48 protein-coding genes and 1 tRNA gene are annotated in these 44,481 nt (G+C 34.8%); 14 read left to right on the forward strand and 35 right to left on the reverse strand.

Annotated features, from left to right (window positions below; translation table 11 throughout):
• Nucleotides 1-34 precede the first annotated feature (34 nt).
• A complete protein-coding gene (gene comGA / locus ACEWK1_RS17445) occupies nucleotides 35-1,102 on the reverse strand; it encodes a competence type IV pilus ATPase ComGA (RefSeq protein ID WP_212136683.1) in 1,068 nt (355 codons plus the stop codon).
• 503 nt (nucleotides 1,103-1,605) lie between these two features.
• On the opposite strand from comGA, the gene ACEWK1_RS17450 reads away from it, so the two are divergent.
• Nucleotides 1,606-1,677, forward strand: a tRNA-Gln gene (locus ACEWK1_RS17450).
• 44 nt (nucleotides 1,678-1,721) lie between these two features.
• Here ACEWK1_RS17450 and ACEWK1_RS17455 read toward each other — a convergent pair.
• Nucleotides 1,722-2,102 (reverse strand): Spx/MgsR family RNA polymerase-binding regulatory protein, encoded by a 381-nt coding sequence (locus ACEWK1_RS17455; RefSeq protein WP_269671069.1) that lies wholly within the window; start codon nucleotides 2,100-2,102, stop codon nucleotides 1,722-1,724.
• A gap of 341 nt (nucleotides 2,103-2,443) precedes the next feature.
• Between ACEWK1_RS17455 and ACEWK1_RS17460 the strand changes: the two genes are divergently transcribed.
• Nucleotides 2,444-2,692, forward strand: coding sequence for a DUF2626 domain-containing protein (locus ACEWK1_RS17460; RefSeq protein ID WP_098799530.1), 249 nt, complete (start codon nucleotides 2,444-2,446; stop codon nucleotides 2,690-2,692).
• A gap of 62 nt (nucleotides 2,693-2,754) precedes the next feature.
• Here ACEWK1_RS17460 and ACEWK1_RS17465 read toward each other — a convergent pair whose 3' ends face one another.
• Complete coding sequence (locus ACEWK1_RS17465) at nucleotides 2,755-3,387, reverse strand: MBL fold metallo-hydrolase (protein ID WP_121662828.1); 633 nt, start codon at nucleotides 3,385-3,387, stop codon at nucleotides 2,755-2,757.
• Nucleotides 3,388-3,640: 253 nt separating this feature from the next.
• On the opposite strand from ACEWK1_RS17465, the gene ACEWK1_RS17470 reads away from it, so the two are divergent.
• A complete protein-coding gene (locus tag ACEWK1_RS17470) occupies nucleotides 3,641-3,814 on the forward strand; it encodes a DUF2759 domain-containing protein (RefSeq protein WP_098799532.1) in 174 nt (57 codons plus the stop codon).
• A gap of 58 nt (nucleotides 3,815-3,872) precedes the next feature.
• Here the strand turns inward: ACEWK1_RS17470 and ACEWK1_RS17475 are convergent, their stop codons facing one another.
• From ACEWK1_RS17475 to ACEWK1_RS17500, 6 genes are all read right to left on the reverse strand, one after another.
• On the reverse strand, nucleotides 3,873-4,181 hold the full coding sequence (locus ACEWK1_RS17475; protein ID WP_121662829.1) for an MTH1187 family thiamine-binding protein: 309 nt from the start codon (nucleotides 4,179-4,181) through the stop codon (nucleotides 3,873-3,875).
• Between the two features lie 14 nt (nucleotides 4,182-4,195).
• Nucleotides 4,196-5,326 carry a hypothetical protein gene (locus ACEWK1_RS17480; protein ID WP_212136685.1) on the reverse strand — a complete coding sequence of 377 codons (1,131 nt, stop codon included), beginning with the start codon at nucleotides 5,324-5,326 and terminating at the stop codon, nucleotides 4,196-4,198.
• Nucleotides 5,327-5,537: 211 nt separating this feature from the next.
• Complete coding sequence (locus tag ACEWK1_RS17485) at nucleotides 5,538-6,635, reverse strand: M14 family metallopeptidase (protein ID WP_162987418.1); 1,098 nt, start codon at nucleotides 6,633-6,635, stop codon at nucleotides 5,538-5,540.
• Nucleotides 6,636-6,773: 138 nt separating this feature from the next.
• Nucleotides 6,774-8,675 carry an LTA synthase family protein gene (locus ACEWK1_RS17490; protein WP_121662832.1) on the reverse strand — a complete coding sequence of 634 codons (1,902 nt, stop codon included), beginning with the start codon at nucleotides 8,673-8,675 and terminating at the stop codon, nucleotides 6,774-6,776.
• 406 nt (nucleotides 8,676-9,081) lie between these two features.
• Nucleotides 9,082-10,038, reverse strand: a complete 957-nt coding sequence (locus ACEWK1_RS17495) for an ROK family glucokinase (RefSeq protein ID WP_212136687.1) — start codon at nucleotides 10,036-10,038, stop codon at nucleotides 9,082-9,084.
• A gap of 99 nt (nucleotides 10,039-10,137) precedes the next feature.
• Nucleotides 10,138-10,332 (reverse strand): YqgQ family protein, encoded by a 195-nt coding sequence (locus ACEWK1_RS17500; protein WP_212136689.1) that lies wholly within the window; start codon nucleotides 10,330-10,332, stop codon nucleotides 10,138-10,140.
• Nucleotides 10,333-10,645: 313 nt separating this feature from the next.
• On the opposite strand from ACEWK1_RS17500, the gene ACEWK1_RS17505 reads away from it, so the two are divergent.
• A complete protein-coding gene (locus ACEWK1_RS17505) occupies nucleotides 10,646-12,076 on the forward strand; it encodes a carbon starvation protein A (protein ID WP_121662835.1) in 1,431 nt (476 codons plus the stop codon).
• Nucleotides 12,077-12,110: 34 nt separating this feature from the next.
• Here ACEWK1_RS17505 and ACEWK1_RS17510 read toward each other — a convergent pair whose 3' ends face one another.
• Complete coding sequence (locus ACEWK1_RS17510; protein WP_121662836.1) at nucleotides 12,111-13,574, reverse strand: spore germination protein; 1,464 nt, start codon at nucleotides 13,572-13,574, stop codon at nucleotides 12,111-12,113.
• Nucleotides 13,575-13,732: 158 nt separating this feature from the next.
• Between ACEWK1_RS17510 and ACEWK1_RS17515 the strand changes: the two genes are divergently transcribed.
• Nucleotides 13,733-14,602, forward strand: coding sequence for a hypothetical protein (locus ACEWK1_RS17515; protein WP_212136691.1), 870 nt, complete (start codon nucleotides 13,733-13,735; stop codon nucleotides 14,600-14,602).
• Here ACEWK1_RS17515 and ACEWK1_RS17520 read toward each other — a convergent pair.
• From ACEWK1_RS17520 to ACEWK1_RS17550, 7 genes are all read right to left on the reverse strand, one after another.
• Complete coding sequence (locus tag ACEWK1_RS17520) at nucleotides 14,599-16,137, reverse strand: rhomboid family protein (RefSeq protein WP_212136692.1); 1,539 nt, start codon at nucleotides 16,135-16,137, stop codon at nucleotides 14,599-14,601. The genes ACEWK1_RS17515 and ACEWK1_RS17520 overlap by 4 nt on opposite strands.
• 311 nt (nucleotides 16,138-16,448) lie before the next feature.
• A complete protein-coding gene (locus tag ACEWK1_RS17525; RefSeq protein ID WP_162987420.1) occupies nucleotides 16,449-16,616 on the reverse strand; it encodes a hypothetical protein in 168 nt (55 codons plus the stop codon).
• Nucleotides 16,617-16,742: 126 nt separating this feature from the next.
• The gene (locus ACEWK1_RS17530; RefSeq protein ID WP_212136695.1) at nucleotides 16,743-17,519 is read right to left on the reverse strand and encodes a DUF92 domain-containing protein; all 777 of its coding nucleotides are present in this window, start codon (nucleotides 17,517-17,519) and stop codon (nucleotides 16,743-16,745) included.
• A gap of 1 nt (nucleotide 17,520) precedes the next feature.
• Nucleotides 17,521-18,078 carry a 5-formyltetrahydrofolate cyclo-ligase gene (locus ACEWK1_RS17535; RefSeq protein WP_373995107.1) on the reverse strand — a complete coding sequence of 186 codons (558 nt, stop codon included), beginning with the start codon at nucleotides 18,076-18,078 and terminating at the stop codon, nucleotides 17,521-17,523.
• Between the two features lie 196 nt (nucleotides 18,079-18,274).
• A complete protein-coding gene (gene rpmG, locus ACEWK1_RS17540; RefSeq protein ID WP_026558749.1) occupies nucleotides 18,275-18,424 on the reverse strand; it encodes a 50S ribosomal protein L33 in 150 nt (49 codons plus the stop codon).
• Nucleotides 18,425-18,521: 97 nt separating this feature from the next.
• Nucleotides 18,522-19,760, reverse strand: a complete 1,239-nt coding sequence (locus ACEWK1_RS17545; RefSeq protein ID WP_212136697.1) for a glycosyltransferase family 4 protein — start codon at nucleotides 19,758-19,760, stop codon at nucleotides 18,522-18,524.
• Complete coding sequence (locus tag ACEWK1_RS17550) at nucleotides 19,693-20,163, reverse strand: hypothetical protein (protein WP_121662841.1); 471 nt, start codon at nucleotides 20,161-20,163, stop codon at nucleotides 19,693-19,695. Before ACEWK1_RS17550 ends, ACEWK1_RS17545 begins: the two co-directional genes overlap by 68 nt.
• A 176-nt stretch (nucleotides 20,164-20,339) precedes the next feature.
• Here ACEWK1_RS17550 and ACEWK1_RS17555 point away from each other — a divergent pair, with 176 nt between their 5' ends.
• A complete protein-coding gene (locus tag ACEWK1_RS17555; RefSeq protein WP_121662842.1) occupies nucleotides 20,340-20,699 on the forward strand; it encodes a hypothetical protein in 360 nt (119 codons plus the stop codon).
• Nucleotides 20,696-21,211, forward strand: a complete 516-nt coding sequence (locus ACEWK1_RS17560) for an endolytic transglycosylase MltG (protein ID WP_212136699.1) — start codon at nucleotides 20,696-20,698, stop codon at nucleotides 21,209-21,211. The genes ACEWK1_RS17555 and ACEWK1_RS17560 overlap by 4 nt, the downstream gene beginning before the upstream one ends.
• A 44-nt stretch (nucleotides 21,212-21,255) precedes the next feature.
• Here ACEWK1_RS17560 and phoU read toward each other — a convergent pair whose 3' ends face one another.
• The 10 genes from phoU to ACEWK1_RS17610 all read right to left on the reverse strand — a co-directional run bounded on the left by phoU (nucleotide 21,256) and on the right by ACEWK1_RS17610 (nucleotide 32,556).
• Nucleotides 21,256-21,915, reverse strand: a complete 660-nt coding sequence (gene phoU, locus ACEWK1_RS17565) for a phosphate signaling complex protein PhoU (RefSeq protein WP_121662844.1) — start codon at nucleotides 21,913-21,915, stop codon at nucleotides 21,256-21,258.
• A gap of 117 nt (nucleotides 21,916-22,032) precedes the next feature.
• Nucleotides 22,033-22,860, reverse strand: coding sequence for a phosphate ABC transporter ATP-binding protein PstB (gene pstB / locus ACEWK1_RS17570; protein ID WP_121662845.1), 828 nt, complete (start codon nucleotides 22,858-22,860; stop codon nucleotides 22,033-22,035).
• 22 nt (nucleotides 22,861-22,882) lie between these two features.
• Nucleotides 22,883-23,767, reverse strand: coding sequence for a phosphate ABC transporter permease PstA (pstA, locus tag ACEWK1_RS17575; protein WP_098799553.1), 885 nt, complete (start codon nucleotides 23,765-23,767; stop codon nucleotides 22,883-22,885).
• Between the two features lies 1 nt (nucleotide 23,768).
• Nucleotides 23,769-24,674 (reverse strand): phosphate ABC transporter permease subunit PstC, encoded by a 906-nt coding sequence (gene pstC / locus ACEWK1_RS17580; RefSeq protein ID WP_121665055.1) that lies wholly within the window; start codon nucleotides 24,672-24,674, stop codon nucleotides 23,769-23,771.
• A gap of 166 nt (nucleotides 24,675-24,840) precedes the next feature.
• Nucleotides 24,841-25,830, reverse strand: a complete 990-nt coding sequence (locus ACEWK1_RS17585) for a PstS family phosphate ABC transporter substrate-binding protein (protein ID WP_121662846.1) — start codon at nucleotides 25,828-25,830, stop codon at nucleotides 24,841-24,843.
• A 220-nt stretch (nucleotides 25,831-26,050) separates the two neighbouring features.
• A complete protein-coding gene (locus tag ACEWK1_RS17590; RefSeq protein WP_121662847.1) occupies nucleotides 26,051-27,340 on the reverse strand; it encodes an MFS transporter in 1,290 nt (429 codons plus the stop codon).
• A gap of 155 nt (nucleotides 27,341-27,495) precedes the next feature.
• Nucleotides 27,496-28,104 carry a superoxide dismutase SodA gene (sodA, locus tag ACEWK1_RS17595; RefSeq protein WP_212136701.1) on the reverse strand — a complete coding sequence of 203 codons (609 nt, stop codon included), beginning with the start codon at nucleotides 28,102-28,104 and terminating at the stop codon, nucleotides 27,496-27,498.
• A gap of 152 nt (nucleotides 28,105-28,256) precedes the next feature.
• Nucleotides 28,257-28,742: a DUF456 domain-containing protein gene (locus tag ACEWK1_RS17600; protein WP_212136703.1), complete on the reverse strand. Its 486-nt coding sequence runs from the start codon at nucleotides 28,740-28,742 to the stop codon at nucleotides 28,257-28,259.
• Nucleotides 28,743-28,917: 175 nt separating this feature from the next.
• On the reverse strand, nucleotides 28,918-30,714 hold the full coding sequence (locus ACEWK1_RS17605) for a methyl-accepting chemotaxis protein (protein WP_251403486.1): 1,797 nt from the start codon (nucleotides 30,712-30,714) through the stop codon (nucleotides 28,918-28,920).
• Between the two features lie 210 nt (nucleotides 30,715-30,924).
• Complete coding sequence (locus ACEWK1_RS17610; RefSeq protein ID WP_212136705.1) at nucleotides 30,925-32,556, reverse strand: Na/Pi cotransporter family protein; 1,632 nt, start codon at nucleotides 32,554-32,556, stop codon at nucleotides 30,925-30,927.
• A 239-nt stretch (nucleotides 32,557-32,795) separates the two neighbouring features.
• On the opposite strand from ACEWK1_RS17610, the gene ACEWK1_RS17615 reads away from it, so the two are divergent.
• From ACEWK1_RS17615 to ispG, 3 genes are all read left to right on the forward strand, one after another.
• Nucleotides 32,796-33,575, forward strand: a complete 780-nt coding sequence (locus ACEWK1_RS17615; RefSeq protein WP_121662850.1) for a DUF1189 domain-containing protein — start codon at nucleotides 32,796-32,798, stop codon at nucleotides 33,573-33,575.
• A 151-nt stretch (nucleotides 33,576-33,726) separates the two neighbouring features.
• The gene (locus ACEWK1_RS17620) at nucleotides 33,727-34,059 is read left to right on the forward strand and encodes a LysM peptidoglycan-binding domain-containing protein (RefSeq protein WP_212136707.1); all 333 of its coding nucleotides are present in this window, start codon (nucleotides 33,727-33,729) and stop codon (nucleotides 34,057-34,059) included.
• Between the two features lie 152 nt (nucleotides 34,060-34,211).
• A complete protein-coding gene (gene ispG / locus ACEWK1_RS17625; protein WP_180320439.1) occupies nucleotides 34,212-35,309 on the forward strand; it encodes a flavodoxin-dependent (E)-4-hydroxy-3-methylbut-2-enyl-diphosphate synthase in 1,098 nt (365 codons plus the stop codon).
• Nucleotides 35,310-35,348: 39 nt separating this feature from the next.
• Here the strand turns inward: ispG and ACEWK1_RS17630 are convergent, their stop codons facing one another.
• Together ACEWK1_RS17630 and ACEWK1_RS17635 are read right to left on the reverse strand one after the other, a co-directional pair.
• Nucleotides 35,349-35,552 carry a hypothetical protein gene (locus ACEWK1_RS17630; protein ID WP_121662853.1) on the reverse strand — a complete coding sequence of 68 codons (204 nt, stop codon included), beginning with the start codon at nucleotides 35,550-35,552 and terminating at the stop codon, nucleotides 35,349-35,351.
• Nucleotides 35,553-35,631: 79 nt separating this feature from the next.
• Nucleotides 35,632-36,018, reverse strand: a complete 387-nt coding sequence (locus ACEWK1_RS17635) for a DUF4190 domain-containing protein (protein WP_121662854.1) — start codon at nucleotides 36,016-36,018, stop codon at nucleotides 35,632-35,634.
• 138 nt (nucleotides 36,019-36,156) lie between these two features.
• Between ACEWK1_RS17635 and ACEWK1_RS17640 the strand changes: the two genes are divergently transcribed.
• Nucleotides 36,157-36,732, forward strand: a complete 576-nt coding sequence (locus ACEWK1_RS17640) for a hypothetical protein (protein WP_121662855.1) — start codon at nucleotides 36,157-36,159, stop codon at nucleotides 36,730-36,732.
• A gap of 233 nt (nucleotides 36,733-36,965) precedes the next feature.
• Here the strand turns inward: ACEWK1_RS17640 and ACEWK1_RS17645 are convergent, their stop codons facing one another.
• From ACEWK1_RS17645 to ACEWK1_RS17655, 3 genes are read right to left on the reverse strand one after another with little or no spacing between them, the layout of a single operon-like run.
• Nucleotides 36,966-37,373, reverse strand: a complete 408-nt coding sequence (locus ACEWK1_RS17645; RefSeq protein WP_121662856.1) for a Fur family transcriptional regulator — start codon at nucleotides 37,371-37,373, stop codon at nucleotides 36,966-36,968.
• Nucleotides 37,370-38,215 carry a metal ABC transporter permease gene (locus ACEWK1_RS17650; protein ID WP_121662857.1) on the reverse strand — a complete coding sequence of 282 codons (846 nt, stop codon included), beginning with the start codon at nucleotides 38,213-38,215 and terminating at the stop codon, nucleotides 37,370-37,372. The genes ACEWK1_RS17645 and ACEWK1_RS17650 overlap by 4 nt, the downstream gene beginning before the upstream one ends.
• 15 nt (nucleotides 38,216-38,230) lie before the next feature.
• Complete coding sequence (locus tag ACEWK1_RS17655; RefSeq protein ID WP_212136709.1) at nucleotides 38,231-38,992, reverse strand: metal ABC transporter ATP-binding protein; 762 nt, start codon at nucleotides 38,990-38,992, stop codon at nucleotides 38,231-38,233.
• Between the two features lie 183 nt (nucleotides 38,993-39,175).
• Here ACEWK1_RS17655 and ACEWK1_RS17660 point away from each other — a divergent pair, with 183 nt between their 5' ends.
• On the forward strand, nucleotides 39,176-39,430 hold the full coding sequence (locus ACEWK1_RS17660; protein ID WP_098797472.1) for a DUF2624 domain-containing protein: 255 nt from the start codon (nucleotides 39,176-39,178) through the stop codon (nucleotides 39,428-39,430).
• Nucleotides 39,431-39,551: 121 nt separating this feature from the next.
• Here the strand turns inward: ACEWK1_RS17660 and ACEWK1_RS17665 are convergent, their stop codons facing one another.
• Nucleotides 39,552-40,445, reverse strand: coding sequence for a deoxyribonuclease IV (locus ACEWK1_RS17665; RefSeq protein ID WP_121662859.1), 894 nt, complete (start codon nucleotides 40,443-40,445; stop codon nucleotides 39,552-39,554).
• A gap of 13 nt (nucleotides 40,446-40,458) precedes the next feature.
• A complete protein-coding gene (locus ACEWK1_RS17670; protein WP_251398381.1) occupies nucleotides 40,459-41,775 on the reverse strand; it encodes a DEAD/DEAH box helicase in 1,317 nt (438 codons plus the stop codon).
• A gap of 354 nt (nucleotides 41,776-42,129) precedes the next feature.
• Between ACEWK1_RS17670 and ACEWK1_RS17675 the strand changes: the two genes are divergently transcribed.
• Both ACEWK1_RS17675 and ACEWK1_RS17680 read left to right on the forward strand, forming a co-directional pair.
• Nucleotides 42,130-42,780, forward strand: a complete 651-nt coding sequence (locus tag ACEWK1_RS17675) for a YqfQ family protein (RefSeq protein ID WP_212136713.1) — start codon at nucleotides 42,130-42,132, stop codon at nucleotides 42,778-42,780.
• Between the two features lie 152 nt (nucleotides 42,781-42,932).
• Nucleotides 42,933-43,880, forward strand: coding sequence for a 4-hydroxy-3-methylbut-2-enyl diphosphate reductase (locus ACEWK1_RS17680; protein ID WP_121662862.1), 948 nt, complete (start codon nucleotides 42,933-42,935; stop codon nucleotides 43,878-43,880).
• 47 nt (nucleotides 43,881-43,927) lie between these two features.
• On the opposite strand, the gene ACEWK1_RS17685 is transcribed toward ACEWK1_RS17680, so the two are convergent.
• Nucleotides 43,928-44,481: Nif3-like dinuclear metal center hexameric protein (locus tag ACEWK1_RS17685; protein ID WP_416636542.1), on the reverse strand; the 554-nt coding region annotated here is incomplete at its 5' end.

The raw sequence follows: 44,481 nt of genomic DNA on the forward strand, positions 1-44,481 counted from the left end.
CAAAGATAGTTGGTCTTTCAATTTCCACTTTTTTTTAATCTTCATAACGAAACACCCAACGGTCATAAGAATTTGGATAAAGATATCCTAGTGCTATTCCCTTTTTTATAACATCTTTTAATGTTGGGTATTGATAGGAAGTTAATTCCCCTTTCGCCTCCTTTACTACAGCTGTTAAGTTTTTCCCATATAAAAGCTCATAAATGCTTAGCCTTCTTTTTTGTCTTAGTTTCTTACAAAAAGGAGAGCATTGATCTTCACAAAATGGACATTTAAGTTGAACCAATCTCTGAGCTGATACAGCAATGAGGGTTTGTTCAATTTCTGATAAACTCACATCAAATTCCATTAAACGATATATCGCACCCTTTGCATCTCTTGTATGCATGGTTGACAAAACAAGGTGACCAGTTAGACTGGCACGAATGGCTATTTGAGCTGTTTCTCGATCTCGAATTTCTCCAACCATAATAATATCGGGATCATGACGCAGAATTGCCTTTAAACCAGCAGCATAGGTAATCCCCGCTTTTTCATTAACTTGAACTTGCAATACTTCCTCACTTTTCGTTTCAACCGGGTCCTCTAAGGTAATAATATTTCTGTTAAAATGACGCTTTGCATAATGAATGAGAGAATAAAGTGTAGTTGTCTTACCCGAACCAGTTGGACCTGTAAAAATCATCAAACCATGTGAGTGATTCAAAATAGAGAGCAGCTTGTTAGTTGTGGCAGGGAATAACGATAAATGTGTAATTGGTGGAATTTTCTCTTGTGGCAGAATTCTAATCACAAGACTTTCTTCGTGAATGGTAGGTAAGGTGGATAATCTAAGATGAACGTTCAGATTAGTAGTAGAAAGTGACAGTGACCCATTTTGTGGTCTTCGTCTTTCACCAATGTCCATGGAGGCTAAGAATTTTAGATGAGAGATAATACGACCACAGATTTCTTTTTTCATTGTATGCTTTTCAATTAAATCATCATCAACTCGAAATTGAATGAGCGTGTCTTGTTCTCTAGGAATAATGTGAATGTCTGAGGCTCTTAATGCACAGGCTTCTTCAATAATGCGTTCACTTATTTGTTCGATTGGTTTCACTTGTGCTTCTCCTTTCTACTTTGTACAACCATTGTACAGAATGAGGGGATTTTTTGCACATTGATAAAAGTGAATTTTAAGGGAGGTTTTTTAGGTCATTTTTAAGTTTTTATAGAAAGAAATTAAATTTATTGTGATTTTTTGTTATATAAAATGGAAAATCGAACATAATAGAGGTTGTAAGTTGGTTTAGAGTAAAGCTTTACTGGGCTACTTGCTCAGCTCATACTTAATCCCAAGTGATACTTAGTTGTCGACGATATTTCGCGTTATTTCCTTACACAAATAACACAAAATATCCTCTTGCTGGGGTAGTGCTTTGTGATGGGGCTTAGTGTAATACTTAAACCGTCTACTTTTTGCTTAGCACTTACTTCATCACAGGTTTTACTTAGTCGTCGACGATATTCCGTGATATTTCCTTCAGAAATATCCCAGAATATCCTCTTGCGGCGCGCATTCATGGAGCAGATTCGAAGAAGCTGCACATGAAGCCTCTTCAATGGGCTATAGCCAAGCGGTAAGGCATCGCACTTTGACTGCGACATGCGTTGGTTCGAATCCAGCTAGCCCAGCTATCTGAAAAAGACGTTTGCCATGTGGCAGACGTCTTTTTCTTTTATGATACTGATTTTTTTAGTTCTTGTTTTCTTGCTACTTTGCTTAGTTCCTGTGGGTTGTAGCCTACGATAAGTTTGTTTCCATCTGTGATGATTGGACGGCGTAGGAGTTTTGGCTCTTGGTGCATAAGCGTAAGTACCTCAGAAAGAGAGAGTTCATTTACGTCAATGTTTAAGTCTTTATAGATTTGGCTTCTTGTTGCAAGAATTTCATCTATGCCTTCTGTTGTTAAAGATAAGATTTGCTTAAGTTCATCTATAGATGGTGTGTCACGAAAAAGATGTCTTTCGTGAAAGGTTACATTGTGCGCTTTTAGCCAATGCTTTGTTTTTCTACATGATGTACAACTTGGATAACTGTAGAACGTTAGATTATTCACGATACTTCCTCCTCAGGTAATAAGTGTTTAGATCTATCATTGGCCCCTGATAACTTGTTGGTTTAATTGTACATTATTTGTACAATGAATGTATAGTTATTTGTTTAATGATTTTTTGAATTTTTTATTACAACAATATTTTCTTTTTTAGATTGTTGCAGCATGATTGTAAACGCTATTTACAAGTATATTAATGGTACATTATAATAATTAAAGTGATGGACTTGTATGTCAGATTATAATTTGTCAAAAGCTATCATATTGATGTTATTTTTTGTACTTCTAACATCAGGTTTATCTACCATTCAGCTAATGGCAAAGTCAACAAAGGAGGGATACATATGGATCGTATGTTCCGAGTATTAGGTTTCTGGACGGGAATCTTCGCAGTAATGTTCTATCTTGGAGATATGAAGACGACTTCCTTACTCTTTTTCGGACAAACTGGATTTTTTGTTTTCTTATCTTATTTAAAATTATCCGAACGCATGTACATTTATATTTTTGGTGCTTACCTAACTATTTTCTTTGTCGGATTTACGTACTGGACAACATTTATGATGATTCCAGGACATAACATGGGACATTAATGAAAACACCAATGTAAATGAAAAAACAGGCAGCTATTTTTTATAGCTGCCTGTTTTTCCTATTAAAAGCCATTTAAAAAAGGATTGCTTTCCATCTCTTGTTCAATACTGGTTTCCGGACCATGTCCTGACAAAACAATTGTTTCTTCTGGTAGGTTCAATAGCTTGTTATGGATGCTTTTTATTAGTTGCTCATGATTGCCACCTGGCAGGTCAGTTCTGCCAATGCTACCTGCAAATAATGCGTCTCCAGAAAAAACAACCCCTGCTTCTTCTGCATAGAAAGAAACGCTTCCTGGTGAATGACCAGGTGTTTCATATACTTGTAAAGAAAATTCACCTATCTCTAGTTTTCCTTCACCTTTAATTAATTTATCAGGCTCTGCCACACTAACAGCACCAGCCATAAAAAATTGAGAACCATTTAGAGACGAATCTGCCAACCAATCTTTCTCATTTTTATGTACATAAACAGGAATGTTCCATTTCTTTCTCACATCGTCTACTGCCCCAATATGATCAAAGTGAGCGTGTGTGAGTAAGATGGCTAGCGGTTTTATATGCTGCTGCTCAAGTAAGCTAATCAGCTTTTTCCCGTCACCACCCGGATCAATAATTAAACATTCCTTCTTTTCATTGAAAAAAAGATAGCAATTCGTTTGCAGTGGTCCTAAAGGAAGTTGTCTCCATTTCATTTTCTCATCCTCCAAATTATGTACTTACGTTCATTTTACACTATAGATCAGTATGATGATAACCACATGATGGTTAATTATAGAACAAGATGGTAAATATAATAGTATCCTATAGAATAAATAGAATCGAAAATAAACTCGACAAACGTCATGAAACCGATTAAAATATTAGAAGGACTTGTTATTGTATTTTGTTTTTAAAAACAAAGATTCAACGAAAAAATGATCTACATAGAGTAAGGGGGCTTTATTAATGGGCTTAGTGATTATTTTTGCACTTGTAACCATTCTAGGGATTTTCGGACTTATTCGTTCACTGAAAGATAAAAACCTTCTTGGTGCAGCATTTGCGTTTGGTACTTTAGCTGTATTTGGATGGTTTGCCGTAATGACCTTTATTCACCACGGTTACCCAACTGCACACTAATAATAAAAACAGAACAAACCCCTTGGCACTTTGCTAAGGGGTTTTTTACTGATTATTTTCAAAAATGCTTCTGTACACTTTCTAGTTTACTTTCCATTGTAGACTTTTTATCTCGTCGATCATCAATTCGAATATTGGTTGCTACCCTTTGGATGCCTTTATTAAAAGGGGCTTCATGAATATCTTCAATCACTTGAAGCAATGTATGTAACTCCCCTTCAATAATGGTATTCATCGGAGTTAGCTGATACTTAATTTTCTCCTCAGATTCGTACTTTTTAAGGATTTGTTGAATATCTGCTACATATTCGCTAACACTTGGTGTATTTGTTCCAATTGGAATTACTGTTACATCTACTATTGCCATATTTGTCATCCTTCCTACTTTAGAGAAACTAGCTCTACCATCTTTTGTGAGTCCAAATTAATTAGATGCTCATATCTAGCACCATATAGTGCATAGTCCCCATTTGGCGATAATTTTATTGGGAGATTTTCCATTTTTTCTATAACTGTTTGTTTTTCACCAGAGTCCAATGAAAAAGAAATGAGAGAAAACCCTGTTTTTTCTTTATTCACTTCAAGCATGTAAAAATGGTTATTATGATCCATATCATGATATGGAATGGACCAATCAGAATAAAGGGCAACTAGACGTGTCGGCATCTCCGACAGTTGTTGTTGACTTATTGAATCATAAAAACGCACCTTTGCTGTACCATCCTCATCCACTATTTCAATCGTAGACATGATGCTTGTGTAATTGGTATTAGCAACAACCCCATCAGAGACAGAAGTTTCCTCTTTGCTATCAAGGTTATAAATATATAATGGAGCAGTTAAAGCCGGAGCTTCTTGATCCCACTTTAAATAGCTCACTTCATGATCATTTATCCATTGAATGAACGGGATATCAACTGGATTTTCAACAAGTGTTTGCTCTTTTGTATCAATTATGTACGTATTATAGGTCCAATCTTCATTAAAACTAGATACAAACAGCTGATTTTGGTCTTGCTGATTCCAAGTGTACTGAAGCTCATACGATTCAATTGTCGTCTGATATTGTATCTTTGCCTCGTCATCCACAATTATTAATTCTGCTTCATAACTTGAAGGACTAGTATGAATTAAAAAAAGACTTTTATCTTCATTTGCTTCCAATTGAACAATTGGTGCTTCTGATGTGAAAAACAATGTTGAGTCTCCAGAGTATATATTATACGTATATACTTTAGATCCATCTGCATCATTGAGGATATAAAAAATGGTCTTGTCATCCTTCCAGTCAGCAACTGAGTGGAATTTCGCCTCCTCTGCTTCTAATGGTAAAGTGAGTTGTTTTCCCTGAGGTTGATTCCCTGAGCCCTTAACAGGGGTTTCTTCTTCCCTCAGAGATAGTAACTCTTTATCATTCTCTTGTTGATGAGATGGATTACAGCCCGATCCAAAAAGCACGATTAACAAGAAACATAAACATAATTTAGTTAATCTCATCAACTTTTCTGTCACCTGTCTCTCCTAAATTTTTCTCTATTACTTCATACGTATTATCTTGTTAAAATGTTTCATTTTATTATTAGATTATTCCTCATTAAAAAATAACATACTGAGGTGTAAAAAAAAATCAAAGCTGATGAACTTTTTTTGAATTTCTTAACTTTAACACTATGTAAAAAAACGAGTGACTAAATGGTGTTCAATCACTCGTTTAAAAAACTTACTACATATATAATGCTGCGTAGAAAATACCCTTACTCTTTTTATAAATATCATCAAATTGGTCAAACGGTAAGGGGTTCACACCATTTCCTAGCTCAATTGTATAGCCTGGTTTTCTATAGTCATGAACGAACCAATCTCTGAACCCCGCATGACTGTCTATGTCTCTTACTGCTTTATAGCCACTAAGACGTTCAAATTCTCTTACAATCGCCTCTGCTTCTTCAGGTTCTTTCCTTAGATATCCCCAGTAAATCTCTTCTCCTTGTGTATGAAATGCTAATACACGATCAAAATGTTGTTTTTTAACAAGATTTGATAAAGCAATGGCTTCAGGTTCAGTTAAAGGAGCATCTCCAGGGTAATCGCGTGGTGCTGGTGTTTTTGGAATTTTACGGGCTTTTTCAATATCCCAGTTAACAGGATATTGATTATTCAAATCAATACCTCTAATATTTGCCTTCCACTGTGAAAAATCGATGCTTAAATCATTCATTTGCAAAAGACCTGCTTCATAGGTGTTATCATGTGGCAATCCATTTAAAACAAGATCTACTCCATCAGGATTGACCATCGGGACGAATGAAAGAGTTGTTTCTTTATATATAGATTGGACATCATGCCCATTTATTCGTATTGAACCATTCCCTAAGGCATCAACATATTCATGTAACCAATACATCATCACACTCGTGGTTATCCATTCATTAGCATGAAAAGAACCGTTCATATGAATCTTTTTAGGGCCATTCCCGATTGTTAATTGATAAATAGGTTTTCCTAACACACTATAGCCAACTATGTCCTTTTTTATAAAAGGATACATAAAAATCAATTTCTCTATTTCCTTTTCTAACTCATTTGAATCATAAGGTTTCTTCATCATTGGTTCGGGTTTTATTTTATCGTCACCAACTAACTCCACGATATCACTATTTTCAACAATAGATAGGCAGTTAACAGGAATATTTAACTGAGTATTTGCTTCTATTTCACCTCTCAGCTCAACATCATTGCTCTCATATAAAAGCTGACTGTCGAGTTGCAAATGAGTTGAAAGATCAGTAAGTGAAATGCTTTTATTTAAGCGGATAATCATCATTGAACCTCCAATTTGCCTATTTAGTTATAGCTTATGTTAGGTTAGTTCAATTGTTGTTAAGTTCATTACTGTTTTTCAATAACAAAAAGGGCTGACCCTCTAAGACTTACACCTTAGTTTGAGTCAGCCCTGTTATTAATTTTTTTCTACCTCTGTTTCTGCTTTTACTTCTGTTTCTTCTCCGTTTTCACCATAAAAACGTAATAAGTCACCGTAAATGATTTCATCAGAGTAATTCAGTTCCTGCTTTGCTTTTTCCATATACGGATCACATACAGCCTGATCTGTAGGCTGGCCTGTTTCTTTATCATAGCAAATACCACGTGTATAAACATTGTTTTCAGTGATAAAGCTTCCATCTCTTAAAACTGTGAACGATAATTTATCATCTGATAACGCATCTGTACCAAACTGAATTTGCTCACTAGTATCAATACCTAATAAGCTCATGATTGTTGGGCGGATATCAATTTGTCCTGCTACTTTCGTGATTTTCTTAGGATCTTTATCCGTTACACCTGGTATGTGAACAATGAAAGGAACACGTTGTAATTGCACTGTTTCAAATGGCGTAATCTCTCTGCCAATAAACTTCTCCATTGCTACGTTATGGTTTTCTGAAATTCCATAGTGATCACCATAAAGGATGATGATTGAGTTTTGATAAACATCTGTTTTCTTTAAGTCCTCAAAGAATACTTTTACTGCCTCATCCATGTAACGAACAGTAGGAATATATTGATTTAACGTTTTACTATTAGAATCAAACTCGTCAATCATACGATCCTCTTCCCCAAGTTCAAATGGAAAGTGGTTTGTTAATGTAATTAATCTTGTATAGAATGGCTGTGGAAGATTATCGATATGTTGAACTGACTGTTGGAAAAAGTCGATATCCTTTAAGCCCCAACCAATTGAATTTTCTTCCGTTACATTGTAATCATTAACATCAAAGAAGCGGTCATAGCCAAATGCTTGATACATCAAGTCACGATTCCAGAAACTCTTATTATTCGCATGAAACACTGTTGAATAGTATCCAGACTCTTTTAAAATTTCTGGTGTTGCATTGTATTCATTATTGCTGTTTGTAAAGAATACGGCACCACGACCTAATGGATATAATGAGTTATCTACAATAAATTCAGAGTCAGATGTTTTTCCCTGACCTGTTTGATGATAAAAGTTTTCAAAGTAGTAACTCTCACCGATAAGATCATTTAAAAATGGAGTAATTTCTTGTCCATTTAATTCTTCATTTAGTACGAAGCTCTGTAATGATTCAAGTGAAAGTAAAATCACATTACGACCTTGCGCTATTCCTTGTAAGTCTTCATTTGAAGCTTTACGGTTAGCATTTACATAGTTTTCTATCTCAGTCAAGCTATCACTGTCAGCTAAAGCACGTTGGGCAGATGTTTTTGATTGTAATACCGCATCATAAATATGAAAGTTGTATACACTGATGTTTTTCACCAGCATTTCTCTATCAAATGAACGTGTTAATAATTGTGGTCTTTCTGTTTCAGCTAAGCCTAAATTAAAAAAGAATACAGCGGCTACTAGTAGAAAATAAGCTGACTTTTCTTTTCTAGTCAGTAATGAAGCGGATCGGAAAGTTGGCTTTTTTAATAACCAGTATAAAATAGCTAAATCAACAAACATTAATAAATCACTAGGTAAGAAAAGATTCGTAATACTACTTCCTAAATCTCCCATATTGCTTGTCTGAAACAATACTGGTATTGTTAGAAAATCATTGAAAAATCGGTAAAATACCATGTTTGCCAAGAGCAAGGCTGTTACAAAGATACTAGCACCAAATATATAGCGGTTTCTGTTCTTCTCCTTCATGAAAAGACCAAAACCAAATATTAGTAATAGAAAGCTCAATGGATTAATGAATAATATAAACTCTTGTGTGAAGTTTTCAATTTTAATATCAAAGCTAGTTTTATAGACAATGTATGTTTTTATCCATAGAAATAACGTTGCTAATAGTAAAAATGAGATTTTTGAAAATGTCTTTTTGCGCATCTAACTACCTCCTCATCCCTTGGGACAATTACGCTTCCTTTTATCTCTAATTATTTCCATTTATTAGGTAAGTATTAAACAACTAAAACATATCTTAATACTTTCTTTACAAAAAATCAATGTTTTTTCATACGCCCATTACAATAGCCTGCTAGAATAATAATGTTAAGCTTATTCTCTATACCCTAGTATTAGACGTCCTAAAACATAAAAAGTTTCGTTTTCATTAAAAGTAAAATAATTCTGAAAATAAACCAAGGGATCTAGGTCTACTTTTGATTAGATACAAAAGATCCATTAAACTCAGCAATTTCACCATTTAAAACATAAAAGGAGCTCTCTCATGGAGGCTCCTTTTTACTATCACCTATTAGAAGTAATTCATAGGTCTTTTTACGTGTTGAATTTATTTATTTAGTAACTTTGTCTTAACTAACCATGCTCCACCGATTACACCTGCATCATTCCCTAATGTCGCAACCGAGATGGACGCTGCTTTAGCAACTCGTGGAAAGGCAAAGCGTTTAAAATATTGCTCAACTCTAGAGATAAGAAGGTCTCCAGCTTTAGATACTCCACCGCCGATTACAATCTTTTCAGGATTTAATCCATTGGATAAATTTGCAAGTACAAGTCCTAGTTGAAATGTAACATAATCAATTACTTCTAAAGCTAAAGAATCACCTTTTTCAGCTGCATCAAATACATCTTTTGATGTTAAATCAGAGATCGTTTTAAGAATGCTATCCTGATTAGATGATTGAAGCTTTTCCTTTGCTATTCTTACGATTCCAGTAGCTGATGCTATTGTTTCAATACACCCTGTTTTACCACACCCACATTGAGCTCCACCTTCAGGGACAACCGTAACATGTCCAATTTCTCCACCTGCTCCATTTACACCATGAATTACCTCTCCATTAGAAATAAGACCGCCACCAACACCAGTACCTAATGTTACACAAATTAAGTCCTTAGCTCCGTCTCCAGCACCTTTCCACATTTCTCCTAGTGCTGCAATGTTTGCATCATTATCAATAACAGCAGGTAAACCGGTTTCTAGCTCTAAATGATCTCTTAGTGGGTAGTTTACCCAGCCTAGGTTTGGTGTTTCATAAATAAGTCCGCTTTCTAAATTAACTGGACCAGGCGCTCCCATCCCTACGCCACCAAGTCTTGATTTATCCATTCCAAGTTCTTCTAGCTTTGTATCAATTGCTTTAGCGATATCAGTTGTAATCGCCTTCCCTGATTTATCAGTAGGAATTTCCCATTTCTCTACAATCTCTCCGTAGTAATTAATAAATGCCATTTTTATTGTTGTACCACCTAAATCTACACCCACTAATATTTTCTCATTCATTTAAAATCACCTTTTTCTACTATTATATATGTGTTCATTAGTAAACGTTTTCAACCCTGTTACTTTTTACTTATACCAAACACTAAACTTATATTATCCTTATCTTTTAAGTTTTTGCATTTCTTGTCTTAAGAGGAGAATTGCCATTTGGTAATCCTTTGGCTCTACTAAATTTGATTGATACAGCTGTTTCATTTCTTCTTCCATTAATTCTAAGTCAGAAACTCGATCGCCTATGTAAATGATCGTTCCGAATTTTTTTAAAAGCTGCTGAACGTCATATATTGTTTTCAAGGTATCACCTACTTCATTATAACTGAGCACTACTTTCAAGTATAAAGGAATTGAAAAAAGCGTCAAGAAAACGTTAAAAATTTGTAAGGGTATTTAACAAGATTATTTTTCTAGCATTCCCTACATTATATTTCAATATATTAAAAATGATCAGAAACCATTAATTTTCCCTTATGTTGATTGGATTCAATACTATATTTTGTTTTATTTATCTGAATTATTTATTTTTTCTAAAAAATATATTGTCATTTCTAAAAGACAAGTTTAAAATAGGGTTACTTATTAATTGGAAGTTTATTAGGGGGAACAAGTAATGGTAACTTTTATTTTATGTGTACTTATTTTAATCGTAGGATATTTCGTGTATTCGAAGGTAGTTGAGCGCGTATTTGGTATTGATGACCAACGTGTAACTCCTGCTTATGCAAAAACAGATGGGCTAGACTATATGCCTATGAGCTGGTGGAAGGCTTCACTTATTCAGCTACTAAATATCGCAGGCTTAGGTCCTATATTCGGGGCGATTATGGGAGCTCTTTATGGACCAGTTGCATTTATCTGGATTGTTGTTGGATGTTTATTCGCCGGCGCTGTTCATGATTATTTTTCTGGGATGCTTTCCATTAAACATGGCGGTGAACAATATCCAACCCTTGTTGGACGTTATTTAGGAAAATCAGTAAAAACAATTATAAACTTAGTATCACTAGTGTTAATGATTTTAGTTGCAGCAGCTTTTACAGCAGGACCAGCTCAATTAGTTGAGCAGTTAACACCTTTAAGCTATTCAGCTTCTTTATTACTTATTTTCGTTTATTTCGTACTAGCAGCTGTTTTACCTATTAACAAACTAATCGGAAAAATTTACCCAATTTTCGGACTAATCTTAATCATCATGGCTGTTTCTATTGGATTTGCTTTATTCTTTATGGATCATTCCATTCCAAATCTAACAGTAGAAAATTTACATCCTGGTGAATTACCTATTTGGCCATTGCTAATGGTTACGATCTCATGTGGAGCGATCTCTGGTTTCCACAGTACACAAAGTCCAATTTTAGCTAGAACATTAAAGAAAGAAAGCGATGGACGCAAAGTATTTTTTGGTGCAATGGTTGCTGAAGGTATTATTGCTTTAATTTGGGCAGCAGCTGGTATGACATTCTTTGGTGGTCCAGATGGACTTCAAGGAGCTCTTGCTGAAGGAGGTACAGCAGGTGTTGTAAACGAAATTAGTAAAACAACATTAGGTCAATTTGGTGGAATTCTTGCCATTTTAGGTGTCATTATTCTTCCTATCACAACAGGAGATACAGCATTAAGATCTTCAAGAATGATGCTAGTAGAATTATTAAGCAAATTTGGAAATTTTGATTCTAAAATGAAAACTGTATTAATGACAATTCCAGTTATCGTTCCAACTTATCTTTTAACACAAATGGATTATTCATTCTTATGGCGTTACGTTGGTTGGACAAACCAAGTAGTAGCAACAGTGATGCTATGGACAGCTGCAATGTATTTACTACAGAACAACAAATTTCACTGGATTTGTAGTCTTCCAGCATTGTTCATGACAGCTGTAACTGGATCTTATATTTTCTATGCACCAGAAGGATTCCAATTATCCTATCAAACTTCTATGATCATCGGCTCCATCATCTTTTTAGCCGTACTTATTTGGTTCTTAACTCAAATGAAGAAATATAAAAGCAATCCTCTTCCATATGAAAAGGTTGCTTAAATCCCAAAAGGGCTGACAAATTGTCAGCCCTTTTTTAACGATCAGGATCTTGTGGATGTAAAAATGTTGGTCGCCGATTTTTTAACGGCATTGGTGAACGGAATAAAACATCCCTTAGGGCGCGACCATTAAATGGGATAAACGGATATAGGTATGGAACATTAAAGGACTTCATACGCGCAAGCATTATAATCCAGCCAGTAATTCCAGCTACAAAACCTATTACTCCTAGCCATGCGGTGAATAGAAGTAGCACGATACGGTAAATTCGATTAGCTAGGCTTAATTCGTAACTAGGTGTTGCAAAGGTTCCAATTGCCGCTATAGCTAAGTATAAAATCACTTCGTTTGTCAAAAGGCCAACTTCCACCGCTACCTGGCCGACCATTAATGCGGCAACAAGCCCAAGGGCGGTTGCCAACGATGAAGGAGTATGTATGGCGGCCATCCTTAATATATCAATACCGAGTTCAATTAGAAGGAACTGTAGAAGCAAAGGTACTTGACCTGGGTCTTCAATACCAACAAACTTCATACCAGGTGGCAACAAATCAGGATTATTAGCGAATAAATACCAAAGCGGTAAAAGAAAGATTGAAGCCCAAACTGCAATAAATCGAACCATTCGTAAATAAGCTCCTACTATCGGCTTATTTCGATATTCCTCAGCATGCTGCAAATGATGCCAAAATGTCGTTGGCGTGATAAGTGCGCTAGGAGACCCATCAACAAAAACAATTACATGTCCCTCATATAAATGAGCTGCTGCTGTGTCAGGACGTTCGGTGTATCTTACCACCGGGTATGGGTTAAGATGTCGACCTGATATAAATTCCTCTACTGTTTTTTCACCCATTGGAAGACCGTCTGTATCAATAGCCTTTAGTGACTTTTTTAAATCCTCTACATGTTTCAAGTCTGCTATATCCTCTAAATAGCACACAACCACATCTGTTTTGGAACGTCTACCTACTTGTAGATACTCCATTCTGAGAGATCGATCTCTAATTCTTCGTCTTGTTAACGCCGTATTAAATACGATTGTTTCGACATACCCATCCCTTGAGCCCCTAACAACTTTTTCCATATCTGGTTCCTGTGGCCCACGAACAGGGTATGTTCGGGCATCAATTAAAATGACTTGATCAATACCCTCTATAACAAGAGCTGTTGGCCCTGCCAAAACAGTTTGAACAACTGTATTTAAATCATCTGTTTTTTCAATTTCTACGTACGGGATATACGTTTTGAGTAGCTTTTCAAGTGTATTTTCCTCGAGCTGCTCTGGTGTAAGCTCAGATAAATATTTCATTAAATAATGTAGAATATCATCTTTTACAAATCCATCCACCATAAATAACGCCATTTTACGTCCAGCATACTCAACATCGAGCTGAATAACATCAAAGCTTTTTTTTACACCCAGCCGTTCATTTAAGTACGATGTATTTTCCTGAAAATCTTTTGTTACAATCTTTTTTTCTACCTCATACGCCATAAGATTTCTCCATTCCGTATCACGATTTGTTACAATCTTTGACGAATTATTGGTAAAACATACCTATATTCTATTAATTTGTTATTTTTAGCTTGTACTCATAAAATTCGAAAATGACTCATACAATTTAGCAACCTGTCCTTCTCGGAGTTGATAAAATGAAAGTAAAATGGATGATTGTCATCATTCTTGCCCTTATAACGTCTGGTATTCTTTATTTTTCGCATGGTCAAAGTGTTCGTGAAAGCATTATCTTTTTTCCCATTACCGATTCTGTAGCTTTTACAACAGCTTCAACTTCACTTGAATTTGTTGAAAATAAGGATGATGATGAATATGTGATTGAATGGGATGCTACCTCGTTTACGAACAAGGTAATTTTTCTTAGACAAGATTTATCTCTTCTTTTCTCTGATGGTAAATTAATTGACACATTATCAGAGTGGGAAGACCAAAGCCAAAAGCTGGCACAGTTTAAAAAGGTAAATGGTGAAGACAGTAGCCATTATGAAGCCATTAGTCTTCATTATGGTGAGATCCATTTGGAAGATGATCAAATCCGAAGTACACAGCAGATGACAAGTGATCATTTATATGTCATTGATTCAGAATTTACAAATGCTTTTTCATTTAAAGAAGCACAAACAGAGGAAGAACATGAGTGGAAAGATATTTTAGACAAAGTAAAAGCACAACACCTTGAATATAGCTGGAATCATTTAATCAATCATTATCAGATAAATAAAAATGAGTACGAGGCTATTCCATTAATTGAGCTTGCTAGATATAATAATGAGCCCCTTTTAGGACTTTCTAAGGCAAAAACACAAGAAGTCATCGGGAGTCTTTGGGAAGGGCTATATAAGAATTATTTCTTAGGTTTAAAAATAAAAGAAGGGAAAGCCATTGAACCAATTGGTAGTACAATGCCTCTCCTTCTATTTGCAAAAGATTATTCACATGTATTAGTACTAATTCAAGCAGAAGATGGTACTCCTTTTAAATTTATACAAAACATTAAAAGTTAAGGAGTAAGTTCATCCTGAAAAGCTTTGTAGTTTTCATTGTCCGGATCAAATTCTAGAGCTTTTGATACTTGTTCTTGCGCTAATTCCAATTTATTTTGATTAGCGTATAATACAGCTAAATTAAAATGTGCCTGGTGGTAGCTGTCATCATTTGAGATGACTTGTTGCAGGTGTTCCGTCGCTTCATCGTATTTTTTCAATTGAATGGCAGCTACAGATAATAAAAACAAGATATCATTTGAAGACTGATCACTAGAAATGGCTTCATGTAAATATGTGTATGCTTCTTCAAACTCTTCATTTTGAATAAGCTCCTGCCCCTTCATCGCTCTATACTCACTATATTGTGCTTTTGATTGGTCCATCCCGTATAGGATTAATCCTATTAACAATGCGACTGTTATGATAAGTCCGCCAACTCTAAGAAACCATTTTTTTTGGTTGGGTAGCTGAACGATGCTTGCAGCGAGAAATCCACCTATTAACCCTCCTATATGCCCTGCATTGTCAATATTAGGGATTACAAATCCCATCGCCAGGTTAATACCAACAACCACTAAAATATTTGAGCCCATTGTTCGGAAAAACACTTTTCGATTATAGACACCAATAAATAGTAAAGCACCAAAGCAGCCAAAAATAGCTCCCGAAGCTCCAGCAGACAGAAATGGACTAAAGGCAAAACTGACAATTGATCCAGAAACCCCTGCTAAAAGATAAATAAATAAAAATTTTCCTCTTCCATAAGCCCTTTCAACCGCTGGCCCAATATAAAAGAGAGCAAAGCTATTCATAAGGAGATGAAGAAACCCAATATGTAGAAAAATAGGTGTTATAAATCTCCACCATTCTCCATCATAAATAAGTGGATTAAATTTAGCGCCGAACTGAATAAGTGTATTTGTATCAGTACTTCCCCCAAAAAGTTCAAGAACAAGGAACATAAGGATTTGAATGCCTAGGAATATATTAGTAAAGAAAGGCTTGCCATTTTGAAAGAGCCTTTTTTCTTCCTCTCTTAGTTTATTTTGATGAGAAATAACTCGTGTCCTAACTTCATGAAGCTGAGATTCAGACACATCGGAAGAATTTAAATCTTTAATTGTGTCTAAAGGAAGATGTAGAGTGTCTGACAGCTTATCTAATCCTTGTTTCAGTTCATCTTTCACAAGAATCATTGAGGTAATATCAATGCTGCCCTTTCTTCCACCACTATAGCCCTTTAAAAACACTTCAGGATAGTCATCTACAGGCGGCAAGCTAGAAAAATAGATATTTAAAACCGTCAAAGGACCTCTAACCCCGGTTTTTAACAGCTGTTCAAATTTCCGACCGGCTTGTTCAATATCAATAGCAAGTGTGTTTCCCCAATCAACATCAGTTCTCTTTACCCTAATAATTGAAAACTGTTTCTTCCTAAAAGGTTCGAGCATAACCTCATTTCCATCTTGGGAAATAGCTAAGATTGTATACTTCTGTTCAATAACTAGTTGTTCAATAAACGACCAGTAGACATAATCCTGTTCTAAGACCATTTTTATCCGCTCCGCTTTATTTTTCTTTATTATATCAATACATGAATCAATTTCATAATGTATCATTTGTTACCAAAAAACGTATGAATTTCACATATAATCAAGTTTTGATCCCAGTATTGTATATTAACATGTTCAGGATGACGAAAAATGTTCGTTTTTTGATTTAAGAGTCATAATTATGAAATTAACTCACATAAACAAGAAAAGAAAGATTCTGCTTTTACAGATAAAAAAAAGCTGACAGTTCAAAAGAAAGTCAGCTTTAATGATGAATTTTCATTATGTTTTGATTTCTAAAATTGTTCAAATCAATGGAAAGCACGATTAACAAAACGATCTCTAATAAATGGTATTCTCATCGATAAATTAATAAAATATCTACGCAATTGCGGTTGACCTAATACAAAATTTACAATGCGATATCGATAACGATAAACAGCAAATGAACCTGCCGCAAGCATAATTAATCGTCTCATGATCATCCCTCCTACTCTTTATCATTAGTAGGAACGGGTGATTTTATCCTTTTTAAAAAAAGGTAACATTGTTTCCTTTACTACACTAACTGAGTGTTTGAATGATATTTGCTTTTTCATAAGTTTTTATATAAAGGATAGAAACGCTAGGAATGTCGTCAATACAATTGCTATAAAATTAACTGCATCATTATTCATAAAAGCAAACCGATTTGATTTCCATCCAATTTTCGAACAATGAATTCTTTTTTCAGTAACCTTTTGACAAGTTTTACATTTGTATTTTATTTGAACAGTTTGCCCTAGAACAGTATCAAAAATATTTCCAAGGAAACCAAAAAGAGCAACGAATAAGACATCTAGTATAGACAGTGAAAATACGAAACCTGACATAATACCGATAAAGAACGCTCCAACCAAACCTGCAAAAGAACCAAGCAAAGAAACAGCACCAGAGGTACCTCTGTCCACTTCCTTTAGTGTAAGCAACATTCTAGGACGTCCTTTACTCAATGTGCCTATTTCGGAAGCCCATGTATCTGAATTTGCTGCAGCTAAAGAAATTGAAAACAACAAGAGGTAGAGTGTATCGTTTGACCCTTGGAAATAATAAACAACTGCAATAAGCGCTGGTATTCCTCCATTTGCCGCTACCTGCATCATATCTCGTTGATCACCTTTAGGAAGGATTTCCTGTAAAAATGACTTTTGTTTTGCTTTAACCTTACTTAGAAGGCTCGAACTTACAAAGAAGCATCCCAATAAAAATAAGCCTTTCCAGGAAAAACCTAAAAAAATAGCTGAACCTACCACAAAAGCACCTATCATTCCACTTATCGACAACGACCTCATTTTCCACGCCCTATAGGAAAGGAACATGACTAAAAGTAATCCAAGTAACATTTTATTTCATTACTCCATGCTCAGTAATAAGGGTGGATACAGGAACATCATGAGCTTCTATAGGTACTCCGTTAATAAGTTGACTTGAAAAAGCTAATGAAACAGTATCATTTTTATAATCCATAAGATATCGATCATAATATCCCCCACCATAGCCTATTCGATAACCATTTTTATCAAAACAAATACCTGGGACAAGGATAAGATCAATTAGAGATTTTTTTACAGCAGATGTTTCTGATAAGATCGGTTCTTTTAAACCGTAAAAGACATTCTCAAGCTGATCAAAAGAGGTAATGCTTCTAAATTCCATCGTATTGGTAGCTGGTTCGCATTTTGGAACAACAACTGTTTTCTTATCAGTCCACGCTTGTTTTATGATCGGAAAAGTATCAACTTCTCTGCCTCGAGAAACTGTAACAGCTACTGTATTTGCCTTATTCCATGTTGAGAAAGAAAATAAATGCTTATGTATTTCTTTTGAAAGCTGTTGATATTCTTCATCACTGATTTCGGTAAGTTGTTTTAGCATAATGCTTCTCATTTCCTTTTTCTTCAAGAATATCCCTCCTTTTGTTTATAGTAGCATATTTGAAAACTCGCTGACTGGTGAAAATAAAAAGTGAAGACCGAAGCGTTAGTTGAACTTATAGTTAATAAATAAAATTAGCTACTACGTCGTGTAGTCTCCTGTGCTACTAATTTATACTGTAATAACGTATAAAAAAAAACAGTAGGATATAAAATCCTACTGCTTACTTTGTTTCACGGTGTACTGTCATTTTTTTCTCTCTTGAACAATATTTCTTAAGCTCAAGACGATCTGGATTATTACGTTTATTCTTTTTAGAAATATAGTTACGTTCGCCACAATCAGTGCAAGCTAATGTAATATTCACACGCATGTTTCTTTCCCTCCAAACATAAAAAACTATAAAACAAATCAGACTTTAATATAATAGCATTTTTATTTGACAAATTCCACATCTATTTCATTATATTTTAAAGATATTGTAGAAATTCAGGCTTTTTATAGATAGAGATTAACTTTTTTATAAGAATTGACCACTGATACTCCTTTATAATAGCAAGATATCCAGTATGAGCTATCTCATCGGCCTGCTTTGGGTGTGACAGAACAAAATGTAGAGTTTCAGCTAAACTTTTGCTGTTAATTTGCTCTGTTAACAAGCCACGGTTATGCAACAACACTTCTCCTAAGCCTCCAACCTGAAATGAGATAATTGGTTTATGTAAAACCATTCCTTCTAAAGCAACGATCCCAAATGGCTCATATAAGCTTGGTACAATAAGTGCTTGGCAATTGCTAAGTAGTGTATTACGTTCCTTATCTTTCACAAAACCAGTAAAAAAAACGTTCGCCTTGATTTGAAGAGTTGTTGTCATTTGTTTTAATTGTTCTTCATAAGGTCCTTCACCAGCTATAACAAGGTTTAATTCAGAATACTCTTTATGTAAGATCGAGAAGGCCTCAAGGAGAAGGTGATATCCCTTTTCTTTAACTAATCTTCCCATGGATAATAAAAAAGGAGAATTGATAAAAGAAAACTTTTGTAGTGCTTGTGAAGGCTCTAGCATTTTTTGATAGTTTTCGACGATAACACCATTTGGTATTACCTCTATTTGAATTTCTCGTTTTACTGCTCTATTTTCTATAATTTTTCTCATATAAAGACTACAAACGATTAGCTGATCTGAAGCTTCAATAAGCTGTTTCTCATAGTTTGTTATGGTGGAAAGCTCTTTTCCATTCTTAAATTGTTTTCGTTCATGTTCTGTAGAATGAATCGTCGTAATTAATGGTTTATGTAATTCTTCCTTAATTTGACAAGCTGATGCCGTAAACATCCAATCATGTACGTGAATGAGGTCAAATGGAATGTGTAGCTCCTGAAGAACAAATTGACTGAACCGAAAATTAATGTTCCGTATAAAATCGAACAAATCTGACGAGTTTTGTCTCCATGGCAGCAAGTGAAAGATGTGGACATTCTCCTTCTTCATATAACTTTCTTTATTACTTTTAGAAGGCGTTAAAATAATAAATGTAAGATTATGTTTAATGCCTTCCTCCACGAAATCATTTACATGTCTACCAAGTCCCCCAACTAGATGTTCATCAAATTCAGGTGTTAACGCTAAAATTGTACGATCACTCTTCATCATAGTCTGTATATGCTGAGAACATTGGTACCCACGTCTCGCTCTCCTCCATTTCAACTACCCTTCTCCAGTTTAGTTGATTCTTTATTCTCTTATGATTATGGTACTCTTTTTTAGTAGAGCATTTAATGACTATAGATTGGTTTTTAGAGTTGCTTACGACGAGCTCACAAGAGTATGTAGCTGTCTCAAGGTTTCGAATTTCTAAAACACCACTACATTTACTTACATTAAATGAAAATTCTTCATTGAATTGATTCTGCCGACAAAGAATAACTCTTACTAATAAATCATTAAAGTTTTCTCCAAGTAATGAGGAAACCGCTATCTTAGTAGAAGAAACTATTTTCCAGGAAACTAGTACAACGTCTGGATAAGTAAAAATTTCTATAGTATCGACACAAACCGGCGATTGATTTCGAATGATATGTTGGTGATTAAGAAGATGATATGTTTCCATAAAGATTCCTCTCTTATTTCATACTCTATTTATCATACCATGTGCGAAAAGTATTCAAACTTAGCTTATTTAAAGAAATATCGGCAAAAAACTACATTTTCCTCAAAATATCACTTCTTTACAATGGCAAATTATGATATAAAGGTAAAGGGAAATAATCAAAGAAGGTGAAAATGATGACAATTGTGATTATTATTTTATTTATTATAAGCATTGCTTTAATTGGATTATCTTTTTTCCAACGTGACAATGTTAAAGAACTAGAACAAGAATTAGACCATTTACAATTATCTGCCATGCAAGAGATTTATAAATTGAAAAAGAAAATGCGCATTGTAGAAGAAGAATTATTACAAAATGATGTTCCTTTAAAAGAACAAGCAAAACAATATCAAGAGGATGAGGGCGCAAACCCTAAACGTATATTAGCAAAGTATCGCCAAGGTATGTCACTTGAAGCTATCGCTTTATCAGAAGCTTCTTCTGTTGAAGAAATTCGCACAATTGTGGAACAGAATGAGAGGGCATTAACATGAGTAAATTAGGCTTTCAAGCTTTTGCAGCAGGCATGATTGTTGCAACTTCTGTTCTTGGCGGAACCTATCTTCTTTCAGATCATCAATCTGCAACTGCTGATAGTGAGCAAAAAGAAGTAACAGAAAAACAAGTCAACCAGTTTCTTAAAAGTAATGGACAAGTTTCCATCACATCTGAAGAGTATGAAGAGCTTCTAGCACTTAAAAAAGCTGAAGTAGTACAAGAGGACTCTCAAAATCAACAACAAACTGAAACGGCTAAAGTAACTGAACAACCTAAGGAAGCTGAAGAAAAGAAAGAAGAAGTAATAAAGTATAATATTACGATTAAAGAAGGCATGACAACTAGTGAAGTTTCTGATCTTCTTGAACAAAATGCCATAATCGCCTCATCTTTTGAATTTGATCAATTTTTAATCAAAAACAACTTTCATACAAGAGTCCAGCTTGGTACGTTTGAAGTCCAAAAAGGAATGACGTTCCAGCAACTTGCAGAAGCGATTACTAGGTAAAGCAAAACAGCTAAGAATTATTTTCTTAGCTGTTTTTTATTTACTTATGAATTCAAATCGTATCTCTGTCCTTTAATCAAGTACATAATACTCTCAGAAATATTTGTTGCATGATCTGCTGTTCTTTCAATATAGCGACAAATGAACATAAGCTGAGTAAGTTGCTGATAGCTGTCTTTTTTAGATGACATGAGATCCAATATATCTCGAATTGTTTCTCCATATAATTCATCCACCTGATCGTCCATATCAGCCACTTCTTTTGCTAAAACAAGGTCTTCTTCATTAAAAGCCTTTATCGATAATGAAAGCATTTTCGTAGCAATTTCGTGCATCTTTCTAATATGTTTAATTGGTTTAACAAGAGGTTCATCACCGATTCTAATTGTTGACTTAGCTATGTTTACTGCAAAATCAGCCATTCTTTCAATATCACTTGAAATTTTAATTGCAACAATAACTCTTCTTAGATCTGTTGCAACAGGCTGTTGTTTAGCAATTAAAAGGATCGCTAAATCGTTAATTTCTTCATCAAGGTCGTCCACTCTATAATCATCCTCAATAATTTGAAGAGCTTCATCAATATTTTGTTTTTCTAACGCATCAATTGACTTGTTAAGTGCAATTTCAGTAACACTTCCTATTTCAATTAATTTATCTCTTAAGTTTTTTAAATCGATCTCGAATCTTTCTCTTATACTCATAATGTTTACCTCCTATGTAAATACAGTTATATATTCCCCAAAATAATGCTTTATAAAACTAAGATAAGTTTATGGATAAAAAAAGTCGTGCACTTATGGAAATGCACGACTTTTTTATTAACCGAATCGACCTGTAATATAATCCTCAGTTCTCTTATCAACAGGATTTGAAAAGATTTTATCCGTTGCATCAAATTCTACAACTTCTCCGTTTAAGAAGAACGCTGTTTTATCTGAAATACGAGCAGCTTGTTGCATGTTGTGAGTTACAATGATAATGCTATAATCTTTCTTTAAATCTTGAATTAATTCCTCTACCTTAAGAGTTGATATCGGATCAAGCGCTGAAGTTGGTTCATCCATTAAGATAACATCAGGCTCAATTGCTAAGCAACGAGCAATACATAAACGCTGTTGCTGTCCCCCAGAAAGACCATATGCATTTTCTTTTAATCGATCCTTAACTTCAGACCAAATTGCAGCTCCACGTAAACTTCTCTCAACAATTTCATCTAAAATACGTTTATCTTTTATACCATGAATTCTAGGTCCGTAAGCGATGTTATCATAAATTGATTTAGGAAATGGATTAGGCTTTTGGAAAACCATACCAACTCTTGTTCTTAAATCTTCAACCTTATAACTCTTATCAAGGATACTTTTTTCTCTATATCTGATATCTCCTGATATACGAACAACAGGTATTAATTCAACCATTCTGTTTAATGTTTTAATAAATGTCGATTTTCCACAACCAGAAGGTCCAATGATTGCCGTTACTTCATTTTCATGAATAGAAAGGTTAATGTTCTTTAATGCATGATCTCCACCGTACCATAAGTTTAAATCTTTTGTATCATATACAACGCTCTTTTTATCCACTGACTTTTCTGATCTTTCAATAGTCGTTACATTTTTCTTTTCACTATCAGATAAAACTGCCATAGTTTAAAAACCCCCCAAGAAATTAAAATCTATTTTGAAACTTATTTCTAATAATGATTGCAATTGAATTCATTAAGAATAATACGATTAAGAGTATAACGATTGTAGCTGCAGCAAGGTTTGCATACTCAGCAACAAGTGCAGAGTCAACAGTCCAATAATATATTTGCATAGGTAAAATTGTAAATTTATCAAAAATGCCATCTGGAAGTGGAATTAACAATGCCGGAATACCTATAACAACTAGAGGTGCTGTTTCACCTATTGCTCTAGAGAGAGAAAGTATAAGACCAGTTAACACCCCTGGAATGGCTGCCGGTAAAACAATATTTTTTATTGTTTGCCATTTAGTAGCTCCCATTCCATAAGAAGCTTCTCTAAGGTATTGTGGAACTGCACGAATAGCTTCTTGACTTGCAACAACAACAATTGGAAGTACTAATAAAGACATTGTCAGACCACCAGCAAGAACAATATTCCCTAATCCAAAGCTACGTACGAATACAGTCAAACCTAATATACCGAATACGACGGATGGAACACCAGCTAAGTTAGAAATATTAGTTTGAATAATAGATTTTAATTTCCCGTTTTTTGCATATTCCTCTAGGTAGATTGCAGTACCTACTCCTAAAAACATTGTAACAGGTGCAACTACGACCATTAACCATAAAGTACCCATGATCGCACCCATAATACCTGCACGTTCTGCATCTGTTGAAAGTTTATTCGTAATAAATTGAAAGTCAATCCATCCAATACTATCTGAATATACTCGATAGATTAATGTTAATAATACGACTAATCCAAATAGAGTCGCTAATAGAAAAACAACGTTCGCAAGGTTATTCGCAAACAATCGTGATCCCATTTTTTTCTGTACCTGTTCAACATCTACATATTTCATCTTAATATTCCTCCCTATATTTACGAGAAATATACTGAGCAACTAGGTTCATTATAAGAGTAAAAACAAATAATGTCATAGCAACAGCGTATAAACTGTAATAAATAGTTGAACCTGCAGGAGCTTCCCCACCAGTTACTTCAACGATGTAAGCAGTCATTGTCTGCATGGATTGTGTAAGATCAAAGGTAAAGTTCTTGTTACTTCCACTTGCAATTGCGACGATCATCGTTTCACCAATCGCACGAGAAATTCCTAATACAAACGAGGCAATAATACCAGATATAGCAGCTGGAATGACGACTTTCCAAGTTACCTCAAGTTTTGTTGAACCAAGGGCAAGAGCACCTTCTCTCATTGAGTTTGGCACAGAACTCATTGCATCTTCAGAAAGTGAAGCTACCATTGGAATGATCATAATACCCATTACTATACCAGGGCTTAAAATATTTGTTGGTTCTAAGGCTGGTATAAATGACCTTAATAAGGGTGTTACAAAGGTGTAAGCAAAAAAACCATATACGATCGTAGGAATACCTGCAAGAATTTCTAATATAGGCTTTAAAATTCTGCGCACTTTATCTGAAGCATATTCACTCAAGAATACAGCTGCCATTAAACCAACTGGAATAGCCACTATCATGGCAATAATTGTTGAGTAGAGTGTACCCATTAATAATGGAAGCACTCCGAATACTGCCTCATCACCCAATGGTTTTAAAATTGTTCCTGTATAAAAGTCTAAAAATGAAACATCTCTAAAAAAGTTAATTGTTTCAGTTAGTAGAGTAACAACTATACCAATAGTTGTTAGTATTGATATTGTTGCAATTGCTAATAAAAATTTAGGCATGAACTTTTCTGTGACTGAAGTTAAATTTGTCGTGCTTCTCTTTTTTTCAATCATGTCACGGATGCTTTCTTTATTATCCAAGATCGAAAACCCCTTCCATCCTCCACATATTATGTAAGGTGAAATTTTATTGTAGATAGTTTTAATAGAAGAAAATACATAAGAAGATGAGAAGCTAAACTTCTCATCTTCATACAGTTAGGAAAACTTTCGAGGATGATTATTTTAATCCTTCTAAGTAGCTAATTGATTCTTGAATTACTTCATCTTTCAATGGAGCAAATCCAGTTTCTGCAGCTACATCTTGAGCATTTTCCATAGTGTAGATTGCATAATCAAGAACTTGTGGCTTTTCTTTTGCCATATCAACATTTAAGTATGTGAATACTGGACGAGTAAATGCTTTATACCCAGCTTCATCATCTAAACCAATTGTATCTAAACTTGGAGCAATTGGACCTTTACCAAAGTCAACAGAAACTGCGTTTAATTTATCTTTATTGCTCTCGTAGTATCCGTATCCAAAGAATGCAATTGCATTTTTATCTTTTGAAACAAGATCTACAAGAGTAGAATATTCTTGTTGTAGGTTAACACTATCAACGAAATCTTTTTCTTCCATGATCGTTTCAAACATGAACTCGTTAGTACCATGGTTTTCGTTAGGACCCATAGGCTTGATTTCTTCAGCTGGCCATTCTGGATTAATATCAGACCATTTAGTTACTCCACCTTCAGCAAGGAAGATTTTAACAACATCTTCTTGAGTCATTTCTTTTGCCCAATCATTTTCTTTATTGATAACAAATGTTAAACCATCAAGAGCAACTTGGAATTCTTTAACTTCAATACCAAGCTCTTCAGCTTTAGCTGTTTCTTCTTCTTTAATATGACGAGATGCATCATTAAAATCAGTTCCGTTTTCAGCTACAAGAAACTTTTCAAAACCAGCAGAAGTACCCGCACGACTTACTTCAACAGAAACTTCTTCATTTTCACCCATATAGTTTTCAGCCATTCTTGCCATGAAAGGATATACAGTACCAGAACCATCAATTACAACGCTACCTTCTAAAGTTGCTTCTTCTTCAGTAGCTTCTCCGTTACCAGTGTTAGTTTCTTCTGCAGTTTCTCCGCCACCACAAGCAGCTGCGAATACAACTAAGATTCCCATTACGATAAGTAATGCTAGGTTTTTAAAGCTTTTCATTGCCAAATTCCCCCTAAAGAGTGTTTTTTGTTTTGTCCTACGAGTAATAGAATAACGCTCTAGTATTAATAACGTTTTAACTTAATGTAAAGGTTTTGTAAATTTGTGATGGAGTTTGTCATATTTTGCGTAAAGATGGGTATTAGGTTTATTAGAACATTATTCAATTTTTATTTTTATACAAAGGAAATTGTTACATACATATTATTACGAACCAAATTTACCCACTACTATCACCATCAACAAGATTGTTCTTTAAAACTGGTTTTCGACTTGTTTGCTCTATACTTTCTTCGCTTTCTTCTAGTTGAACATTTTTTACAAAAAAGTATATAACGAAGTGGCCCGCTCCAATGATGGCAAGTAAAACCGGAATACTTTGTTTTTCATCAAAGAAAGAAATAGCAATGATAAACCCTAGTATTGACACAATTCTTCCTGCGTTTAGAAAAATCTCTTTTACCACAATGTACTCTATTCTCGCTTTTGCAGCGCTCCACGCCTTTCCAATCACATCAAATGTTAATGACATATACGGAACGAGTAACATCGGATACCCAATAGCAATGAGGGCAGCATATATAAGTAGCTTTTGATAAGTCAAATCAAACAAAATTAAATAAATTGAGAGATAAAGTAAAGTCCCACCTATTAAAATGAAACGTTTACGCTTATTTTTCTTTATCACTCTTGATGCAAGATAATAACCAATAAAAGCTACACCTGAATTGACTAAACCGAAAGTCCCTAACGCTAATTCACTACCTGTTGTAATAAAGACGAAAACACCAATTACAAAAGCGAAGGTTCCTTCCCTTAAGCCTTGAAAAAAATGTGCTCTTGTAACATGTCGCCAATTTTTATTATTCTTTCTTTCATGAAAAATTCGTTTTAAAATAAAATCTCCTTCGGCTTTTCTTCTCTTTAAAAAAAAGCTCAGTACTACAGCGCCTGAGAATAATAAGAGAGAAATTGTAAAGATTGTCGTATATCCAGTAAAGTTTTTAAGCCTAGAGATGACAAAACCAGCAACTATAGGACCAACCATTCCAGCTGTAGAGTTCATCACACCTAAAAATCCATTAAAGAAATCTCTTGTTTCAGGTTCAGTAATCTCAAATGTTAAAACGTTAAACGCAAGCCAGTAGAAACCATACCCTATCCCTAATGTACCGCCTAATAGGATAAGAAATTTCGCAGCAGATCCTCCGATCATAAGGACGCTTAAGAAGAATACAGCTAAAAAAATAACACCTAGCCTTAATACAATTACTCGATCTACCTTTTTAGCTAATCTTCCTGCAAAGATAAAGGTTAAAGGCTGCATCACTACAATTGATAAATTGTAAATGGCTAAATCAATAAATTTTCCGGATTGTTTCCATAAGTAAACGTTCACAAATGTATTAGAAAGTGCAATACTTAAGGAATATAATCCTCCTATCACTAATAATAAAATTAAATCTTTACTTACATCTACATCACCAATAATTTTCTTCATTTTTGACATAAAAACTACTCCCCTTCAACTTCTAGTACATAGTTTGTCTTATCGGTTTGTAGTTATGTATATATCTTGTAATTAGTACGTTGTGAGGTATAAACCATACAAAAAAGGACTAACAAGTATGTTAGCCCTTCACGTTATCTTTATTCTTTTTCTTATTATTTCGCAGCGCTGAAACGCTTAGAAACTTCATCCCAGTTTACTACGTTCCAGAAAGAAGCGATGTAATCTGGACGGCGGTTTTGGTAGTTTAGGTAATAAGCATGCTCCCAAACATCTAAACCAAGGATTGGTGTTTTTCCTTCCATTAAAGGAGAGTCTTGGTTTGGAGTGCTTGTTACTTCTAATTCACCATTGTTTACAACTAACCAAGCCCAACCTGAACCGAAACGAGTTGTTGCCGCTTTAGCAAACTCTTCTTTAAAGCTGTCGTAGCTACCAAATTTAGCATTAATTGCTTCACCAAGCTCACCAGCCGGCTCACCGCCACCATTTGGAGATAAGATTGTCCAGAATAGACTGTGGTTTGCATGTCCACCACCATTATTACGTACTGCTGGGCGAATAGCTTCAGGTACAGCGTCAAGATTAGAAACTAATTCTTCAACACTTTTTCCTGCTAAATCAGCATTTCCTTCTAAAGCAGCATTTACATTTGTAATGTAAGTGTTGTGGTGTTTTGTGTGATGAATGTTCATTGTTTCTTTGTCAATATGTGGTTCTAGTGCATCATACGCATAAGGTAATTGTGGTAATTCGTAAGCCATTTTTTGTTCCTCCTTAATATATGTACGTGTTAAAAGCTTGTGTAAGCTCTTCAAGTTTAAGGTTACCAAAATTGCCCTGTACTTTCAATTGAAAAGCATTCAAACACATAACAGTTTTCTCACAAGTAGTAAATTATATACAATAGAAGAACCTATCTTAAAACCTGAAATAGAAAATACGCGATCATCATTAATTGAATGAATCCTTTTGCAAACACACCTGAAATAAATCCTAATAAAGATCCTACACCAGACTTTATAGCTAATTTAAATTCCTTTTTATGAAATAATAGCTCTGCAAATACAGCACCTATAAAAGGCCCTATTATTACACCTATAAACGGAACAATAAAAGGTCCAACTAAAAGACCAACTGTACTTCCCCAAATGGCTGCTTTACTACCACCAAATTTTTTTACCCCTAACAGATTTGCTAAATAATCCGCTCCAAATAGTAAAGCAATAAAGAATCCCTGTATCATCCAAAATAACCATGTTAATTCAGTAAATTCAAAGAACCATCCATATAGTAAAAATCCCGCAACAATAAAAAGTACACTAGGGATAATTGGATAGATAAGTCCAATAAAGGAAACAACAAACAATAAACTAATAACGGACCAATAGATTATTTGCATAAAAGAACCCTCCTTAAAGTAAATGTGGCTAATACCGACTTCTTTTATTTCAGTATTCAAGTACTCTTACTAATAATATATGATTAAGTAAGATAAACAACCTCCCACAGAACAGCACTATTAAAAATTTAAAGACAGATTGTCTAAATATGAGTGTTTAGACAATCTGTCTTTTTTAGTTCACGTTAAATTGTTTCGAAATACTAGACAACGAATTGGATAAACCTTTTAATTGTAAACCAATTTCATGCGTGCTCTCCATCTGCTGTATTTGATCACCACTAGTTGAAAGCATCTGTTCTGAACTTGCAAGGGTTTCTTGCGAAATTGACGCAAAGCTTAACGTGCCTTCTTCTAGGTCTGGGAGAACTGATTTTAAGCCTTGAAGTTCTCCTTGCATTCCTTGAAGTCGCTTACTCACCGTCTCAATTTCAACCATTAATTCATCAAAAGATGCTTTTGATGAATTTGCTGTTTCCAAGTTTCGTTTAATTTTCATAAGCATATCATCGAATTCTTTTGTAGCTCGAATCGTTACATCTTCCATTTCAGCAATCGATTTTGAGATGTCTACAGTTGCCAATGAGGATTGTTCTGCTAGCTTACGTACCTCATTGGCAACAACAGCAAAACCTTTTCCTGCTTCTCCTGCCCTTGCCGCCTCTATCGTAGCATTGAGAGCTAATAATTTTGTTTGGTCGGCGACACCTTTGATTAAACCTACAAGATTAGTGATTGAAGAGGAATGATTCTTTACTTGCTGAATCGTTGACGTCATGTGCTCAAAATCTTGTTCGAAGCTATGGATGGTGTTGATTAAATATGTGTTGTTCTTTTCTCCTCGCTTTGCGGATAAATTCATATCTTCGGAGCTCTGAAAAACTGTGTCCATCCCAGAAATTAAAAGTTCAATTCTATGTTTCATTGATTGAAAGCCATTTACACTACTTTCAGAGCTACTTGCAGTTTGTTCTGCACCTTGTTTTACGACATTAATGGCTTCAATTAGCTGACGGCTATAAGAGAGGGCATATTCTGAGGAATGGCTAAGATTTTCCCCGGTATTTTCTAGCTCCGTTGTTGTTTCATTAATTTCATTTATCACGACTCTCATCTGTTCAATCATCATATTAAAACTCATTTTGAGAGATTGAAGCTCAGGAATGGTTGTATTAATTAAGGCTTTTTTATTTAGATCTCCCTCACGCACCTCTGTCATAACATTTTGAAGCTCATTTAATGGCTTTGTTAGAGTTCTTACAAACATAATTAAAAGGATAGTTGAAATAATTATGCTAACAGCCATTACAATAATCATAAATTGTGCCATCTCGTTTACTGGACCTAAATAAGATTCAGTAGGGACCACAAGAAACGTTTTCCCATTAATCTCTGGCACTTTTATAACAGAAATTGTATAGTCTTTTCCATCAATTGTTTGATGAAAAACAGCGTTTTTTCCATTTGCTATTTTTTCTTTAAAAGACTCAGTAAAAGAGATGCTCGCTTTATTACTTATTTTAAAAGGTTTAATTTCATCCTCTGAATAATAAAATATATCCGATTGGATTCCGTCTGATTCTAACTGTCGTTGCTGATCACGTATACTTATTTCTAATTGTTGCATAAAATATAGGTTATCACTTACATATAAGAACTTTAAGTTTTTAGCAACATACGCCATAACCTCTGATTCACGACTTATCCGGTTTTCAATCGTCTCAATGGTTGTATCCTTTGCCTTTAGGTAAGAACTAATTCCTACTATATTAATAGAAACAATCAATAAGAAACTAAATAAAAACAATAAACGATTTTTTAAGCTGAATTTTGAAAAAACTTTATTTATAACTGAATTGTCTTCTGGTAGCTTATCCTTTTCTGTTTTCTTGCTCTTTGTAAGCTTTTTCGAGTTAAGCTTCAGCTTATATATTGGTGTCTTTTTTATGTAGTTCGCCCATTTCAATCCCAAGTCGAGCCCCCCATATCTCGTGTAATTTCGACTAATTATACCATCGAAATATTAAGCTAGTGTTAAGATTGAAATTCACGTCAATAAGACCTTCTTCTTATTTTTCAAGAAAGATCCACCAATTTTGCTAGATTAATGGAAATAAATATATAAAAAACACCACTGCTACTTTTAGCAGTGGTGTACAGATTTTATTTTTATGTGAATAGATTAATCTCTGTAACCTAAAACAGCTTCTGCGATGTTAACTGAATGATCACCAATACGTTCTAAGTTGCTAATAATGTCAACAAATACAATACCAGCAGAACCTGTACAGCTTCCTTCATTAATACGTAATATATGTTTTTTACGAAGAGTTCTTTCCATTTTATCAATTTGCTCTTCTGACCTTAGAACCTTAGATGCTAAAGATGTGTCTTTATCGTCTAAAGCTGCTATTGCATCTATTAATGTTTGAATTGTTAAGTCAAACATTTCTTGAAGATCCTGCTTTGCTGAATCCGTAAGTTTCACTTTATTTGTTATTTGATAGCCTACCAATTCCACTACATTTTCAAAGTGATCTCCGATACGTTCAATATCTCTGACTGTATCCATTAGCATACTGTGCTCTTCTGATTCAGCTGTCGACATCTCACTTCTTGAAATCAGAATTAAATAGTCAGTTATTTTTCGATCTAAATTGTTTATAGCATCCTCTAGTTGCAAAGCAGTGTCCGCATTTTTTTGAGAGAAGGACATTTGATAATCCCTAGCTGCTTCTAAGCCAACAGTTGCAAATTTCCCCATTCGAAGTACTTCTTCTTTAGCTTGTCCTAAGGCAATAGAAGATGATTGTTCAATAAAAATTGGGTCAAGATGTTTTGCTTTATATTCGATAACTGAATCTTCACCAGGAATTAATTTTGTAACTATCCAGGCTAAGACACCAATTAGAGGTAATTGAATAATCGTGTTAGAAAAGTTAAATGTTCCATGTGCAAAAGCAATGGTCATTTCAGGGTTGAGATTTAACTTCGCTTGTAAAAATTGCATAAAAACCGTAAATAGTGGTAAGAAAATCAAAAAAATCGTCGTCCCAATCAAATTAAAAATAACATGTGTTAAAGCAGCTCTTCTTGCAGCAACAGAAGCTCCAATAGAAGCTAATACAGCCGTAATTGTTGTACCAATATTATCACCAAAAAGAACCGGTAAAGCTGCCTTAATATCTAATAGACCTTGACCAAATAGCTCCTGCAAAATTCCAATTGTCGCGCTTGAACTTTGGACAATAACTGTAAAGATAGTACCTACTAACACACCTAGCAGAGGATTAGAGCTCATACTTACAGTTAAATCATGAAAGGCCTCTAAAGATCTCAACGGCTTCATTCCGTCACCCATTAATTCTAAACCAAAGAATAGTGCTCCAAAGCCGAACACAATTTGACCGATGTTATGTATTCTTTTATTTTTAAAGAAGAATAAAAGGATTGCTCCTACAGCAATAATAGGTAAGGCATAATCAGAAATCTTAATTCCAATAATAAATGCTGTAACAGTGGTTCCTATATTAGCCCCCATAATAACACCAATAGCTTGTCTAAGTGACATAAACCCAGCACTAACTAAACCAACAGTAATAACTGTTGTTCCACTACTTGATTGAATTAATACTGTTACTATAATTCCAGCTAAAACACCCATTAAGGGGTTTGTCGTAAACTTATCCAAAATATCTCTTAATTTGTCACCAGCGGAGCGTTGCAGACCATCTCCCATATATTTAATTCCAAATAGAAATATCCCAAGTCCACCAATGAATTCAAATATCATCTTCTGGATATCCAGTTCCAAAATTTCCAACTCCTCATTTCGTCTTTTGTCGACAAACATCTACAACCCTTACAATTATTAACGATATTCTATTTTATTGTAAAGATGTTTTTCTAAAATATTTACAAAAAATTTATAAAAACTTTACAAAAGATTCTAAATTTAAAAATAAACCTTAACTTATAACTTCATTCCTTGTCATATTTCTTTTTCATCTATAAAATATAAGACGTATAAATTATAAGGATGTGTTTCATAACATGAACGTTTTTAAACAGTTATATACTAGCATATACTCACCCAAAACCATATCCACTTTTCGATTTCAGGGAATAGGAAAAACTATTTTATATGTCTTTATCTTATCGTTACTTAGTACAATTCCGACTGGTTATCACTTTTCCACTGGATTGAGTGAGGGTATCAAAGGGTTTGATCAAACATTACAAAATGAACTTCCCGACTTTATTATTGAAGATGGCCTTCTATCAGCTGACACTGAAAAGCCCATAGAAATAAAAGTAGATGATTTTATCATTATATTAGATGAATCAGGCGCTTTCGGTGTAGAAGAAATCGAGGCAAAGCAAAATGCTATTGGTATTTTGAGCGATCGATTTGTGTTCTCTGCAAACGGGCAAGCACAATCATACGAATATAGCCTATTGAACATGTCAATAACAAAGCAAGATTTAACGGAAATCACTTCACAGTTTAATCAACTTCTACCTATTGTTTTAACTATATTATTTGTTGTGATGTACTTATTCGGAGCTTTCGTTAAGTTTATAGAAGTAACTTTTTTAGCATTGCTGGGTTTAGCCATTAAAAACAGCTTACAAAGGAAACTTAACTTCAAGCAGGTTTGGGTTATGGCCGCCTACTCAACAACACTTGCAACCGTTTTTTTCTTTATAATGGATAGTCTACAGGTTATTGTACCAAGTGGATTCTTGATTAACTGGTTTGTTCATTTAATTGTTATCTATTTAGTCTTAAAGGAAGTGCCTTCTATTAAGAAAAAAATAAATGAAGCATAAAAAACGCGGATTCCCCGCGTTTTTTTAGTTTCTTTATTCCGCGATTTTTGTTATCAGGTCTATTCTATTAACTCTATTATTTTTAACATAATATTTCGGTGCAAAACATAGAGTGTAATATAGAATATATAAAAAAACCTGGGAGGCAATCATGAAGCGATTCTCAACTATTCTAATCGGATTATTTCTTTTGTACATTATCTATTACGACTTCCAAATTGGCACACTTCCAGTTACAAATAAAACATCAACAGCACAAGTAGTAGCCTCTAATAGTATAGATAAACAGCAAACGAAAATCCCGAGCTTTGAAATGACAGTAAAACAGGGAGACACAGTATTATCCATTATTGAAAAGCATCATGGAACCCTCCCTGTATCAATTGAACAAGTAATTGAGGATTTCGAAACCTTAAATCCTAAAATGGATGCAGAAGAAATTATGATTGGGAAAAAATATACTTTTCCAAATTATAATCCATAGATCATTCTTGTCATTTCTCACCCATCACTGTAAAATGAGGGTTGGTAAGTATAATTACTAGTAAAATAAAACGTAGTCAAGTATCATAAATATTGGATAAGATTGTCGAAGGTTTAAACTTATTGTTAAGGAGCGATTTACACGTGAGTGAAATCATACATCGTACGAAAACCAGACCCGTTAAAGTTGGTAATTTAACAATCGGTGGAAATAATGAGGTTGTTATTCAAAGTATGACAACAACGAAAACACATGATGTCGAAGCAACCGTTGCTGAGATTAACCGCCTAGAGGAAGCTGGTTGCCAAGTTGTACGTGTTGCATGTCCTGATGAGCGTGCGGCAAATGCAATTGCTGAAATAAAAAAGAGAATTAATATACCACTAGTAGTTGATATTCATTTTGATTATAAACTTGCTCTAAAAGCTATTGAAGGCGGAGCGGATAAAATAAGAATTAACCCAGGAAATATCGGTAGAAAAGAAAAAGTTGAAGCTGTCGTAAAAGCTGCAAAAGAACGTAACATACCGATAAGAATTGGTGTAAATGCTGGTTCTCTTGAAAAACGTATTTTAGAGAAATATGGATACCCTACTGCAGATGGTATGGTAGAAAGCGCTCTTCATCATATTAAAATTTTAGAGGATTTAGATTTTCATGACATCATTGTATCGATGAAGGCTTCAGATGTAAATCTTGCTATTGAGGCTTACGATAAAGCTGCAAGAGCATTCGATTATCCATTGCACTTAGGAATTACAGAATCGGGGACATTATTTGCCGGGACGGTAAAAAGTGCTGCTGGCTTAGGTGCCATCTTAAGTAAAGGAATTGGGAACACAGTACGCGTATCGCTAAGTGCTGATCCTGTAGAAGAAGTAAAAGTTGCTCGAGAGTTGTTAAAATCCTTTGGATTAGCAGCGAATGCTGCTACTTTAATTTCTTGTCCAACATGTGGTCGTATCGAAATTGACCTCATTAGCATTGCAAATGAAGTGGAAGAATATATCGCAAAAATTAAGGCCCCAATCAAAGTTGCTGTATTAGGATGTGCTGTTAACGGACCCGGAGAAGCTCGTGAAGCGGATATTGGGATCGCTGGGGCCCGTGGTGAAGGTCTACTCTTCCGTAAAGGGAAAATTGTGCGCAAAGTACCTGAAGAAACTATGGTAGAGGAATTAAAAAAGGAAATTGATAAAATTGCTGAAGAGCACTATGCAAAACAAGAGGCTGAGAAATCGAAAGCATAACATTTTAAAGGAATCGGTAACCCACCGATTCCTTTTTTATTACTCATCCTCAGGAAGAATAACCGCTCCAATATTGGCATTGTTTGATAAAGAAGTATCGATATCGTCTTCAAACGGTTTATCACCATAAAAACGCTCTTGAATCGCCATATTGGCATTATACGCATCACTTTCTAACTCAGTTGATTTTACTCCATTATGAATAGATGCCTTAACCGTATGAATTGCTTCTTTCTCTCCCAAATTAAATCCCTCCTGATCCGATTTACATAACGAGGGATTGACCTATAGGTCAATCCCTCTTTCAGTTAGTTTTCTTTTCCTAGAAGAACGGCATAACAAAGATGCCTAAAATAATCGATAAGGCACCGATACCAATTGCCCATGCACCGGTTCCAGTAGCACCTCGTCTACGTGCAATAAAGCCGACAATAATACCTGCTGCTCCTAATATGACAGGTAAAATGAACAATGAGATAATGGATAGGGCAAGGGCAAGAAAGCCCATTCCTCTTCCTTCTCCTACAGCTTCCCCTCGGTCTGCTTCTGTGTTAACAGTAGCGTTTGTACGACCCATATTGATTGGGGCTGCAATCTCAGCAGCTGATTCGGTTTCATAATTCTCAAGTTCTCGATCTAGCGGCGTAATCCCCTTATAATCAGGATTGTCAAAACGATCTCGTTCATTGAACTTATTTTCGTCTGCCATTTAGATCCCATCCTTTCTGAATTAAAGGAGCATTAATATTATGAGCAAAGAGTGAAAAACTATAACTGTAAAACTTTTCTGTTCGTTTAAAAATTCATTATGTTACACTTATTAGTAGGAATCAACGAAGGAGAGAACATGATGTTACGACTAGGAATAGACATTGATGGAACAGTTACAGATCCAAGAACATTTGTCCCGTATTTAAATAAATCATTTAATAAATCTTTAACGTACGAAGATTTAAATCAATATGACTTAACAAAAGTCCTCAATATTACGGAGGAAGAATTTTGGGTTTGGATGGATAAATTTGAACCCATCATTTACAAAGAAGCTCCACTAGCCCTTCATGCTAAAAATGTCTTAAATGAATGGAAGCATCAGCATCAATTATTATTTATCAGTGCAAGGAGAAAGCATTTGTTGGATATCACGCACAACTGGTTTAAAGATCAAGACATTTCTTACCACCATATTGAACTGGTAGGAAGTCATGATAAGCTTGAAGCTGTAAAGAATAATAAGATCTCCATCTTTTTTGAGGACAAGCATGATAATGCCTGTATGATTAGTGAGGAACATCAAATTCCTGTTATTTTGTTTAATACGCCTTACAATCAAGAGCCGATTCCTAGTGGAGTCATTCGGGTGAATGATTGGCTTGAAGCAAAGAATTGGGTAAATCAATGGTATGATGTAAAGGTTTTATAAAGACAAAAGCGCAAGAGACTCGTTCAGCCCCGACCAGCATAAGACGATTTAGAATAGAAGTCGTTTTTTGGCCCTTTATTCTAAATTGGCTTATGACCTCGAGGGGCTAGGTATCTGACTTTTTAGCCAAAAAGTCAGACTGCTGGAGCTGGATGTCGAAGCGTTATCCACAATTAAAGCTGCTTTTCATTTCCTAAACAAAGACAAAAGCTCTGACACATGTCAGAGCTTTTTTAATGACATTGAGGACATTTACCATACACTTCAAATTTATGTCCACTTATTTCATAATCATTTAAATCGTCCAAATTTCCCATCGGACAACCTGGCAGTTCCTTTGTTTTTCCACACTTTAAGCAAATAAAATGATGGTGATGATGTTTACTATCACATGTAAAACGGAAATGTTTTTCCCCGGACAATTCAGTCATTTCAAAAATACCAAGTTCAGCAAATAAAGATAAATTTCTATAGATTGTATCGAAGCTTAATCCAGGATAATTGTCTTTCAAAGATTCCAAAACATCTTTTGCCGTTAAATACTTATCATAATCTGCAAAAAGTTGAAGCATTTCCTCACGCTTACTTGTATATTTGTATCCTTTGTCTTTCAATAAGTCGAGAGCTTCTTGAACGTTCATGAAACTACTTTCCCCTTTGTCAATTTAGTCCATAAGATTGTCAATATTAAAATAAGCACTGACAAAATAACAATAGTCCCACCTGGTGCTAAGTCTAAATAATAGGCTAGGAATAATCCAATAATAACAGATAATTCGCCAAATAGTACAGAAAAGAAGATTGTTTGCTTAAATCCTTTTGCAATTCGAATACTTGCTGCAACCGGAAGTGTCATAAGTGAGGATACTAATAAGATCCCTACAATCCTCATGGACCCACCAATTACAAGAGCAAGCATGAAAATAAAAATAAAATGAATGGACTTTGCTTGAATACCAGATGCATTAGCATGCTCCTCGTCAAACGATAATAAAAAAAGCTCTTTATAGAGTATAAAAACAATGCTAATGACTAAAATAGTAATTCCTAGGATAACAAGCATATCGGTTCTACTAACAGCACTTATGCTTCCAAATAAATAACTAAATAAATCCGTATTGAATCCATCTGCTAATGAAATAAAGATCACACTGATTCCAACACCTGCTGATAATATAATTGGAATAGCCAACTCTTGATAATGTTTATAGACTGTTCTTAGCTTCTCAATAAAAAGTGAGCCTATAACAGAAAAGCTCATGCCAAGATAAATAGGATTCAGACCGGCAAAAGCTGAAACTTTCTTTTCAAGCAGTAAGCTTGCTGCAATTCCTGCCAAAGTAACATGACTTAATGCATCCGCTATAAGAGACATTCTTCTTACAACAACGAAAACACCTAATAAAGGCGCAATTAAGCCAATAAGCATTCCTGATATAAATGCATTTTGTAAAAATTCATATTCAAAAAGACTACTTAACATCTTGTATATCCTCCATTAATGGGAGTGATCATGTGATAACACATGTAGAGAGTGTCCATAAAAGTCAGACATCTCATCGTCCTTTAATAATTCAAATTCCTTTGAGTTTCCATGAAAATGCAGATGCTTATTAATACAAGCAACATGGGACACTTTATCTGATATTGTTCCAATATCATGGGTTACTAATATTAGGGTAATGCCTAAATCCTTATTTAAGGTAAGAAGCATATCATAGAAATTTTGAACTGTCTTCGCATCAACCCCTACAGTTGGCTCATCTAAAATTAATAATTTAGGATCACTAACAATTGCTCTTGCAATAAAAGCTCTTTGTTGTTGCCCTCCTGACAGCTCTCCGATGTTCCTTTTTGTAAATTCAGTTAATCCAACAGCATCAATCGCTTCATACACACGCTTTCGATCTTGTTGATTCATAAATTTAAACAATCCGAGTCTTGAAGTTAATCCACTAGAAACGACCTCAAAAACTGAGGCAGGAAATCCTGTGTTAAAGCTATTTGCTTTTTGCGAAACAAACCCGATTTCATGCCAATTTTTAAACTTTTGGATAGTTTGACCAAAGAGCTTAATCTCACCTTGTTGGGGTTTCAATAAGCCCAATAGACATTTTAATAATGTTGTTTTACCAGATCCATTTGGACCAACAAGACCAAGAAAGCTTCCTTGTTCAATCGTTAAATTTATATTTTCAAGAACTTTTTGTCGTTCATACGTATAATCTACATGTTTTATTTCTACTATAGGTTGATTCATCTTTCTTCATCCTTTACGATTTAAGAATCGTTCCGATTTAATAAAAATACATATAAAAGGTATTCTTATTTATAACATGAAAATTGTACAGGAATCTTACTTAAAAGTAAAGGATAATCACTTGTAAAAAAACAGCACATTTTAGATCAAATCTCCATACATTGTTTGAGAGGAGGTTTGAAAATGATCTTATTTCAAAAAATTATTAATCAAAAGTTAAACAACATTTCAGTTGAGGAACTTATGCAATATGCCAAACAATTTAATATTTCAATAGGTCGAGCCCAAGCAGCCGAAGTCGTAAAAGCAATGAATGGAAAAAATATCAACATCTTTAATGTGAATGAAAGAAAAAAGCTGTTATCGCAAATTGCATCCATTACCTCTCCACAAACAGCACAGCAGGTTAATCAACTATTTCAGAAATTCACTAATTGACCATATACTTAGAAACATAGAAAGCAATCAAGTTATTTCAAGGAACAGTACATATTTGTTACTGTTCCTTTTTATTTACCATAAAAAAGAGAGCAGCTGATTGCAGCTCCCTCCCTAATTGTTACTGATTTGCTATTTTATCTAGTAGTCCCTCATCAAATGTTTTTTCTTTTAACATATTGATTTCAAATTGATAAGGAGGCTTCTTGTACTTTTTATCTTCCCCAACGAAAGGAGTTTCTAATATTTTTGGAACATCCATTAAAGATGGATGATGAACAATATGACTAAGTGCTTCAAAGCCAATATGTCCAAACCCAATGTTTTCGTGACGGTCCTTCCTAGCTCCCATTGGATTTTTACTATCATTAATATGAAGAACCTTGATCCGATCAAGTCCAATAATGGAGTCAAACTCTTTTAACACACCATCGAAATCATGAACAATATCGTAACCAGCGTCATGCGTATGACATGTGTCAAAGCAAACAGATAAATGTTGATTATGTGTAACACCATCAATAATTTTCGCTAACTCATCAAATGAACGTCCACATTCAGAACCTTTACCTGCCATTGTTTCAAGTGCAATTTGAACTTCTTGGTTTTGTTCAAGAACTTCATTCAAGCCCTCGATAATTTTTCTAATCCCTTCATCTGCTCCAGCACCTACATGTGCACCAGGGTGAAGAACAATTTGCTTTGCGCCAATTGCTTGAGTTCTTTCAATTTCAGAGCGTAAGAAATCAACACCTAATTGAAAGGTTGCCGGATTTGTTGAGTTACCAATATTAATAATGTAAGGGGCATGTACAATAATTTCATCGATTCCATGCTCCTTCATATGTTCTTTACCGGCTTCTATATTCAAATCTTCTATTTTTTTACGTCTTGTATTCTGAGGGGCACCAGTGTATACCATAAATGTATTGGCACCGTATGATACAGCTTCTTCACTAGATGTAAGAAGCATTTTTTTCCCGCTCATTGACACATGTGAACCAATTTTCAGCATTTACTCTCTCTCCCTATTTTTGTTTTTTGTTTAACCTTCTTTTTCTCTTTTTAATTTGTTCCATTTCTCGGCCCATCTTCTTTTTATAGCCTGGTTTTACCTTTTTAGGTTTTTGAACAATGCTTTTGGCTAAAGCATCTACCTCGTCTGTTACTCTTTTTCGATTTTGACGGCGTTTTCTGTCATCAATTTCGCGCCATTCTCCACCAACAAAATCTTTATTAATAAATTCAATTCCTTGCTTCTCAAGCTTATTTAACGCATCTTCATCAGAAGTCTCGTATAAAGTGACAGCAACTCCCGAACTACCTGCACGAGCTGTTCTTCCAACACGATGAATATAGAATTCTAAATCATTAGTAGGAATTTCATAGTTTAAAACATGACTTATTCCTTTAATATCAATTCCACGTGCTGCTAAGTCAGTTGCAACAACATATTGAAATTCAAGATCATTAATCTGCTTCATCATTTTCTTCCGGTCTCGCGGAGATAAATCACCATGAATTCTTCCGACCTTTAAACCTTTTTCAATGAGTGCATCTGCCAACTCATCCGCATTTCTTTTTGTGTTTGTAAAAACAATGGCTAAAAAAGGATTAAAATCCTTAAGCATGTCATGAACAAGCTTTATCTTATCGCGATGCCTAACTGGAACAAGAATATGTTCGATCTTTGCTGCAGTCGCTTGTTTAGGAGCTACATGTGTAAATTTAGGATTTGCCAAATACTTTTTCAAAAATGGTTTCAGCTTTTCTGGGATTGTCGCGGAAAAAACTAAGATTTGTAATTTATCAGGCATTTGCCCTGCTATCATATCCACATCTTTTATAAACCCCATATCCAGGATCATATCTGCTTCATCAACGACAAATGAGCGAACCCGATTAATGATTAGTGCATTTTCTTTTACAAGATCATTTATACGACCAGGTGTACCTACAACAATTTGTGGTTGGCTTTTTAGTTTTTCAATCGTTCTTTGTTTATCTGTACCACCAATAAAAAGCTTGGCAGATATATCATTTGGTGAAAAAGAAATAAGTTTTCCAACTTCATTGTAAATTTGTGAAGCTAGTTCTCTCGTCGGAGCTGTTATCACAACTTGTACCTCTGGTCGATCTGGTTCAACTTGATTGATTAAAGGTAATAAGTAGGCATGCGTTTTACCTGTACCTGTTTGTGATTGTCCAATTGCACTTTCACCTCTTAAAATAGAGGGAATTAATCGCTCCTGTATCTCAGTTGGCTCAAAGAATTTTAATTCTTTTGTTATCGCTTCTATAATAAAAGGCTTTAATGAAAAACGCTCAAATTTTGTTTGTTCCATCCGTATCTCTCCTTTTTGATAAAGTTCTTATTTTATACATAAATCGACACTTTATCAGTCCATCATTAGATTATACCTTATTGAATAAAAAACTCAAATTATGTGAATCAATTTTATAATGTATCATTTGTTACCAAAAAACGTATGAATTTCACATTTATTAATGTTTTTATCCGTGTATTGATTATTAACATGTTCAAGGTGAAGAAAAATGTTCGTTTTTTGATTTAAGAGTCATAATTATGAAAATAACTCATGTAAAACATTTTTTCATTTTTTTATGTAACAGAAACCAATTGACCTTTAAATGCATAGTCTAAAACAGGGTAACGAACTTTGAAAGGAGGAATTTTTATGTTTCAGCAAAGACCGATGCCTCCTATGAATTCCAGAGGTTACTTCCCGCAACAAGGGCAAATTCCGATGGGACGACAAGCAAATCCAGGCTCATTCATGGGCAGAGGACAATTAGGATCGCAAATGGCTGCTAGAGGTGCTGGTGGTGGCGGTGGATTAAAAGGTATACTTTCGAAAATATTGCCAGGCTCACAAGGTGCAGCTGGAGGAGGGATAAACCCCCAAAGCTTTATTGGTGGTGCAAATGCCGCTTCAAACGCAACCAGAGCCACTGGGTCTCTTCAAGGACTGATGAATCCTTCAAACATTTCAGGAATGCTTGGAAATGTGCAACGTGTGTTAGGAATGGCACAGCAAGTAACACCAATGGTCCAACAATACGGTCCATTAGTAAAGAATCTTCCGGCCATGGTAAAGATTTATCGTGAGCTAAACAGCAGTGATGATAATGGGTCAAATGACTCCACAAATGAAACAACGCAAGCAGCCACTGTTACAGAACAGTCTAATCAGTCAACAAAGCAAAACGTTGGTAAAAAAACAACTAAAAAAGAGTCTCCAAGTAAATCTGAAGAAGTTATGCAATCTACTGAAACCAAAAGGCGTAAACCAACGCCAAGAAGCTCTCAGCCAAAAATGTATATCTAATATTCCTCTTTGTATTCTTTCCTGAATTTCGTTATAATATTAAGAGATTGTGAGAAATAAGAGCCGTTTAGCGGCTTTTTTTTCAGTAGAAGCAGGGACAAAGGGTCGATCATTTGTCAGCTCTCTATTTGATCTCTTAAGGAGGCAATATAATGGATATAATTAAAATCGCTCCGCGCGGTTATTGTTATGGTGTTGTTGATGCAATGGTTATTGCAAAAAACGCAGCATTAGATAAATCTTTACCTAGACCTATCTACATTTTAGGGATGATTGTCCATAATAAACATGTAACAGATGCCTTTGAAGAGGATGGCATTATTACTTTAGATGGGGAAAACCGCTTAGAAATCTTAGAAAAGGTTGATAAAGGAACGGTTGTATTTACTGCCCATGGAGTATCACCTGAAGTAAGAAAGCTTGCTAAGGAAAAAGGACTTGTTACAATTGATGCCACATGTCCGGATGTTTCTAGAACACATGACCTTATTCGTGAAAAAGAAGCAGAAGGGTACAACGTAATTTATATCGGCAAAAAAGGGCACCCTGAGCCAGAAGGTGCTGTTGGGGTGGCACCTGAAATTGTGCATCTTGTCGAATCAGTTGAAGATGTGGAACAACTCTCACTTGAAAATGAAAAATTAGTTGTTACGAATCAAACAACAATGAGTCAATGGGATGTTGCCGACATTATGGAAAAAGTAAAAGAAAAATTTCCGCATGTTGAAATTCATCGCGAAATTTGCTTAGCTACTCAAGTCCGTCAAGAAGCTGTTGCTGAACAAGCAAAAGAAGCAGATTTAACAATTGTTGTAGGTGACCCGAAAAGTAATAATTCAAATCGATTAGCACAAGTATCTGAGCAAATTGCCGGCACAAGAGCATATCGAATCTCAGATATAAGTGAGCTTAAACTAGAGTGGTTAAAAGATGTGAAAACTGTTGCAATAACTGCAGGAGCATCCACTCCAACACCTATTACGAAGAAGGTTATTCAGTTTCTAGAACAATATAATCCGGAGGACGAATCAACATGGAGTTTGGATCATAAAGTTCCATTATCTAAGATCCTTCCAAAAGTAAAGGTGAAAAATTCTTAATTTAAGAAACAAAATCCCATTCAAAAATGAATGGGATTTTTCTTATTCTATACAAATTTAAATGGATTTGTATCGACCTGTGATCCAAAGACCTTCACATCAAACTTTTCGTTCAAGCATAATTCTCCTAATTTTTTAGAAACTCCATTAATCATCACTTTTTCCACATGATGACCAGGATCTATAACATTTAAATCCATCATCATAGCATCATGTGCAACATGGAAGTAAAGATCTCCAGTAACATAAACATCTGCACCTTTAAATTTTGCCTGTTGGATATATTTATTGCCATCGCCACCCAAAACGGCTACCTTTTTAATTTTCGCATCTGGTTTTCCAACCATTCTTACACATTCAACATGCAAAGAGGTTTTAACATGTTCAGCAAACTCCTGAAGAGTTAGTTCTTTGTTTAATTTCCCAATTCGCCCTAGGCCCAGAACTTCACCCTTTTGTTCTACTGGATATATATCATAAGCTACCTCCTCATAAGGATGTGATTTCAACATAGCTTGAATGACCTTTTTTTGAATTGATTGCGGGAAAATTGTTTCAATTCTGTGTTCGTCTACATACTCAAGTTTTCCCTTTTCACCTA

The sequence above is a fragment of the Metabacillus sp. YM-086 genome (genome assembly GCF_048059995.1).
Lineage (GTDB): Bacteria > Bacillota > Bacilli > Bacillales > Bacillaceae > Metabacillus > Metabacillus litoralis_B.

What these genes read in the sequence shown, in the direction of transcription:
- pstB (WP_121662845.1), bottom strand. Translation starts at nt 22,860, where the DNA reads ATGGCAGTTTTATCTGATAGTGAAAAGAAAAATGTAACGACTATTGAA.
- ACEWK1_RS17645 (WP_121662856.1), bottom strand. Translation starts at nt 37,373, where the DNA reads ATGAACGTTCAAGAAGCTCTCGACTTATTGAAAGACAAAGGATACAAA.
- ACEWK1_RS17465 (WP_121662828.1), bottom strand. Translation starts at nt 3,387, where the DNA reads ATGAAATGGAGACAACTTCCTTTAGGACCACTGCAAACGAATTGCTAT.
- ACEWK1_RS17555 (WP_121662842.1), top strand. Translation starts at nt 20,340, where the DNA reads ATGACAATTGTGATTATTATTTTATTTATTATAAGCATTGCTTTAATT.
- sodA (WP_212136701.1), bottom strand. Translation starts at nt 28,104, where the DNA reads ATGGCTTACGAATTACCACAATTACCTTATGCGTATGATGCACTAGAA.
- ACEWK1_RS17475 (WP_121662829.1), bottom strand. Translation starts at nt 4,181, where the DNA reads ATGGCAATAGTAGATGTAACAGTAATTCCAATTGGAACAAATACACCA.
- ACEWK1_RS17550 (WP_121662841.1), bottom strand. Translation starts at nt 20,163, where the DNA reads ATGGAAACATATCATCTTCTTAATCACCAACATATCATTCGAAATCAA.
- ACEWK1_RS17495 (WP_212136687.1), bottom strand. Translation starts at nt 10,038, where the DNA reads ATGAATGAGAAAATATTAGTGGGTGTAGATTTAGGTGGTACAACAATA.
- ACEWK1_RS17560 (WP_212136699.1), top strand. Translation starts at nt 20,696, where the DNA reads ATGAGTAAATTAGGCTTTCAAGCTTTTGCAGCAGGCATGATTGTTGCA.
- ACEWK1_RS17680 (WP_121662862.1), top strand. Translation starts at nt 42,933, where the DNA reads ATGGATATAATTAAAATCGCTCCGCGCGGTTATTGTTATGGTGTTGTT.
- ACEWK1_RS17655 (WP_212136709.1), bottom strand. Translation starts at nt 38,992, where the DNA reads ATGAATCAACCTATAGTAGAAATAAAACATGTAGATTATACGTATGAA.
- pstA (WP_098799553.1), bottom strand. Translation starts at nt 23,767, where the DNA reads ATGAAATATGTAGATGTTGAACAGGTACAGAAAAAAATGGGATCACGA.
- ACEWK1_RS17640 (WP_121662855.1), top strand. Translation starts at nt 36,157, where the DNA reads ATGATGTTACGACTAGGAATAGACATTGATGGAACAGTTACAGATCCA.
- ACEWK1_RS17530 (WP_212136695.1), bottom strand. Translation starts at nt 17,519, where the DNA reads ATGTTACTTGGATTACTTTTAGTCATGTTCCTTTCCTATAGGGCGTGG.
- ACEWK1_RS17490 (WP_121662832.1), bottom strand. Translation starts at nt 8,675, where the DNA reads ATGCGCAAAAAGACATTTTCAAAAATCTCATTTTTACTATTAGCAACG.
- ACEWK1_RS17590 (WP_121662847.1), bottom strand. Translation starts at nt 27,340, where the DNA reads ATGTCAAAAATGAAGAAAATTATTGGTGATGTAGATGTAAGTAAAGAT.
- ACEWK1_RS17615 (WP_121662850.1), top strand. Translation starts at nt 32,796, where the DNA reads ATGAACGTTTTTAAACAGTTATATACTAGCATATACTCACCCAAAACC.
- phoU (WP_121662844.1), bottom strand. Translation starts at nt 21,915, where the DNA reads ATGAGTATAAGAGAAAGATTCGAGATCGATTTAAAAAACTTAAGAGAT.
- ACEWK1_RS17660 (WP_098797472.1), top strand. Translation starts at nt 39,176, where the DNA reads ATGATCTTATTTCAAAAAATTATTAATCAAAAGTTAAACAACATTTCA.
- ACEWK1_RS17515 (WP_212136691.1), top strand. Translation starts at nt 13,733, where the DNA reads ATGAAAGTAAAATGGATGATTGTCATCATTCTTGCCCTTATAACGTCT.
- ACEWK1_RS17585 (WP_121662846.1), bottom strand. Translation starts at nt 25,830, where the DNA reads ATGAAAAGCTTTAAAAACCTAGCATTACTTATCGTAATGGGAATCTTA.
- ACEWK1_RS17650 (WP_121662857.1), bottom strand. Translation starts at nt 38,215, where the DNA reads ATGTTAAGTAGTCTTTTTGAATATGAATTTTTACAAAATGCATTTATA.
- rpmG (WP_026558749.1), bottom strand. Translation starts at nt 18,424, where the DNA reads ATGCGTGTGAATATTACATTAGCTTGCACTGATTGTGGCGAACGTAAC.
- ACEWK1_RS17600 (WP_212136703.1), bottom strand. Translation starts at nt 28,742, where the DNA reads ATGCAAATAATCTATTGGTCCGTTATTAGTTTATTGTTTGTTGTTTCC.
- ACEWK1_RS17525 (WP_162987420.1), bottom strand. Translation starts at nt 16,616, where the DNA reads ATGAGACGATTAATTATGCTTGCGGCAGGTTCATTTGCTGTTTATCGT.
- ACEWK1_RS17470 (WP_098799532.1), top strand. Translation starts at nt 3,641, where the DNA reads ATGGGCTTAGTGATTATTTTTGCACTTGTAACCATTCTAGGGATTTTC.
- ACEWK1_RS17460 (WP_098799530.1), top strand. Translation starts at nt 2,444, where the DNA reads ATGGATCGTATGTTCCGAGTATTAGGTTTCTGGACGGGAATCTTCGCA.
- ACEWK1_RS17620 (WP_212136707.1), top strand. Translation starts at nt 33,727, where the DNA reads ATGAAGCGATTCTCAACTATTCTAATCGGATTATTTCTTTTGTACATT.
- ACEWK1_RS17675 (WP_212136713.1), top strand. Translation starts at nt 42,130, where the DNA reads ATGTTTCAGCAAAGACCGATGCCTCCTATGAATTCCAGAGGTTACTTC.
- ACEWK1_RS17505 (WP_121662835.1), top strand. Translation starts at nt 10,646, where the DNA reads ATGGTAACTTTTATTTTATGTGTACTTATTTTAATCGTAGGATATTTC.
- ACEWK1_RS17520 (WP_212136692.1), bottom strand. Translation starts at nt 16,137, where the DNA reads ATGGTCTTAGAACAGGATTATGTCTACTGGTCGTTTATTGAACAACTA.
- pstC (WP_121665055.1), bottom strand. Translation starts at nt 24,674, where the DNA reads ATGATTGAAAAAAAGAGAAGCACGACAAATTTAACTTCAGTCACAGAA.
- ACEWK1_RS17510 (WP_121662836.1), bottom strand. Translation starts at nt 13,574, where the DNA reads ATGGCGTATGAGGTAGAAAAAAAGATTGTAACAAAAGATTTTCAGGAA.
- ACEWK1_RS17670 (WP_251398381.1), bottom strand. Translation starts at nt 41,775, where the DNA reads ATGGAACAAACAAAATTTGAGCGTTTTTCATTAAAGCCTTTTATTATA.
- ACEWK1_RS17665 (WP_121662859.1), bottom strand. Translation starts at nt 40,445, where the DNA reads ATGCTGAAAATTGGTTCACATGTGTCAATGAGCGGGAAAAAAATGCTT.
- ACEWK1_RS17635 (WP_121662854.1), bottom strand. Translation starts at nt 36,018, where the DNA reads ATGGCAGACGAAAATAAGTTCAATGAACGAGATCGTTTTGACAATCCT.
- ACEWK1_RS17485 (WP_162987418.1), bottom strand. Translation starts at nt 6,635, where the DNA reads ATGATTATCCGCTTAAATAAAAGCATTTCACTTACTGATCTTTCAACT.